Genomic DNA, 57,671 nt, shown 5'->3' on the forward strand with positions numbered 1-57,671 from the left:
TGGGTAAAGCCAAAACCGTCTAAGTATCCCAAAAACGGAAATAAAAATGCCAGTCGGCTTAACTGACTGGCATTACAACATAAGTTGGCTTTCTTTATTGAAAAAGGTGTAATTTAAAAACGACTCTAATCAGGTATTAATACAATTGGTATAACTATCTTGTTGTTGATAAATACCTATGTATTTATTCAGGGGCATCTGCTTTATTAAAGTGTGATGCTACCGCTCCCATTACTGCATCTTCACTTGCGCGTAAACGGTAATCATCTGATTGGTCTATCCACACAATTTCACCTTTTTGATCAACTAAAACTGAGGTTGGAATTGCCATGGCTTTAAAACGCATTTTCCAAGGTAATGGCATTGCGATACCAAATACGCTAACGGTATCAGCTGCAGTTGCGCCAAGGCCTTTGTGATGCTCTACACCATACTGTTTAATAATATTTAGCTCAGGATCTGAAACCAAAGTATGACTTATGTTATCACGCTCTAAGTGAAGTTTTTGCTCTTCAACTGAGTCGTTAGATACTGCAACAATTTGTACACCGTATTCATTTAATTTGGAGGTTAATTCTTCAAACATAACCAGTTCAGCTGAGCAGTATGGACACCAAGAACCACGGTAGAATTTTAATAAAGTACGTTTACCAATTAGCGAGTCTGAATCAAATCCTGCCGTTTTAAAAGCTGGCAACATATCTCCAACTTTAATTTTTATCTCACCAATTGGCGTGGCTTTAGTTGCTAAAAAATAAGCAAAGATGGCTGACGTAGATAAGGTATTAATTGTAAAAAGCAAAACTAATATTGTGTTTAGATCTAACTGATAGTGAAGCGTTGCCAAAGACCAAATTGATAGAGCCGACCCCACAAGCATTGCACTTTTTAGCAACATAGGATTTTTAGGCGTTTGGTTTTGTTTTAGCTTAGAAAAGTAATGGACTAATGCCATAACTAAAATTAAGAAGCCAATAGTTGAATAGATCATATTTGTAAACTCTTATTTTATACCGATTGGTAAGAATTGTATCGTTTGGTAAATTAAAGTCAATCTGTTTAATCTACATTATTAATATTGTGCAGGCTGGAGATAGTTATTTTGGTTTGCAACTTACTTTTAAACAATTAAAATGTGGCGCTTAAAAATGTAATGTTATATTATATCAATCCTTAAGTTTTTAGTTGGAATTATAATGCGTGACGTATTAGGTGCATGGTTGTCAGTTTTATGCATGATCCATTGTTTTTTACCTATATTATTATTGGCATTTGGCGCTAGTTTAGGATTAAGTCATTTTGCTGAAGCTATACATGAAGAGTGGATGCATGCTGCCTTGTTAACGCCTATTATTTTAATTCTAGCGTTTAGCCTACCTAAGGCATACAAAAGACACCATAATCGTAATCCAGCAATATTAGCCGTTTTAGGCATTATTACTTTAACTATTGCTATCTCAATTGGTGATACAACAGAAACGGTATTAACGATTATTGGTAGTATTTTTGTGATCAGTGCGCATTTAATTAATCGTAAAAAATTAAAATCTACGTTATAGATTTAACCTGTTTGTTATTGGCATTTATTCAGTAGGGTTTACTAAGTCAGCTGATAACCAAGTATCTGAACCGGAAAAACTTAGCGTAACTACATCATTGAGTCCTTCAATATTTACTACATTAAATTGCTCTGTCCATATATCTCTTAATGAATCATCACGGATATGTAATTGAGTTAAACCTTCAGGCTGTTTGATCTCTTGATACACCCAAAAGTAACCAGCATCATTTTGAAATCCAACTAAATCTAAATCTATGTCTTTACCGTTTTGGTCTTTTAAAGCAAAACGTTGAGTGACATAAGCGGCAAATTCTTTCTGAGTTTCTGGATTGGCAATAATATCTGCTTTTTTATCGAGTATTTCCCACACAGCTTCTTCTGCATCGTGTAGATAAAATCTGTGCATAACTTCTAGGTTATTGGTTCGTTCATTAAATAAGACAACCGTAAATGCTGTTTTTAATTTATGGGCGTTCTCTTGTTTAGTATTAGCTTGCTGGCTGAAAGTTGGGTTACTAAACGTAGCGGTTAGTATCAACAGTGAAATAAAACATAGTCGGTTAAACATAAGTATTCTCATATAAAAAATGCCCGAATTAGCTCGGGCATTTTATTTAAAATGAATAACGAAAAGAAGTGCTAATTAAGATTTGTTGATCTTATTTAGATTAATCTTCTTTCTTGTCATCTTTTTTGTCTTCGTCAGTTTTTAGCTTAGTAGTGATCTCATGCATGATGTCACGACGAGTACTATTTTTACCTGAACTACGTTTTGCTTTATACGCTTCAACACGTGAAGGGATAATACGACGAGGATAGATATTGTTTTCGTTGTCTACATCAGCAGTTTCCCACGTTGGGTCAACAACAACGCTTACAAGCTCTTTCTCTGTCACAACTAAACGCTTAACGGCTTTAGGAGTACGACGCCAGATTTCAGCTGGGATATACTGGTCTTCCACTGTTCCGTCTGCATAAGTAAGTTGCAGAAGGATAGGCATAACCAAGCCACCTTTGTTTGAGAAATCAATTACGTAGTAATTTTTGTTTTCTTCAATAGCGCGTTCAAATACACGTTTTTCCCAAGGCTTAAGACCTTTAAGGAATTTGTTGTAAGAGTTTCTGTCTTTATTAGTAACCGTGAAACGGTCGTTTTCGTCATAAAAGTCAGTTATATCTTTGTTAGATTCAACCCAAGACTTTTTACCTTCAGCTTTGTTTTGAGAAACAAAACGAGGCATAGGTTTGTCGTTTTCGATATCACGGAAACGAGGGAAGTCGATATCAGGGTTTTTAGAGTCTAGTTCCATTTTATGAACGGCATCTACAGAAATATCAACATGATCTGTTGTGTAGAACCAGCCATGCCAGAACCAATCTAAGTCAACACCAGACGCTTCTTCCATTGTACGGAAGAAATCAGATGGAGTAGGGCGTTTAAATTTCCAACGTTGCGCGTATTCTTTGAAAGCAAAGTCGAATAATTCACGACCAAGAATAACTTCACGAAGAATGTTTAATGCAGAGGCTGGTTTTGAGTAAGCATTTGGACCTAGTTTTAATACGCTGTCTGACTGAGTCATGATTGGAACTTGAACGTTACCTTTCATGTAATCAGTGATATAGCGTGGTTCAACACCCCAAGGAATAGTTTCATCCCACTCACGACAAGCAATAGCATCTAAGAAACTGTTTAAGCCTTCATCCATCCAAGTCCATTGACGCTCATCAGAGTTAACTGTCATTGGGAAATAAATGTGACCCACTTCGTGAATAACAACACCAATTAAGAATATTTTCTCTGCTTGAGTATAAGTACGAGTACCGTCATCTTGCAGTTTTGTTCTTGGGCCGTTAAAGGTGATCATTGGATATTCCATGCCGCCTACAGGTCCATTTACAGACTGTGCAGTTGGGTATGGGTAATCAAAAGAATAACGAGAGTACACTTCCATCGTGTGAACGATTGCTTCAGTTGAGTATTTTTCCCATAACTCACCACCTTCTTTAGGATAGAAAGACATAGCCATTACGAATGGTCTATCTTTTCCACCTTGCTTGTAACCTTTTGCATCCCATGCAAATTTACGAGATGAAGCCCAAGCAAAGTCACGTACGTTTTTCGCTTCAAATTTCCACGTTTTAAGTTTTGTTGTCGCTGTTTTTTCTTTTTCTAACGCTTCTTCAGGCGTTACAATAAATACAGGACGTTTAGCGCTTTCTGCTTTTTCTAAACGTTTACGTTGTGTACTTGTTAATACATCTTTAGGGTTATCTAATTCACCCGTTGCAGAAACAATGTGATCTGCTGGAACTGTAATTTCAACGTTGTAGTCACCAAATTCTAATGTGAATTCACCACGTCCAAGAAATTCTTTGTTATGCCAACCTTCATAGTCAGTATAAGCATGTAAACGAGGGAACCATTGTGCTAACAAGAAGATGTCGTTGCCACCTTTGCGTGCATCTTTAGGAAAATGCTCATAACCAGAACGAGCTGATACTGCATCTTCTTCAACAATATTAAAACCAAATTTCATGTTAAAAGTAACAGATTTACCAGGTCTTAATGGTGTATTTAAATCAATACGTAAGTTAGTGCCTACTACAGTCGTTTTTAGTGTTCTACCACTATCATCTTTTACTGTTAGTACGTCATAACCTAATTCGTTATCGTCTAGAAATTGTTGACGACGTAATTCACCTAAACTTAGTTTTGCTGGCTTGCCACCACCGCCTGCAGATGCCGCTGGACCACGACGACCAATACCACCAAAAGAATTACCCGCTTCAGCGATAGAGTCTGCATGGTATTTGTTTTGCTCTAGTTGCAACCAAAGGTATTTAAGAGTGTGAGGAGAGTTATTTTTATAATCAATTGTTTGTGATGCATCTAGTCGACGTTTCTTTTCATCAAGTTTTACTTTGATTTTGTAATCGACTTGTTGCTGCCAATAATTCTCACCTGGTTCACCAGCTGCATTTCTGTATACATTTGGTGTTGGAAGGATTTCGTCTAATTGACGGAATTTATCTTCAAAGTCACCTTTAGTTTGTTTTACTGCACTCGCACTTGCAGTCGCACTTACGGCCATTGCAAATACCAATGTAAGTAAGCGTCGAAGGTTATGGTTTTTCATAGACATGTTCCAAGCTATTTTATAATTATGGGTGTGTAAATTAATATGAATTAAAGTCCTTGTATTCATACCAATTTTAACTAAATAGACTATCAAATAAAGTGTTTAAATGGTATTTCTTTGTCGTATGTACAAAGTCATTCATCGTATTGAAACAATGACAGTATAAGTACTAAATTAGTGCGCGCACCTACTTCGAGATTGAAAATGCAACAGTTCCTGCGGGATTAATGAACAACTTGTTGTCAGTAAAGTTGCATAAATAATTGTTTTTGTTTAGTTTGTTGGTTAATTCGTTAAACGTGCATTTAATTGTTACTAAATATTGATTAGGTTTTTAAAATATGAAAAAAATATTGTATACGGTTATTGTCTTAACTGTACTCCTGTTTGCTGCGGCACCATCAATACTCGGGTTTTCCTTATTAAATATAGGTCACGCTATCAGTGTTAGTACCGCACTAAGTGCTAAGCTGGGCTGCTCAAGTTATTTTGTTTCTGGCTTTAGTAAAGAGCAAACCGTAACAGATTTAGCATCTTATTCTCCCGTGGTGAATATGGTGACTATGGAATATCAAGGTAGCTCTAAGTTGCATGGATTTAAGCAAGAAGAGCTTAAGCAGGACGAATTTAGTCAATACCAATTTAGCCAATACGAATCTAATCAAGACGAGACTCAATGGGATAGCCCAAAACGTGTTACAGCTGATCTGTTTGGAATTGCTAAAACCTCAGCTACTTACCGTGAAGGTTTAGGTTGTACTATTGATACAGATATAACGGCAGAACTAGATAGCATTTCTGTGCAAAATATTGAAAATCCAGAACTAGAAGAGTGGCCATTAGGTGATCAGGCAAGCTACGACGCTCCATTTATTCAGGAAACGTTAGACAGTATGGTTCGAGCTGACAATGAAAAAGGTTATAACACACGCGCCATGTTAGTGATCAAAGACGGGCACATATTAGCAGAGTCATATGGTCCCAATATTACTAAAAATACGCCATTATTAGGTTGGTCAATGGCCAAAAGCTTAACAGCCATTATGGTAGGGCATTTAGAGTTTATAAATGCAATTAAGCCTAATCCAACAAATTTATTCAGTCAGTGGCAAAACGATGACAGGTCAAAACTAACACTACAACAATTATTGCAAATGAGTTCAGGTTTAAAATTTGATGAAACCTATGCGCCGGGTAGTGACGCCACACGTATGTTATTTACGGCACCAAGTGCATCAGACATTGCGATAGTCAGCCCGTTAATGCACCAAGCGGGAGCCGAGTTTTCTTATTCTTCGGGTACTGCTAACTTATTGTCTCGATTTATCCATGAAAAACTGGGTAATGATAGCCAACTAAGTGTTAACTATTTATTTGAGCAGATATTTAACCCGTTAGGTATGGCTAACAGCATATTTGAAATAGACTCAACAGGGACTTTTGTTGGCAGTTCATATCTTTATTCATCTGGTCGTGATTGGGCAAGATTAGGTTTGCTTATGCTTAATCAAGGTGAAATTAATGGTCAACGTTTATTAAGTAAAGATTGGGTGAAAAGAGCGACAACACCAAACTTAAGTGACAATGACAAACGTTATGGCTATCAATTTTGGCTTAATGCTGGTGGTAACAATAGTAACAATAAATTACGCTGGCCAGAATTACCAAATGATGCTTATGCCATGATGGGCAATCGTCAACAATCAGTTATGATCATTCCATCTTCCAATTTAGTATTTGTACGTTTAGGTTGGACAGCGGGTGATTATCCTATGGCAAGTAATTACAGCGCCTTGTTAGATATTACGCATTAAATTATTCCTAATTTAAATATTAAAAGTCTAATTACAGCTCTCTTATATTTAAAGGTAGGGAATTATTCAATTTTGTATTAGTAATATTCCTTAATACGCATTAGTGTTTGTGCTAATATCTTGCCAAATTTTTGTGGCAAGAAATCTAAAAATGTTAGAAAACGTAAAAATCGTATTAGTTAATACCTCACATACTGGAAATATTGGCTCTGCAGCCAGAGCAATGAAAACTATGGGCTTGTCTAATCTTGTCCTCGTGGATCCTGTGCAGCCACCAGATAGTCATTCTTCAGCATTAGCTGCAGGTGCTACAGATATTTTAGGTAATGCTAAAATAGTGTCTACTTTGGCAGAAGCTATTGCAGACTGTGAATTATCAATTGCAGCCAGTGCGCGCTCTCGTACTTTATCTTGGCCTATGGTTGACCCAAGAGAATGTGGTGCCAAAGTTGTTAGTGAAGGTAAAAAGCATAAAGTTGCTTTAGTATTTGGTCGTGAAAATTCAGGACTGACTAATGATGAGTTACAACAATGCCAATTCCATGTACATATCCCAGCAAATCCAGACTACTCTTCATTAAATCTTGCGATGGCAGTTCAAACGTTAAGTTATGAAGTACGTATGCAGTTCTTGGAACAACAAGATAAAGAAGATGAAATCATTGAAATTGACTACCCAAATGGTGAGCAGTTGGAAGGTTTTTATACGCATTTAGAAGAGTCACTAATGCATACTGGGTTTATGATCAAACAACACCCAGGTCAAGTCATACCTAAGTTACGTCGTTTATTTAATCGTGCTCGTCCAGAAGCTCACGAGCTAAATATATTACGTGGCATATTAACCTCAATTAACAAAACTAATAAATAGAGTCAGCGCCAATGTTTGAACGTATAAAAGAAGACATAGCCAGTGTATACAGTCGTGACCCAGCAGCTCGTGGCAATATTGAGATCCTGTTAAATTATCCAGGTCTTCATGCAATTTGGTTTCAACGTCTAGCGCATAAACTTTGGCTTAAAAACTGGAAGTCGACAGCTCGTTTTATTTCAACCATCACTCGTTGGTTAACTGGTGTAGAAATACATCCTGGGGCAACGATAGGTCGGAGGTTCTTTATTGATCATGGCATGGGCGTGGTTATTGGTGAAACCGCGGAAATCGGCGATGACGTTACGCTTTATCATGGCGTTACTTTAGGTGGAACAAGTTGGAATGGCGGTAAACGTCACCCAACATTAGCTAACGGTGTTGTTGTTGGTGCCGGCGCTCAAATTCTAGGGCCTATCTTAATTGGCGCTAATTCCAGAATTGGTTCAAATTCAGTAGTGGTTAAAGAAGTGCCAGAAAACGCCACTGTTATAGGTATTCCTGGACGTGTTGTGGTTAACAAAAAAGACAAAGAAACCAGTGAGAAGCGCAGTAAAATCGCCCAAAAATATGGTTTTGATGCTTATGCTGTTTCTTACGATAATCCAGATCCTGTGGCAAACGCCATTGGCCGAATGCTTGACCATATTTCTGTAATGGATGAAAAGCTTGGCAAGGTTTGTTCTGAAATGAATAAAATGGGATCGGATATTTGTACTAAAAGTCTACCCGACATTGATATTGAAGAAAAAGAATTTGTTGAAGCTGGTGAAAAAGCAGCTCAGAAACGTGAGTCAACAATGTCTTCATTCGATCCTGAGATCTAGTATAAGAGAACACAATAAACATACCCGACTAATTTAGTCGGGTATTATTACTTGACTAATTTAGTCAGGATTGTAAAATGCCGGACATAAAGTTTATGTATCTAATTACTTCCTATTAATTCACCCATTTTACATGAGGTCTGGTAATGAAACTAACATCTAAAGGTCGATATGCAGTAACTGCAATGTTAGATGTATCTTTGCATACAGATGCAGGTCCAGTTCCATTAACTGACATTTCAGAGCGCCAAGGTATTTCACTGTCTTATTTAGAACAGTTGTTTGCAAAATTACGTAAGCACGAACTAGTTAGCAGTGTACGTGGCCCAGGTGGTGGATACTTTTTAGGTAGAGATGCAAACGATATTTCAATCCGAGCCGTTATTGCAGCGGTTGATGAAAGTGTTGACGCAACTAAGTGTCAGGGCAAAGGAAATTGTCAAAACGGTACAAGGTGCTTAACTCACCATTTATGGTCTGACTTAAGCGACCGAATTGAAAGCTTTTTAAGCGATATTAGTTTGGGCGAATTAGTTGAGCGTAATAACGTTCAAGATGTCGCAAAGCGACAAGATAAAGCAGCTTTAACTAATGAACAATTAGCCGTTAACAACATATAAATATTTAAAGAATTCGTTTCGCTTGATAAAATTCGAGCGCAATTATTACACGTGGAGAAATTAATGAAATTACCAATTTACCTAGATTACGCGGCAACAACGCCTGTTGACCCTCGTGTAGCAGAGGAAATGATGAAGTGTCTGACTATGGATGGCACGTTTGGTAATCCGGCTTCTCGTTCTCACCGTTACGGTTGGCAAGCAGAAGAGCTAATTGATATAGCTCGTAACAACATTGCCGAATTAGTTAATGCTGATCCTCGCGAAATCGTATTTACATCTGGTGCTACAGAGTCAAATAACCTAGCAATAAAAGGTGCAGCAAACTTTTATTCTAAAAAAGGTAAGCACATTATTACTGCTCAAACCGAACATAAAGCGGTTTTAGATACTTGTCGTGAATTAGAGCGTCAAGGTTTTGAAGTTACATATTTAAACGTGTTACCAAACGGTCTTGTTGACTTAAATGTATTAGAAGCAGCAATGCGTGATGACACTGTGTTAGTTAGCATTATGCATGTTAATAACGAAATTGGTGTTATTCAAGACATCGCTAAAATTGGTGAATTGTGTCGTTCACGTAAAATTGTATTCCATGTAGATGCCGCGCAAAGTGCAGGTAAAGTAGCAATTGACCTTAGCGAGTTAAAAGTAGACTTAATGTCTTTCTCTGCTCATAAAATTTATGGCCCTAAAGGTATCGGCGCATTATATGTAAGTCGTAAACCTCGTATTCGTTTAGAAGCACAAATGCACGGTGGCGGTCATGAACGTGGTTTCCGTTCTGGTACACTTCCGGTACATCAAATTGTTGGTATGGGTGAAGCATTCCGTATCGCAAAAGAAGACATGGAAAAAGATACTAAGCACATTGAAGCTTTACGTGCTCGTTTATGGGAAGGCGTAAAACACATTGAAGAAACGTATATAAATGGTGATATGGAACATCGTGTACCAGGTATCTTCAATATCAGCTTTAACTTTGTTGAAGGCGAAAGCTTGATAATGGCATTAAAAGACATGGCAGTATCGTCTGGTTCTGCATGTACATCAGCCAGCTTAGAACCATCTTATGTATTACGCGCATTAGGCTTAACTGATGAACTAGCACATAGTTCAATCCGTTTCAGTATTGGTCGTTTTACAACAGAAGAAGAAATTGATCACGTAATTGTTCAAGTAAATAATTCAATAGATAAACTTCGTGAAATGTCTCCGTTATGGGAAATGTTTAAAGACGGTGTTGACCTAAGTACGATTGAGTGGGAAGCCCACTAGTACACAATATATTAGTATGCAGCGTTACATAAGTACGCTGCAAGCCTGTACACATTATACTAACCGATAAACGGTTAAGGAGCTTCAAATGGCTTATAGTGAAAAAGTAATAGATCATTACGAAAACCCTCGTAACGTTGGTTCTTTTGATAAAAACGATCCAACAATTGCAACCGGTATGGTTGGCGCACCAGCATGTGGTGACGTTATGAAACTTCAATTAAAGATCAGTGAAAACGGCATAATTGAAGACGCTAAATTTAAAACTTACGGTTGTGGCTCTGCCATTGCTTCTTCATCGCTTGTAACTGAGTGGGTAAAAGGCAAATCAATCGAAGAAGCGCAAAAGTTAAGTAATACTTTAATCGCAGAAGAGTTAGCGTTACCACCGGTAAAAATTCATTGTTCTATTTTGGCAGAAGACGCCATTAAAGCAGCAATTGAAGATTATAAATCAAAAAAGTAATTAACTGACTAGTTTGGGTTGGGAGCAGTAATACATGGCCATCAGTTTAACTGACGCAGCAGCAAATCGCGTTAGAACGTTTATAGATAATCGTGGTAAAGGTTTAGGGCTAAGACTTGGTGTTAAAACCACAGGTTGCTCTGGCTTAGCTTATGTTCTTGAGTTCGTTGATGAACTAGAAGAAGGCGATACTGTGTTTGAACATGAAGACGTTAAAGTTATTGTTGATGCAAAAAGCCTAGTTTATTTAGATGGCACTCAACTCGACTTTGTTAAAAATGGCTTAAACGAAGGGTTTGAATTTACCAACCCAAATCAAAAAGACGAATGCGGTTGTGGTGAAAGCTTTACTGTTTAAGCGCATCGTTTTTATGACAAAGTTTTCGGACTAGGTTAAATTACTATTTTTTAAGGCCATGATCTATTCGTGGCCTTATCTGTTTCTGATAGACCAAATTCAAAGGACTATAAATGCGATTTTTTGACTTGTTTGAATTACCAGTAAGTTTTCAAATTGACTCTGACTTACTGCTTGAGCGATACCGCGAAATTCAAAAAAAAGTGCATCCAGATAATCACGCCAATGCGTCAGACAATGAAAAGTTATTGTCAGTTCAAAGAGCTTCAGAAGTTAACGACGCATACGAAACACTTAAAAAACCATTAAATCGTGCAGAGTATATGGTGTCAGAACATGGTTTTGATGTCCGTCATGAGCAACACACAATTCGTGATGGTGTGTTCTTAATGCAGCAAATGGAATTACGTGAAGAATTAGAAGAACTAGAATCGGCCTCGGATATTGAAGCTGCATTTGACCGTTTTTATGCTGACATCAAAAAATTAATGACAGAATACACAACAAAATTTGAGTCGGAATTTGAACAAGGCTCTTACGAGCTAGCGGCAGATGCCGTACGAAAATTAAGATTTATCTACAAACTAAAAGACGAAGCACAACAGATAGAAGAAAAACTTCTCGACTTTTAATTTGACTGTTCGTTATAAGAGCGGAAAATAAGAAATACAGGTGAAATTACATGGCATTATTACAAATAGCAGAGCCGGGCCAAAGTGCTAACCCTCATGAACATAAACTGGCTATCGGTATAGACTTAGGTACAACCAATTCATTAGTTGCATCGGTAAGAAGTGGTGAAGCAAAAGTATTACCAGACTCTCAAGGTCGTTTTAGCTTACCGTCTGTTGTGCACTACGGCGCAGATCGTAGCGTAACGGTTGGTTTTGACGCTAAAACAAATGCTGAACACGATCCTGAAAATACCATAGTATCGGTTAAACGCTTTTTAGGCCGTGGATTAGCTGACATTCAATCCACTTATGGCAAATTACCGTATATTTTTGTAGAAAAAGAAAACAAGTTAAGCCTACTTACTTCTCAAGGTGAAAAGAACCCAATTGAAGTTTCTGCTGAAATTTTATATGTATTGAAACAACAAGCAGAAAGTACACTTGGTGGCGATTTAGTGGGAGCGGTGATTACCGTACCAGCTCACTTTGACGACGCACAACGCCAAGGAACAAAAGACGCTGCACAATTAGCTGGCATAAACGTATTAAGACTTATCAATGAACCAACAGCAGCAGCCGTAGCTTATGGTTTAGACTCTGGTCAAGAAGGCATTGTTGCTATTTATGACTTAGGCGGTGGTACCTTTGATATCTCTATCTTACGTTTAAACAAAGGTGTGTTTGAAGTGTTATCAACCGGTGGCGATACCGCACTTGGTGGTGATGACTTTGACAGTAAAATTGTTGAGTCTATTTTAGCCAAAGCCGGAATAGACACTGAACTATCAGCCAAAAGTTTACGTAAATTAGCTGACTTAGGTTGCAAGATAAAAGAGCAATTATCTGACATTGACAGTGTGGATTATGAGATTGAAATTGAATCTGAAACTACACCGCAAAAGATTAGTGGTAGCTTTAGTAAACAAGACTTTGAAAACTCAATTGCCGACTTAGTAAAAAGTACATTACGCAGTTGTCGCCGCGCATTAAAAGATGCCGATGTAGAAAAAGACCAAGTGTTAGAAGTTGTTATGGTTGGTGGCTCTACTCGAGTTCCTTTTGTTCGTGAGCAAGTAAAAGCATTTTTTGACAAAGAACCATTAACCTCAATTGACCCAGACCAAGTTGTTGCTATTGGCGCGTCAATTCAAGCTGATTTATTAGCAGGTAACAAACCAGATTCAGACATGCTGTTACTAGATGTTACGCCATTATCGCTAGGCTTAGAAACCATGGGCGGCTTGGTTGAAAAAGTGATACCACGTAATACCACAATTCCAGTGGCGAGAGCGCAAGAGTTTACCACGTACAAAGATGGGCAAACTATGATGGCAATTCACGTGTTGCAAGGTGAACGTGAATTGGTGGACGACTGTCGTTCATTAGCTAGATTTGTATTAAAAGATATTCCACCATTAACCGCTGGGATTGCCGTTATACGAGTAACGTTTAATATTGACGCCGACGGTTTATTAAGTGTTACCGCACTTGAAAAATCAACGGGTGTAGAGTCTTCAATTCAAGTAAAACCGTCTTATGGTTTAGAGCAATTTGAAATTGCCGACATGATCAAATCATCAATGACTAACGCCAAAGAAGATATTCAAGCGCGTATGTTACGTGAACAACAAGTTGATGCTATTCGTATGATGGAAGCACTAGACGCAGCAATGACAGAATCACCAGAGTTGTTATTAGATGACGACCAACTTGCGATTGAACAAGCCATAGGTAAGCTAAAGCTAGCAACCAAAGGCACAGACGGCCAAGCGATTAAACATGCGATTAAATTTTTAGATGATACTAGTCAACCATTTGCTGCAAGACGCATGGAAAACAGTATTAAAGTTGCACTTACTGGTCATTCAGTAGATAAAGTTTAACTCTGTATTTTAACCGAATGAGTAAGCTTTAAGTGTAAACGCAGCAAAATAAGTAAAACAGATTAACGACTTATAGAGAAGTAATAACATGCCACAAATTATATTTTTACCAAACGAAGATCTTTGCCCAGACGGTGCTGTAGTTGAAGCTAAAAAAGGCGAAACTGTGTTAGATGTTGCTTTAAGAAGCGACATTGACGTTGAACACGCGTGTGAAAAAGTATGTGCTTGTACAACATGTCACATGATCATTCGTGAAGGATTTGATTCATTAGACGAAAGTGATGAATTAGAAGACGATATGTTAGACCGTGCTTGGGGCTTAGAGCCTGAGTCTCGTTTAAGCTGCCAAGTTATTATTAAAGATGAAGACTTAGTGGTAGAAATTCCAAAGTACACAGTAAATCACGCAAAAGAAAATCACTAGATTTTGTTAGCAAAGCAGTTAGCCATCAGTAATAGCAATTAGGAAATACAATGAGCAGTCAACCACTAGAACCGAGCCGCAAAACAGAAATACTGAATTTTGATGCGGAACAAAGATGTAAATACTTATTAAAACAAGTGGTTGCCAATCAAGAAATATGGATATTAACGGATCAGCATGGTTCGGTCATGGTAACAACGGACGAAGAAGATTGTATTCCAGTATGGCCAAACCAAGAGTTTGCACAAATGTGGGCCACCAACGAATGGGAAGGATTTGAAGCTAAATCTATTCCGTTAGCCGAATGGCACAAGAAGTGGACAACGGGCCTTGAAGAAGACGAATTATCCGTTGTGGTATTCCCATTACCAGATGATGAAGGCGCAGTGTTATATCCAACTGAGCTGGATGATGAAATTAAGCAAATGGCAATTAAGGTAAAATAAGTGGAAGACTCAGATGCGCCATTTGAATATAAAGAGCCAACCGCTGCTGAGCTAGAGCAAGCAGCTATTGAAAAAAAAGCACTTGAAAAAGCAGCAATTGAAAAAGAGCAGCTGGCAAAAGTGGCTTTAGAAAACAGTATGCCAAAAATCGGCATTTTTGTTGATATTCAAAACATCTACTACACCACCAAACAAGCCTTTAATCGCCAGTTTAATTACCGCCAGTTTTGGCAAGATATTAGTTATTTAGGCAATATTAACATTGCCAACGCATACGCTATTGCTAGTAATAACGACGGCCAACGTAAGTTCCAAGATGCATTAAGACATATTGGCTTTGATATCAAACTCAAACCTTTTATCCAACGCAGTGATGGCACTGCCAAAGGCGATTGGGATGTCGGTATTACAGTCGATATTATGGAAGCCGCTGAGCAATTAGATCATATAATTCTATTATCTGGCGACGGCGACTTTGATTTGTTAATGCATAAAATTAAAGAAAAATACCAAGTCAAAACCCAAGTTATCGGCGTGCAAAGATTAACAGCTCAATCACTTATCAAAAGCGTTGATCAATTTACTGCAATAGAATCTAACTTGTTGAAGTAAAAAAGAGTCGCGTCTATTGTTAATAAGCCCTGACTTTTAAATATCGACTTTTAAGGTTTAAACTCTGAGGTCTTGTATATGACAGACGTAATTCAAAACAAGCTTTCCCAATATCCAGCAAATATTTCAACTGCCTTAAACGCTTTGCGTAAACTCATTTACTCACTAGTTGATGAACTAGAGCTTGGTGATATTGAAGAAACACTAAAGTGGGGCGAGCCTAGCTTTAAAGTAAAAACAGGCAGTCCAATAAGAATAGATTGGAAAGCGGCAACGCCAGATAATTATTACTTGTTCTTTAACTGCCAAACCAAGTTAGTAGATACCTTTAGAGAGTTGTATAGCGACGTGCTGGAGTTTCAAGGTAATAGGGCAATAGTGTTAACTCTGAACCAGCCTTTAGAAGAAGCTAAGATTAAACATTGCCTCACGTTGGCGCTAACCTATCAAAAAGTAAAACACTTGCCTTTGCTTGGTGCATAAACCATGGTTTAATATTTTTACTTATAGCTAGAAGATAAAGCGCGATGATCTCCCTTAGACAGTTTCAAACCTCAGATGCTGAACTCTTAGTTTCGTACTTAAATACGCCAGAAGTGACACAATATATTACAGCGTCAATTCCCACGCCTTACACAAACACCGATGCATTATGGTGGATTGAGCATGCAAATCAGAGTGAATACATTCAAGCCATCGAGTACAAAGGTGAGTTTATTGGTTGCATTTCAGCCACAGTAGGCCAGTTTGAATACGCCAATAGTGCCGAGTTAGGTTACTGGATTGGAAAAGCGTTCTGGAATTTAGGTATAACGACAGAAGCGGTAAAGCAGTTTGTCGAGTTATTGTTTGGTACAAATAAGTTAAACAGATTGTTTGTCTCTGTGGTGGCTAAAAATATAGCCTCAATTAGAGTACTAGAGAAAAATGGATTTGTTTATGAAGGCACTTTAAAACATGCTTCACATAAAAATGGCCAATATTTTGATGAATGTTTAATGGCAAAGCTGTTGAAATAACTGATATTGGGGAGCAAATCAAAAAGCTGGCTTTAATATGGGAAAATTAGACAATAAGTAAAAATAATTTTTCATCTGCCCCCAAATATAAAATGATAATTGAGGTAAAACAAATGCTCAAAACCATTATTACCACGGTAATATTACTGACTGTCTTTATAGTATCAGGTTGTGCTAACTCTGAAGCAAGAACGCTGACATTTCAACCTGATGATGAACTTGTTGTCCTCGCCCATGGTTTAGGGCGAAGTGACTGGGCTATGTGGCGTCTTGCCGAGCAGCTGGAAGATGCAGGTTATAAAGTATGTCGTTTAGATTATGATACTTTGGGTGAGAGTGTTAGCTCTGTTTTGGCAGAAACCAGCAAGCAGATAGACGCCTGTATTGTAAATGCACCTAAAATTCATTTTGTTGGACATTCGCTTGGTGGATTGATCACTAGGGCTTATTTACAAAATAATCTCGATAAAATAGGGCAAGAAAGGCTTGGTGAAGTTGTACTTATGGGCACGCCAAATAAAGGCAGTGAATTGGCCGATCATTTTAATGATTCATGGTTAATGGATATCGCCGGAGGCATAACCCAAGCAATGATGACAGGTGATAATAGCTTAGGAAATAGTTTGGGTGAATTAGAGGTGAACTTTGGTGTTATCGCAGGTACAGAATCATCTAGCTTAACCAATGATAAGTTTACAGGGCCAAACGATGGATTAGTGTCTGTAGAGTCAACTAAATTAAAGAACATGAGTGATTTTATTACCATTAAAGTGAATCATGCGCAGATGCGTTATAACGAAGAAGTCGCTGAACAAACGATTCACTTCTTACGAAAAGGTGTGTTTAAGCATTAAGATAATAAGGAAGGTGTTTGTGGGTATTAGTGACTAAAGTCTTAGTTGTATTAACTCAGTCATAAATAGCTTCAAACATACAACCTTCTAACGGGGAGTTTTTCGCAAGAGTGTGAAACCTTATCCGTCTAGCGTTACGTTTTCCTACATGGGTATCAACTATAGCTTTCGTTATGTTAAGAGTTTGTGTTTCAAACTCATCAAACATAAGTTTAACGGTTTTATTTTTAGCGATGTATTTACCAGTGTAATCACGATGACTACCTTCTAAGTATTCGCCATTGATATAAACTTCGAGTTCTAATTTAACGTCTCCGGTTCTGAAAAATTCTAACGTCGCATCGTTAAATATTCTGTAGGCGCCTTTGAGGCTTGTAATTTTAATATCCGCATCATCAGCAATGTCGCCAGCATTAATTTTACATTTTTTACCTCCCATTACTGGAGGCATTTTTGTTTGCTCACCATTACGTAAATATAATCCAATATTAACAGAACCATAAAAATGGTTACCTTGAGCAAATTGATAAAAATGTGGAGCTGGAAAGTGTTGCTCTTTGAGTATCTGTTCAATAGTGGCTAAGTCATCAGGCTTTGCAAATACAGGGTGAGTGGCAACCGCAGTGTTAGAAAAATCTATTGGAATTTCAGCATCAACTGGCTCAACCTCATAACCTAACAGCACCAGTTGTTCAGACAATTGATTAACGGAATCTAGCGGGTAACCAGTATTAAACAAATACACTGTTTTACTGGAACAAGCATTAAGGCAAAACGCTATGATCATTACCATAGCGTTTTTAAACCTGTTATTTATTTGCATTTTTCACTGGAAATATTTTTAATATAAGATTAAAAATCCAGTCTTTCCATGTGCTTAGCCATATCTTCTGCTGATGTTGCCGGACGTACGTTACGGTCAATCATTACAATTTTACCAGATATATCAATATAAAAAGTATGACGTTTTGCGTATCCCATAAAACTTACACCATAAGCTTCAGCTACATCACCGTTTGCATCACTTAATAACGGAAAATCTGCTTTGGTTTCTTGCGCAAACTCTTTGTTTTTAGATAATTCGTCAGTACTTGCCATAAAGTATTGAGCGTTAAACTCTTTTAATAAATGCCCATTATCTGCTAATGACTTACATTCAATGGTACAACCTTTGGTAAATGCACGTGGGAACCAAGCTAATACTACGCTTTTTTTACCTTTAAAGTCAGATAGTTGATAGGTTTTACCATCACTGGCTTCTAGTTTAAAATCTGGTGCCTGATCGCCAACAGAAAGCTCTGCAGACGCTAAGTTACTTAATAACAATAATGTAATAGTAATAAATGAAGTGATTAATTTGTTCATGTGGTTATCCGTCTTGGTAAGTTTAGGAACAGCGTAATATACGTTTGCTTTATTTATTTGGTTCACAATAACTTGCTACTAAATAGCAAGTGCGCAAAAACTCTACTAACAAAGTTAACCTGAATTACCCATTTCCACAATAACTGTTGTGGTAAACACAGACAATAGGACTTTTAAACTAGAGTAATTGGAACAAACTGATTTAACGAAAAGCTTAGCGTTAATTGAAATGGCAGCTTGGATAAAAGCTTTTGTTTGTTCTGTTCAGATATCTTCCATCCAAACGGTGTCATGGTTAATAAGTTTTCGACATCCTTTGGATTAGCAAGTGTCACTTGTTGTGTTATTTGCTGAATATCTGCAAGTTCAAAACCTTCCGGCGGTGTTGCTGCGTTATGCAGTTCTGGCGTGTCGTAAATATACTGTTTTAATTCAATTAAATGTTGGGCACCCGGAGATGCCGATATTATACGTCCTTGTTGCGTTAATATGCGCTGACATTCTTTACCAATTAAAGGCGCAAATACATTCACAATCAAATCAGAGAAATCATCAGGAAAAGGGACATGTGAGTTAGTGGCTACACAGTAATGCACTTGTTTATTACGTTTGGCTGCGTACTTAACCGCTGACTTAGAAATATCGACACCGTATACATTAGTCTCAGGTGTTTGGCTCTGAATAAAGTCAGTGTAGTAACCTTCACCACAACCTAAATCGATAATATTGTTATGCGGTAATGCCAGTAGTGTTTTCATTAATGCCTGACGTAAGAAATCATAATGGCCTAATAACAAAAATTCACGACGTGCCAACACCATATTTTTATCATCACCTGGTTGCAGCGAGTTTTTTAATTGCACCGGCAATAAATTCACATAACCTTCTTTGGCATAATCAAACATGTGTTTGTTATCACAAACCAGGCTGTTGCCTGTTTTTTGTAACTTGGTAAAACAAATAGGGCAGTTAAATTCAGGCGTTTTGATCATGATATAGGTTTATTAGGCTGTATTTGTTGCCAGTATACCGCATCAAAAGTCTGTTAGTACGTGATTTTGGCTAATAAAACAGCGTTCAATACACAAAAATCAAAAATATTTAAAATTGAGCTTTACCTTGTGGCGTTGCTAAGTATAATTGGCGCAACTTCGATGCAGGGGCGTAGTTCCAATTGGTAGAACAGCGGTCTCCAAAACCGATGGTTGGGAGTTCGAGTCTCTCCGCCCCTGCCAAGTTACTTCTGATTTATCCTTCTTGTTACAAACATCACTTATTTAATAAATTCAAAGTTACAGTATTAGTCCATTAATAATTGGTAGAACAGCGGTCTCCACTCTCTATAAAAGCAGCTATGGTTGGGAGTTCGAGTCTCTCCGCCCCTGCCAATTCGAAGTTGAAATTAGCCGCGTAAAGCGGTTTTTTTGTGTCTGAAATTTGAGTTGGTAATTGGTAGAACAGCGGTCTCCACTTTCTATAAAAGCAGCGATGGTTGGGAGTTCGAGGATCGAAGCCCCTGCCAAGTTACTTCTTCTATATATCATATTTCTTAAATTTCATTTTAAAACCTAAAATCTCATAACTTCAATTTTTATATCTATTTCTCCAATTCTTTTAGCATCATAATTCTTAAATCGTATTTACACGTGCTCTAAGGTTTCGCCCCTCGGCGACCATACCTTTTTTCAACAGCCAAAAAAGGTAGGCGTCTCTTATAATGAAACAATGCGCCGCTTCCAAACAAAATCCAATACTTCATTAAATAGTTATTTTTGTTTATAAAAAAGGATTGGAAAATCGTCCCTGGTCATCTAATAAAACATCCCTGTTTTGATGACATCCCATCATCCTTGATGTGAAAAACCATCCCTTATTCGACGTCCTGTCTCATATTGTGGAAAACTTATTTTATTTCAGGAATATTTGGATAGAGACTTAAAAGCAAAAGCAAAAGCATTACAGCTTTGTATGCCTGTTTCTCCCATAGTCAGGAGAACAAACTAATCTCTCACTTTTGACCAATTACCAATTAAACGATTCATGTAAATTACTTTTTATAGTAATTAGTTAACGACTCTGGTAGAAATAGATGAATAAGAAAAGTTAACGATGACTCTGTAGAAAAACGCGCGATTAGCTCGATATAAACATGTTAGAGCTTTAGCAAAGTCATGAATTGAAATGGAGTATATCTTGACAGAAGAAGATAAAATTAAAATAAAGAAAATTTTAGCAGATTGTGTAGCTGGAGCTATTTCTAGAACGACAAAGAAAATAGCAGAACAAAAGTCACATAAACCATTTCATATGGCTTTATTAACCGAAGATATTGTTAAGGTCTCGTCATTTGAAAGATCATTTTCAACTTCATTTGGCCAAGGGCCAATTGAAAAGATTTCTGAGTTAGTAGCAAAACAAAATGGCTTTGAGGCCGCACGACAAAAAGAGACACTTCTAAACCTATATAAAGGGGCGGTTGACGAAGTTGAAAGGATATGTTCTGCACTTCGTAGTGGTAACCAAAAACCAAATTGGACAAAAGAAATTCAGACCTTAGCAGCCTTTAATAAAGGAGATACTGTTGTTCGAAGAGTTATTTCAGATTTGTGGTTAAAAAAAGGTGAAACTGAGTATTTTATCTCGATCAAAACAGTTACACCAAATTTAGATCAATCCGAAATTGCTAAAAAAGATATGTTATTACTTAAGGCTGAAAACTCCAGTTTTAATACTTTCTTTGCTCTATATTATAATCCTCACGGTTTAAAGAGAGAGGACTATAACCATTCATTTCCAATGAAGATGTATGATATGCATAAAGATGAATGTGTTTTAATCGGCAAAGATTATTGGGATTTTCTTGGTGGAGAAGGGTTTTATGAAGTCCTTCTTCAAATCTTTGCCGAAGTAGGCGAAGAAACGAAACAAACACTGTTAGGGTTTTAATTTCTAGCAGGCTTAAACAGCCTGCTTATTAATTTGTGTTGATTTTAATTTTTCTTTTCTAATTAAAAACTCTTCTTTCCATTCAGTATCTGAAGTTTTCTTATATCTAGAGTATTTAAATCCATCAATTGCTATTGAGCCAACGCCCTTAATGAGGTTCATGATTAAGTTGCCAACAGCAAAGCCTAGTCCTATGGGTACTGCATTTCCAACCTGTTTATATTGCTGAACAAGTGGTCCAGCTAGAAGCCAGTTATCAGGAAACTCTTGAATTCTTTTATATTCTTGTATAGAGATCGGTCGATCTTCTTCTGGGTGAGCAAGATCTGTTGCGGGCATTGCAGGGTGAGTTACTAACGTAGGAGCTGGTTTTTCCCATGCTAATCTACGTAAAAAACCAGTTTTACCACCACCTGAGTAGTATGATTTTCCCATTGCTTCTTTTTGCAGTTCAGTAGGTAAATTTTTCCAATTTTGCCCGTTAGTTAAAATCCTGTAGTATTTCAATCGCTTTTCTGGAAAGTTGAGATGATCATGTTTCTTAATATCCCCAATACAATCCTTTAATACATTCCATTTAGGTAAACCAAAGGCAGAATCTTCAGAATGAGTAGGCATTAAATATGGAGGTTTTTGTCCATCTCTAGAGCAAACAATTATTACACGTTCTCTGACTTGCGGTGTTCCAAAGTTAGCAGAGTTATATAAATTAAATGCGTAACCATATCCTGAATTTTCTAGGCGGTTAATGATGTAATTTAAAGCACCACCTTTCAATTCATCTTCACCAAGTTCAGGAAAACCTTCTCCACGCATTTCATGTGGACGGTGCTCCATAGGACATGATAATAACCCTCTTACATTTTCGATAACAAAATACTTAGGCTTTAACTCTAAACATAAATCTATATATTTTAAAAAAACGTTGCCCCTATCGTCATTAAATCCTTTTCTTTTTCCTGCTGTACTAAAAGCCTGGCATGGTGGGCCACCCATAATAAGATCAATATCATCTTTTTCGGTTAAGCCAGCTTCCTTTCTGATATCTTTGGCAGAGTAATTATTTATATCTGTTAATAATGCGGAGTTAGGTTTATTTATTGCAATTGTTTGCCTACAAAATTTGTCTACTTCACAAGCTAATCTTATATCAAACCCTGATTTTTCAATTCCTAAATCCAATCCCATAGCACCTGAAAAAAAACTGAGAGCAATAGGTCTTTTGTTTTCAACGTTATATGCGGGGTGATCTTCAGCAACTGTGTGAGCTGTCTTCAGACCATACTCACTTAAGCTTTTCTTATCAATTGACCAAGAAGTTCCAAATTTATGGGATTTTAACTCGTTTTGCCTACAAAGTGTTCTAACCCTTTGTTCACTAATATTTAGTTGCTTGGCTGCATCTTTAATGCTAATTTCGGTACTCATTGTGAGTTTCCTTTGCGAAACCTGTAGTGAGTACCATTATAACTGTGTGTAACCACAGGTCAAGCTTCGAAAAATCGGCTCAGATCACTTTGATTGTTAACAAACGACTCCCCAAATTAATATTCATTTAATATGGTGTGTTGGTTTAGACGTTGTTGTAAACCTAAACTATACAAACACGCTTTAATATTAATCAGATTTAAATTTTAGCTTACTGTGGTAGCATAAAGTATGACTTGGGCTTACTCTTAAGCTCATTAGTACAAAGTTAAATGAGAGTGTCTGATTATGGCTATGATAAAAAAAAGTATTACGCTTACCGACCAGCAAGAGCAGTGGATACAGGCTCAAATGGCGACGGGGAATTACGCTAGTGATAGCGAGGTTTTACGTGATCTTATACGTAAGGAGCAATTGCGTATTACACAAATAGAAAGTATTCGTAATGAGCTAATAAAAGCAGAAGGGCGCGGATTCACCGACAAAACGCCAGAAGATATTATGCAAGACGTTATTAAGCGTAAACAAGCAAATGGCGAGTTATAGACTTAGTGAATTAGCGGCTGAAGATCTGAGTCAGATATTTGAATTCGTAATCGATAACTTTGGATTGTCAGCTGCATCAAGTTACATTGACGGTATAACAAAGCGTTTCTTACAGTTGGCTGACGCTCCATTGCAGTATCAATCGGTTAATGACATAAGGGAAGGGTATAGACGCAGCGTTTATGGCCGCCATGCTATTTATTATCGAGCCAGTGAAAGTGGTATTGATATTATGCGGATATTAAAGAATCAAAATATACTTAACGCATTTAAGTAAGCCCTTAATAAATAGTTCACATTGTTTTTTATGAAAAATAACAAACACCCACTTTAATATTTAGCTACCAAATTGAATTGACTATAAAAAAACGCCATAAGGCGTTTTTTTGTTTTATAGTGTCGCTAAGCTTCATCAGAAGAAAATATTATGGGAAGTATTATGTTTAGTAAAAAATTATTAATAACCCTAACGGGATTACTGTTTAGTAACTTTGCTTATAGTAGTGACTTAACCGTTGAAGAATTACGTATTGAAAACGCGACGGTAAAAATGCCAACAGTACTTAATACGTTTACCAGTAATATTGATGCGTTTGCACAAGCATGGCAAGGCGCTGGCAGTTACCAAGATGCAAAAAACATCACAATATTGCACTCTCAAAAGTTGTGGTTAGACGCTAAAGATAAACTGCAATCTGCGTCAGTCCTTGATGATCGTCCTTTATATTGGGCTAGGCTTTTGGCGAGTAAGGTTATTCGTTCAACCAAGCCGTCATTTGCACTGTCAGAGCTACAAACACAAGCTTTGTTAAGCATGTTTGAGGAAGGTTCTAGAGGGAAGACGGATCTTGAATATACGCAACAAACCCATAAGAAAATTTTGTTAACTGGCTTTGACCCTTTTTTATTAGATAGAAATATTAATCAAAGTAATCCGTCTGGTATTGCGGCATTAAAGCTGGATGGGCAAGTTATTACTTATAATGGCATTACGGCTGAAATTAATACGGTAATGATCCCGGTTCGGTATAAAGATTTTGATGATGGAATGATTGAATCATTATTAGCGCCTTACTACGCATTAAATAATGTTGATATGGTTGTCACGGTTAGTATGGGACGTAAAGAATTTGATTTAGAACGTTTTCCAGGAAAGCGTAGAAGTGTTACCGCGCCAGATAATGTGAATGTTCTCTCAGGTGGTACTAAACAAACGCCTATTATTTCTAAACTCCACAATGCGCCATTACCGGGTGAAGAGTTTGTGCTTTTTAGTTTGCCTATCAAGCAAATGCAACTTGCTAAAGGACCTTATAAAGTGATTGATAATCACAAAGTCACTAGCATTGTTAACTCACAGGAACCAAAAGATATTGAGCCTCACACCTTGTCTCAGCTTAATGGTCATATTGCGGTGAGTGGTTCTGGCGATGGTTATTTATCTAATGAAATATCGTATCGCAGTATAAGGTTAAGAGATCAACTTAACTCAACCATTCCAACGGGTCATATACACACACCTAGAATTCAACAGTTTGAACCTGAGATTGAAGAAAAGATAGTCAAACAAATTCGCACTATGTTAGAGCTAGCGTTGGAAGCTATTTAGTTTAGGTAAATAGTATCAACAGGGGCGCAACGTTTTGTAATTTAACTCGATGCCTCTGTTAGTTTTCGTAGTTTATGAGAATCAATGGGAGCAGGGTCAGAGTCATTGATTTTATCAGTAATAAGATGATCAGTAGTTCAAAGTTTTAACACTTAAAACAAAGATGTTTAATTAATTTCTCTTTTTTTAAAAAAAAATTAATGATACTGTTTTTCTCAACTCATTAATGAAAAAAGGATTTAAAGTGGCAATAAGAAATTTATTAGTTGTGACTGCTGTAATTGCGCTTAGTGCATGTTCAACAGTAACTATGCTACCTGAAGGTAATGTAAAACTGTCATCTAAACCAACATATCAAAAATCTCATCCATTTTTTCTTTGGGGACTTGTCGGTGAATCTAGAGTTAATGTTCTAGCTGTCTGTAAAAATCAAGATCCAATCCAGTTACAAACACAAGAAACTTTTCTTGATGGTTTTCTAGGTGGTGTTACTTTAGGTATTTATACACCTCGTACTGCAAAAGTTTGGTGTCCTGAGGAGAGTAAATAATGAACGTTAAATTATTATTATCAGTATTCTTTGCGGTTGTTATTTCGGGTTGTCAGACTATGCACTTTGATAGAGGTGAAAATGTTACTTCTACAACGGCTACTTCATCATGGCATCATAATTTTGTTTTGGGCTTGTATGAAGGTTCGGCTCCTGTAATGTTAAGTAATAAATGTGCAGATGGTACTTGGACATCAGTAACGACTAAAACTAGCTTTATTAATGCTGTAGTTACCAATGTTGTTAGCAATGCTGTAGCACCTATCTGGCAGCCAGAAACGGTTGAAGTGAAGTGTAAGTAGTATTTAAATATAGGTTGTTGTGCAATACAGCAACCTATGTTGTCTATAAAACGTTAACTACTAAAAGAATAACAGAGACATCCATTTAAACAATCACCCAATAAGCTATGTCCCAATAAACTACTCCTTTTTGTGTCTATATATTTAATTATTTAGGCAGATGTTCCCTTTATTCTTTATTTCTCTCTCTCTCTTTGTTCTTCAGCCGTTATTCCCATGAAATAGCTGTCGGTTCCGTACAGAACCTAAGTTATCAACCTCCCCGTTTTATCTAAAGTAGCTGTGTAATTTCTGATCCATGCGTACTTAATCAAAGGCGAAATCTGTTGCTGTAATATCGTGTAATATTTTTTGTTGCTTAATTCCAATATGATTGAAAATAGGCCGAGTACTATGTGTTTATGCTTGTGCAAGATCATTCGTTCGTATTTTGAAGATAAAAACTCGAGAGTAAGTTATGTCCAAAAAGTATTTAGTTACTTACAAAAAAAGAAAAATGGACTTGAAAGGTGCTTTGAGTATCCTTGAATTAGATGAAATTGAATTTCAAAGAGGTGCAAATTTACTGGCTGTTGGTAGATTAGGCAAAAACACGCCTGTGCATTTAGAAAATATAGGGATCACAATTGTTCGTCTTGAAGATCGTGATGTAAAACGTTTATTGGCTAACAGTGAAATACTAGCTATTGAAGAAGATAGTGAAGTAAGAGTTCAGGGCGGTGAGCCTTATAAACCTGTAGAGGTACTTCTTAATAACAATCGTCTTAATTATATTAATCATCAAGAAGCTAATCATGTAAAAACTACGCCAGTGCCCGTTTGGAACGTACAAAAAGTAAAAGCGCCTGATACTTGGGCTTTAGGAATTGACGGAAGCGGGATCAATTTTGCTATTTTTGGTACTGGCATCGCTGCACATTCAGATTTAATTGTTGCTGGTGGAGAGTCTTTTATGACTGAATCTATAGCAGAGCCAGAAACTACTCCGGTATATAAAGATGAACATGGTCATGGAACTCAATGCGGAATTGTTGCCGCAGGAAGGCATGGATATGACGGTGTTGCTAAAAATTGTAATCTTTATGCCGTTAAGGTGTTAAATAAAGAGGGCAAAGGTCGTTGGTCTGAAGTTTTAGCCGGCATGAACTGGTGCATCCAAAACAAGATGCAAGTAGCAAGTATCGAGCTTGGGGGGGAAACGGAACCCGCTTTTGCAACAGCCACTGCAATTAAGAATTGTCAGGACTGTGGATTAACTGTGGTAATAGCAGCTGATAATAAATCGGGTAAAGCGCCATCTTGGCTTTGTTTTTCTGCAAATTCACTTATTGTGAATACTTCTAGTGCAAGTTCTTCTGATACAAAGCCGATGGAAACCGTTGGACAAGGTAACAATACGGTTGCTGAGATTTTATCTAAAACAATTAAAAATGAATCCCATCTTGCTGATCCAGTAAATGACATTACAGACTCAACTTATTTAGACAATAAATATTCAATAATGAGTGGAGATAGTATGACTACAGGACCGTCTTGCTCTCACATTGCAGGACTGGCTACTTTGGTTTATCAAAAATATTTAGATATACGAGGACAGATGGCTGAAGATAAGGATTATTACAATAAAGAACAGATGCAAAAACAACCTGTATCTTAAGTTTTTAAAATCGAGTTTAAACGCCATCTTCTAGAACGGCAGCTCCTAAAACGGCTTCTCTTAAAACGGATAATGCTCAAAAAGTTCGTTGATCATTTTCTCTAGTGGAATGTCACCATTACTGGTTTTAGCGTAAGTACGTAATCCTGTGATCTGGATTTGTAAGAACCTTGCTAGTTCAGCCGCGTCTTTATTTTTTGTAACTTCACCAAGTTCTTGTGCTTCTTTTATTAAATTAGCAAATTGCGCTTCAACCGAATTCAATGCATCTCTAGCTATATTCAATAATTCTGCTTGTTCTTCAGTTAGCTCAGCCACTGTTTTTGCCAACATACACATGCTGCTTGGACTATTTTTTTGCGTTTCTATTACCGCTTGCTTAACAAATGTTTTTAACGCGTTTAATGGTGATGAATATTCGGCTCTTACGTTTTGTAATTGCTCAATACTTATTTGAGCGTAATGCTGTAACGAGGCTTTAAATACACCATCTTTACTACCAAATTCAGCGTAAATGCTACCAGGTCTCATATCAATAGCATCTTGAAGATTGCGCATAGAGGTGGCGTGATAACCTTTTTCCCAATATAGATTGGTAGCATTTGCTATCACTTCTTCACGGTTGAATTTGCTTTTTTTACTCACGTTAAAACCCTAAAATAAAAAATAATTGAACGATTGCTCAAACATAACTTGAACGTTCGTTCAAATCCAGTTAAATTGTCTCCCGTCGAGAAGAAATAATACTCATTAATAAATTTATATTAAATTTTATAGGAAAATAAACATGACTGATTTTACACTTCACACATTAGAAACAACTCCAGCTGGCAGCAAAGCAATTCTTGAAGGTGCAGTAGCACAAATGGGCACAATCCCAAGTCTTTATGCTGTTATGGCTGAGTCTCCAGAAATCTTAACTGCGTACACGCAATTACATCAAGCATTCACTGGTACTTCTTTTGACGCTGAAGAGTTAACGGTTGTATGGCAAACAATCAACGTTGAACATGAATGTCATTTCTGCGTACCAGCTCACACAGCAATTGCTAATTCAATGAACGTTGACCCAGCTCTTACAGAAGCATTACGTAACAGCACAGCAATGCCTACAGCAAAACTACAAGCGTTACATGACTTAACACTAATCTTGGTTCGTCAACGTGGTAACGCAACTGACGAGCAATTAGAAGCATTCTATGCTGCGGGTTACACTACTAAGCAAGTACTAGAGATCATTCTTGGTATTTCACAAAAAGTGATCAGCAACTACGTAAACCACGTTGCTAAAACGCCAGTTGACGATATGTTCAAACCTTTCGCTTGGACTAAAGCATAAACGCTTAGTTTTGAGTTACCGCTTAATTAGTTATTTAAAACTAGTTTAAGTTAGTTTTAGGTGAGTGATTTTTAGAGAGTAATATGAGAACGCCAGCGCAGTAATGCATTGGCGTTTTTTTGTTTTTTATTTTAAAAGATCAAAAGCTATTCGAAGCATTTAACTAGATCACTCTGTTTTTTTTCGCCGTTTATGCGAGTATAGGTGTTTTCTAAGCCTGTGTTTAATTTAAACAAATACAATTATAAAAATCTGGAGTAAAAATGAATAATAAACTTATCAGTATCGTACTTATCGTTGGCGGTGTTGCTTTAGCTGTGTGGGGCTACAATATTTATGATGCAGCTGGCTCTCAAGTTACCAGAGCGTTAAGTGGTGATACACCAATTGAAGCTTGGGCTGGAATGGTTGGTGGAGTTGTTGCTGTTTTAGTTGGTTTAAAAAAACTAAAATAACTTAACAACCCACTATATTGTCTGAATTTTATAGCCTATTAGTTAGTTCTAATAGGCTTTTTGTTTTCTCCTCTAATCTTAATCCCGCAAGCGCACAACTGGACAGACCGCAAAACCTTTTTGTTTGCACAATTGGTGCATATTCCTAAATTAAAGTAAGTCTATCTAATTTAGGAGTGATATTAATGTCTGGAAAATTACGAACATATATAAACGTTGTAAAAAACTATGCATTTATAGTTCTAGTTATTGTGCTGGCGGGGTGTGCAGATGATGACTCCACGGATGCTGATACAACAGATGATATTGGTGTTGGTACGACAGAGAGTACGGATGGTGTGTTATGTAATTACTTTTATAGTGAATACAATGACTCCGATTCTGTGCAATTAACCAGTAGCTCTGACTGGAGTTGTACTGGTACTAGTCGTGACTTAGTGGCTAATGGCGTTCCAGACCATGAAGTCGGTACATTTCCTAATCCAAATAATCCAAATACTATTGAAGAAAAAAGCATATCTCAAAGTTATACACTTACTCCCGTTGAATCTGATGATGCAACAGAGCTAGGTGGCCCAAGGGGGACGTTAGGATTTGTGTTAAATGGAGTGAAAATTGACGCGGGTACTGGCGGAAGTTGTGATGACTCTGGCGATGACTGTTCTTTAGGTGATAATAGCGGAAGTTGGAATATTGAAGCTCTAGGTCAAGACTCTTTTGATTTTGGTACAGACGATAATAACGCCCATGTTCAACCAGATGGTACTTATCATTATCATGGTATGCCAGAAGGGTTTGTCACTTTACAAGGTGGTAACAGCTCTACCATGACATTAATTGGCTGGGCTGCAGATGGCTTTCCAATTTATGCGCGTTACGGTTATACCGATGCGGAAGATGCAAGCTCTGAACTTAAGTCGATGGAAGGCAGTTATCAAACCGTTACAACAGTAAGTAGTAGCCGCCCATCTACCGATATATACCCTTTAGGGACCTTTGCTCAGGATTGGGACTATGTTGAAGGCTCTGGGGATTTGGATGAATGTAATGGTCGTTTTGGTGTGACACCTGAATTTCCTGACGGTATTTATCATTATTATGCAACCGACACTTATCCGTACTTTCAACGTTGTGTTAAAGGTGAGCTTTAGTTTAAAAGCTAACGCAATAATTACAGGTTTATGATCATGAAGAAGTTTTTAATAAATAGTGCATTAAGTACATTATTATTAGGAGTATTGTGTTTATCGGTTTCTTTGCATGCACATATGATGGTAGAGCAGCACGGCACGTTAAACATAGTTGATGACAAAGTCTATATGGTGCTTTCTATTCCAATGAGTGCATTTTATAGTGTAGATAGTAATAACGACGGTATTGTTAGCATGCTTGAATTTACCAATAATCGTAAAAAAATAGCTACAAAAATAAAAGACAAAGTGGTTTTATCTAATGAGAAATCTACTTTTACTATAAACGGTTTATTGCTTTCGCCAGAAGCGTCACACACTAAAAAGAAGAGTATAGAGTACGTGACTATTACAGGACGCTATACAATTAACGGCCCGTTAAATGATATTAAGTTAAACATGGATTTATTTGGCATATCAAAAAAACACAGAATTATTGAGATAACCACAATTAATAAAATGCAAAAAAATAAGCATACTTTTACTTTAACACCGCAGAATAATAGTGCTGTTATCGCTGAATAAATGCGAGTAAATCGCTGCTAGAAACTGAGCCGAATCAACTTTTTTTGATGAAGAGTAGGTGGGTAATATTGTTTTTAACGGTTGATTTTAAATAACTTAACTATTGCATAATGCAAGAAGCGTATAAATGACAGAAGCGGTCACTTTAACTTTTAGTTTTCAAACTAAATGAATACTCAAACATCCGCAAAAAACAGAAAAACAACCAACTAAATCCAAACTAATAAAAAATAACGTCAGCACTGTGAAATTATTATCCATAAACCACGGTTTACTTAGATAGTTAATTAACAGGGGTAACTTATGACTAAATTTTTAACACGTACACTATTACTTATTTCTACATTATTTACTTTTTCAGCTTTTGCTGAAGATGATGCGATTAGTACAGGCTTGTTTAATAGCGTTGCTATTGATGGCTATGACACTGTGTCTTATTTCACTGAAGGTAAGCCAGTGGAAGGTAATGATAAGTTTCAAACGATGTGGCGCGATGCGACTTGGAAATTCTCTAGCCAAGAGAATTTAGACTTATTTAAACAAGAACCTACCAAATATGCAGCTCAATATGGCGGTTATTGTGCTTGGGCTATGTCAGAAGGTAAGACGGCTGGGATAGATCCGGAAATGTGGCATATTGAAGATGGAAAGTTATATTTGAACTACAATCAAAGTGTACAAGATAAGTGGTTGAAAGATATGACTAATGACATTATTTCTGCTGATAAATTTTATCCAGAAATTACGAATGTTAAAAAATACAAAAACTAATGAGCTATTTCTTCAATTGAAGAAATAGAACGACTCTGGAGAAGTAAGGCTATTTAAAAACAGTTTGTTTTTAGCTGTGCGCTTTTAGCCTTTCTTCTTCAACTTCTTTACCGTCTCAACATTCCACTTATTATTTGAATTCAAGAATTAAAACAAATCTAAAACATAAGTCTCTACGTATATACTTATCTGACGTTTAATCAATAAAAGATAATTAATATGTTTTCAGCTTTTGTTAAAAATAAGTTTAAAAAAGACCCAACCAAAAAACTAGTTAAGTTATACGACCGTAAACTTGAAGAAGCTATGCTTGCACAGCGTAATGGTAATATACGTGGTTATGCGATGCTCACCGCTGAAGCTGAAACGATAAAACAGCAAATACTAGAGCTAGACCCGTCGGCTAAAATATAAAATAAAGGGCTATTAATTGGCCGCGGACTTACTTTTAAATTAGAGTTTTCAATTCCATTAAATGTTTAATTCCATTACTATCTTTCTTTATTGGTTATATGTTCATTTTTGATTTGAGAGCGTTATTTTGTATTCGTCATTACAACAGCAATGTTTAGTTGAGTTAGGTATCACGCCTTTTGATCTTAACGATAAATACAAAACGCCAGCGGAGCCAATCGCAACGACTGAACAAGTTAGTATTGGATTAGGGCAGCTTAAGCCTGAACCTAATTTAGAAAGCTCTGGAACGCAAACTAGACTCCTAAGACCTAAGCCTGTTAAAGCACATTCAGAACCCAATGCAACGGCAATACCAGCAGTTGAGGTTGCTCGTCCAACAGCAATAGTTGCTGAATCTACAAGATTAACTCAGCCTGCTCCTTTGCCTAAAACCACAGCTGCCGCCAAAGCACCTATGGAGAATCATTGGTTAAATTGTTCAGACAAATTCATTGCCGATATTAAAGTGGTATTTCCTCAAATAGCTTTATCGGTTTTGGCCTTTGACGCTATGGTTGCTTTGCTCCAAGAACAAGGCGATAAAAAAGTATATTGGAAAATTGCATCTAAGTTTGTCACGCAATACGTCCAATTGGAAAGTATTGGGCAAGACACAGTTATCACGTCGCCTTTACCTAATGAACTTAGTCCGGCACAGAAAAAAGAGTTATGGTTATTGTTACAACCTTATGCGCCTCAGCCAGCTCAAACAAATCAAGCAACTCAAACAATCCGAGAAAACTAATCCCGTGGCTAAAATTCAAATACTGGAATTAAATCAGGCGCATATTCCTTTGTTGGTAGAAATAGATCAACGCAGCCATTTGTCACCTTGGTCACAAAAAATATTTGAGTCTAGTTTTAATGCCCGCAGCCATAATTTTTATATGCAAAAAGATTGTGAAATTCTGGGATATTATTTTGCTGAGTTTGTGGTTGGCGATATGACGTTAGAAAATATCTGTATTGCACCAGAGCATCAAGGCAAAGGCTTAGCCAAAAAACTAATGGATCACCTTATTGAGCATGCAAAGTCGCTAAATACAGAGAATATGTTTTTAGAAGTAAGAGAATCAAATACAAAAGCAATTAAACTTTATGAGTCTTACGAGTTTGAAGTAACGGGAAAAAGGAAAGAGTATTATTCTGTTCCTAATTCCACCGCCAGAGAAACAGCATTGTTAATGAAAAGGTCTTTTGTTTAGCTTGCGCTCACCAAAACCTTTTTAAGTATTAACAATGTTGGGGCAGTGGAATATTATTTTTACCGCCGACTTTATTCCAGATTTTCTCGTGAAAATAATAAGCAACGGTATTCACCGCTGGTTCCACTATTGCGATTAGTCCACCCATTACAATGTCACCAGTTAATGCGTAAGTAACGCCAAATGCCACTGAAAAGTGAGTAATTGCAAAGGTTGTTGTTTTGGCCATTGTCCTTCTCCAGTTATTTGTTTGTTACAGTGCTTTCAACAAAAGAGCACAGTTGATCACCGTAATAATTATCTTGGTAATTACACACTTGCACTTGTTGGTTTACGTTAGTATTTAAAACGTACTTATTTAAATACTCATCAATAATGTCTATTAAAAAAATCATGTTTTATTCCTTCTCTTGGTTGATGGAATAAGTATGTATGGATTTTATCTATCTGTATATTTTGTAATATTTATATTCATGTTCGTTTTTTTAGAACATACTTCTCGTAATTCGCCACTTAACCACAATGATGTTCTAACTGCTGGGTAAAGATTTGTTTTAATATTTCAATGTCTTTAGTTTTGACGTAGTTAGGTCGTACCACAAAAGCCAAACGTCGGTGTGGTCCAGGTTCATTTAAATGCACAGCACTAAGTTCAGATTCATTGTGAATTAATTGATCAAGTGCCATCTGTGGTACTAAGGTTGTTCCCAGTTTTCCTGCCACCATTTGCACTAAGGTATGTAAGCTGGTGGAATTAAAACTGGCGTTGCCTTTGTTGCTTTTATTAGTGCTACTACTATTTACTGGCAAACTACAAGCTGCTAATGCATGATCTTTTAGACAATGACCATCTTTTAATAACATGAGTTTCTCAAGCTCTAATTCGTCACTCGTGATCTCTTGTATCTGAGAAGGGCATTCATCTTTATGCGTAACCCAGTAAAAATCTTCCTGCCAGAATTCAAAAGCCATTAAGCCGTCTATAGGAAAAGGCAAGGCTAAAACGGCGACGTCAATGTCACCATTTCTTACCATGTCGATTAAGTTATGAGATTGTTCTTCCACGATAGACAGTTTAAATAATGGATATTGCTGTCGAACTTCTGGCAATACTTTTGGTAATAAATAAGGGCCAATGGTTGGAATTAAGCCCATGGTCATTGGTGAGGTGAGTGCAGATTTATTCATTTGTGATAATTGATATAACTCATCCACTTCAATTTTTATCTGTTTTGCTTTGTTTAATACCAATAAGCCCTCGGCGGTGATGATGACTTTTTTGTTATTGCGTTCAAATATTTGTAAGTCTAATTGTTTTTCTAACTCGGTGATTGCCGTGCTTAATGCTGACTGCGATACATTACAAAGCTCAGAGGCTTTTTTAAAATGCAAAGTCTGCTCAACGGCGAGAGCGTACGTGAGTTGTTTTAACGAGATCATGAATTCTATTCTTTTGTAGATGAACCTATCCTCATACTTTATGTTCAAAAATACTGAACATCAACTTCTATTTTATTAAATTTTATAAACAATGGTTTCCCCTTAATATCACTCCATCGAAAGCAAACGTGCTTTGATTTAACAACATTAATTAAATTACATTTCAATAAAGAGGAAATACACATGGCTCAAATAGGCAAAACTATCCCAGATTTCACAGCTCAAGCATTTCAAAATGGTGAGTTTAAAGAAGTAACTTCTGACAGCGTTAAAACTGGCTGGTCAATATTTTTATTCTATCCTGCGGACTTCACATTTGTATGTCCTACAGAATTAGAAGATATGGCAAATCAATACGAAGAGTTACAAGGTTTAGGCGTAGAAGTTTACTCAGTATCAACTGACACTCACTTCTCACATAAAGCATGGCATGACTCGTCAGACGCGATTGGTAAAATTAAATTCCCAATGATTGGCGACCAAACAGGCCACATTACTCGCGGTTTTGACGTAATGATTGAAGAAGATCACATGGCGCACCGTGGCACATTCTTGGTAGACCCAGACGGTGTTATCCAAGTAGCTGAAATTCATGCAGGCGGTATTGGTCGTAGCGCTAAAGACATGGTTCGTAAAGTGAAAGCAGCACAATATGTGCGTGAAAACGACGGTGAAGTTTGTCCAGCAGCATGGGAACAAGGTGAGGCGACATTAACACCAAGCCTTGATCTAGTTGGCAAAATCTAACGCTAGCTAAGCATTTATTTTTATACAGCTGCGGGTTTACAAATTGTAATTTGGGGAGTGTTTACTCCCACCGCTTTTTCCAGTTTTAAGCAGCCTTTTCATGAATTGGTATCAATTAGGTAAAGGGATAGCAAAGGTATAACAATGTTAAATAATGAATTAATCAACGCACTAAAAACTTACACCGCTAATATGCAACATGCTGTCACCTTAGTCTTAAATACTGGTGAGCATGCAAAACGCGATGAATTAAAACAATTCTTAACTCAAGTCGTGTCAGTATCTGACAATTTAAACTTAGTTGAGAAGTCATCTCCAGAGCTTCGCAGCTCAATTAGTTTTGGCTTGGAAGTGGATGGAAAATTTAACGGCATCTTTTTCTCAGGTATTCCAGGCGGTCATGAATTCAGCTCGCTAGTGTTAGCTATTTTACACTCTTCAGGTACTTCACTGAAGTTAGATGAGTCTATCCAATCGTTAATTAAAGGTGTAAGCAAAAAGCTGAAATTTGAAGTGTTTGTCAGCTTAAGCTGCCATAACTGTCCAGACGTTGTTCAGTCATTAAATCAGTTTGCGTTATTAAACCCAAACATTACAACTGAAATGATAGACGGTGGTTTATACCCAGAATTAATCGCTGAACGAAATATTCAAGGTGTGCCTAGCGTTTACTTAAATGGTGAAATATTCGCAAACGGGCAAATAGACACAGGTAAATTGGTTGATAAGTTATTAATCGTAGACCCAGAAATATTGAACAATATCAAACAAGAAGCCTTGCCACAGCAAGATGTTACTGTAATTGGTGGTGGCCCAGCGGGCGTTGCAGCTGCTATTTATAGCGCCAGAAAAGGCTTAAAAGTAACTATGATAGCCGACCGAATTGGTGGTCAAGTGAAAGACACGGTTGGTATTGAAAACCTGATCTCTGTTCCAAAAACCACAGGACCAGAATTAACAGGCAATATGCAAAGTCATTTAGATGATTACGACATTACAATTAAAGAACATTTGCGTGTAGACAGAATTGAAAAAAGCAGTTCTGATAAAGCATCCGTTAAAAAGCTGCACCTATCAACAGGCGAAGTAATTGATAGTAAGACCATTATTTTAGCTACAGGGGCAAAATGGCGTGAGCTTGGTGTCCCTGGAGAAAAAGAAAATATCGGCAACGGTGTAGCTTACTGCCCACATTGTGATGGTCCGTTCTTTAAAGGAAAAGAAGTTGCTGTTGTTGGTGGTGGTAACTCGGGAATAGAAGCTGCGTTAGATTTAGCCGGAATGGTTAATCACGTGACGGTATTTGAATTTATGCCAGATCTAAAAGCTGACCAAGTGTTAATAGATAAAGCGGAGAGTAATCCAAAGATCACTATTCTTAGGAATGTAGCAACCAAAGAAGTGATTGCAGAAAATGGCAAAGTAACCGCACTTGATTACACAGATAGAGTGACTGGCGAAACTCATAGAGAAGCCTTAGCAGGAATATTTGTGCAAATAGGCTTAGTGCCAAATAGCGGTTTTGTTGATGGCGTAGTAGAGCTAACTCAGCACGGTGAAATTATTATTGATGCAAAGAGTCAAACGTCTGAGCCTGGTATTTTTGCTTGTGGTGATGTCACTACGGTGCCTTACAAACAAATAGTTATCGCCATGGGCGAGGGCGCTAAAGCTTCACTTTCTGCCTTTGATTATATTATTAGAGAAAGTTAATTACTGTTATTCATCCTTTGTTACAAATTGACTAACTGAATAAGTTGATTTGAAAGCAGAGTTGAAAGATATTTAATGCCGCTTAGTTATTTACTAAGCGGCATTTTTTGTATGTGTGGTATTACATTCTATGGTTAAGATTAAGGCTAAGTGCAATTTGGCCGATAGTTAAAAAGAGTCACCATTTTTTCAAGTTAAATAAAACTAACTAAAAATAAATAAAAAAAGCTAGGTGCTCTGTAAGGTTAATGCTTGAGGGGAGGAGATATATTGATAGATAAAGTGAAATTGAAACCTGCTGCCATTCATTATGTTTATGAACAAAGTTTGGTTTGGCGCATAGCTATTTGCCGTATTGCAGTGTGTTTAGCTTTGATGTTTAGTTTCTCTGCTACGTCTTGTGAATTGCTGATCAAAGTAGCGAGTAGTTATCAATGGCCTCCTTATATTTATAAATCTAATGGTAAATTGGTTGGTTTAGAAGTAGAAATCTTAGATTCAATATTAAGTAAAACGCCATTTTGCCGAGAGTTTGTTGAAATGCCCTCATCAAGTCGAGGGTTTGAAGAATTAAAAAATAAACGTGTAGATATGCTTATCGGCGCGAGTTTTCATCCAGACAGAGAACTGTTTTCACAATTCAGCACCTCTTACCGAGATGAAAAGATGGTGATTTTTGCTCAGAAAAAAACTTCACTGTATCCCAGTATTATCGATAACCAAGAATATTTACAGCAAGTAAACGTTAAAAATAACATCATAGCAATTAACCAAGGTAGTGTTTATGGTGATGATTTTAATAATTTTTTAGGACGTTACAAAGGCAGTATTATTAACACAACATTAGCCAAACAACGTTTTGATTTACTAAAAAAAGATCGTATTGATTACGCAATAGAAGATGAGTTAACCGGAATTTATCTGTTAACCGATGAAAATTATTCCAATGATATTATCAATACAAAAATGGTGGTTAATTTTGACTCTATTTATTATATGTTAAGGCTTGGTCTTATGTCTGATACTCAATTGGATGTATTTAATAAAGCCATTAAAGACAGTGAACCTATTATCAAAAAAATAGTAAAAAAGTACTCATCTAGTTATTAAAGTCAGTTGCCCTCAGTTAAAAAAGCATATCAAGTTAACCTTATTCTAAATCTCATAAGTTATTGCGTAATAAATTACATTTGCTGTGATGCATTACTACTCAATCCACCAACTCTTATGTATAATCGCGCCATTAAAATTTTTCCAACTAACGACAGTTAAAAGCACACTAAGCACGATATTTATTAGAGCGATTTTTAGTGTCGGTTTTAGTGTTCCCGTTAGCACCCCGATAAAAGAAAATATAAATGACAGATGTTCAGTTAAACAAAGAAATAGAGTGCCGACGCACGTTTGCGATTATCTCGCATCCAGATGCCGGTAAAACCACCATTACAGAAAAAGTATTATTGTACGGAAACCACTTACAAAAAGCCGGTACGGTAAAAGGTCGTGGGTCAAACCAACACGCTAAATCTGACTGGATGGAAATGGAAAAAGACCGTGGTATTTCTATTACAACCTCTGTTATGCAATTTCCTTACAAAGGCAGCTTAGTTAACTTATTGGATACTCCAGGACACGAAGACTTCTCGGAAGATACTTATCGTACGCTTACAGCAGTAGATTCATGTTTAATGGTTATCGACGCGGCAAAAGGTGTAGAAGACCGTACTCGTAAATTAATGGAAGTAACCCGTTTACGTGATACGCCAATTATTACCTTTATGAACAAAGTCGACCGTGATATTCGTGATCCAATGGAAGTATTGGACGAAGTTGAAGACGAATTGAAAATCGCTTGTGCGCCAATTACTTGGCCAATCGGTTGCGGTAAATTATTTAAAGGTGTTTATCATATTCACCGTGATGAAGTCATTTTATACCAAACAGGCCAAGGTCATACGGTTCAAGAAGTTAACATCATTAAAGGGTTAAATAACCCAGATATTGATGAAGCCATTGGTGAAGATTTAGCCTTACAAATGCGTGAAGAGCTAGAGCTGGTTATTGGTGCATCTCATGAATTTGACCGTGAATTATTTTTAGCCGGTGAACTAACGCCAGTATTTTTTGGTACTGCACTTGGTAACTTTGGTGTTGATCACATGTTAGATGGATTAACCGAGTGGGCTCCAACGCCAATGCCACGTAAAACATCGGAACGTGACGTTGTGGCTAATGAAGATAGCTTTTCTGGTTTTATATTTAAAATCCAAGCTAACATGGATCCAAAGCATCGTGACCGAGTTGCATTTATGCGAATTGTGTCAGGAAAATACGAAAAGGGCATGAAGATGAAACATGTTCGTATCAGTAAAGATGTTCGTATTTCAGACGCATTAACCTTTGTAGCCGGTGACCGTTCAGCGGTTGAAGAAGCATATCCCGGCGATATTATTGGTTTACATAACCACGGCACAATACAAATTGGCGATACTTTCACTCAAGGTGAAAACTTTAAGTTCTCAGGTATTCCAAACTTTGCACCAGAGTTATTCCGTCGTATTCGTTTAAAAGATCCATTAAAACAAAAACAATTGTTAAAAGGTCTTATCCAGTTATCGGAAGAAGGTGCTGTACAGTTATTTAGACCTCTTGATAACAACGACTTAATCGTAGGCGCCGTGGGTATTCTTCAGTTTGACGTAGTAGTCCAACGCTTAAAGTCTGAATACAACGTTGAAGCAATTTACGAAGCCATCAATGTAGCAACAGCACGTTGGGTAAGTTGCGAAGACGATAAAAAATTCGATGAATTTAGACGTAAGTGTTCAACAAATTTAGCGCTAGATGGCGGTGATAACTTAACGTATATCGCGCCAACAAGAGTGAATTTGAATTTGTCCAAAGAGCGATATCCTGAGGTAGTGTTTACAGAAACACGTGAACACTAAAAACTGATTTGATTATTGCTCTGTTGTACGATCTCGTTGTCCAAAGTGCTCGTGTATTGGCATACACTGTGCGCTTTGTCCTAGACCTCGAACAACATAGCTTCAATCAAAAAGCAGTTTATTTGAACTGATATTTGCTGAATCGTCCGATCTTATCGTTCGAAGTGCTCATGTATTGGCATACATTGCGCGCTTCTTACTCAACCTCGAACGATTCACCTGCAATTAGAATCAAAAGATAAACTGATTTGATTATTGTTATTTTCTAAGTCTTTGTCCTAGACCTCGAACAACATAGCTTCAATCAAAAAACAGTTTATTTGAACTAATATTTGCTGAATTGTCCGGTTTTATTATTGGAACGATTCATCTGCAATTAGAATCAAAAGATAAACTGATTTGATTATTGTTATTTTCTAAGTCTTTATCCTAGACCTCGAACAAAGTAGCTTCAATCAAAAAACAGTTTTGCGTGAAGTAGTATTTAAGTTACGCTTTTACAGCTTACAGCTTACAGCTTACAGCTTACAGCTTACAGCTTACAGCTTGTATTTTTAATTTATACAGTTAGACCGAGTAAAAAATAAGACTCAGCAAGGTAAAAAAGAATGAATGTTTTTCAGCTAGTACAAGACAGATTTAAACAAGCGTTAGCCAAAATTGAAGGAGCTGAAAATGCGCCTGCGCCTTTAGCACGTAGTAATCGCCCTGAGTTTGGTGAGTATCAATTTAATGGTGCGATGGCACTAGCTAAAATGCTTAAACAAAACCCTCGTCAAATTGCACAACAAATATTAGATGTTGTTGAATTGGATGATGTAGCTGAAAGCTTAGAAATTGCAGGGCCTGGGTTTATTAACGTTAAGTTAAAACCACAGTGGTTAGCAAAGCAAGTAGAAACCGCGCTGTCTGACGCACGTTTATCTGTTGCAAAAGAACCAGCTCAAACGGTTGTTGTTGATTTGTCAGCACCAAACCTAGCTAAAGAAATGCATGTTGGTCATTTACGCTCAACCATTATTGGTGATGCGGTTGCTAACGTGATTGATTTTCTTGGTCATAAAGTTATTCGTCAAAATCACATGGGTGATTGGGGCACGCAATTTGGTATGTTGATTGCGCATTTACAAGACAAGTTACAAGCGTCAGAAGTAGCAACAACGGCATTGTCAGATTTAGAAGATTTTTACCGTCAGGCTAAAATTCGTTTTGACGAAGAAGAAGGCTTTGCTGACAGAGCAAGAGCTTACGTAGTTAAATTACAGGGCGGTGACGCTGAATGTAAAAAGCTTTGGCAGCAGTTTATCGACGTGTCTATTTTACACAGTGAACAAGTTTACAAAAAACTAAACGTAAACTTAAAACACGAAGACATTATGGGCGAAAGTGCTTACAACCCAATGTTAGCGGACGTAGTTGCTGATCTTAAACAACAAGGTATTGTGGTTGAATCGCAAGGTGCTCAAGCTGTATTTTTACAAGAGTTAGCCAATAAAGACGGTGAGCCTTCAGTGTTTATTGTTGAAAAATCAGGCGGTGGTTTTTTATATTCCACAACGGATTTAGCCGCAATGAAGTATCGTTCTTTTGAACTAGGTGCTGACCGCATTATTATCTTCACGGATGCTCGTCAAGCGTATCACTTTAAACAAGCAGAATTGGTTGGTCGTAAAGGCGGATTAATTAAAGAGTCGACGACTTACGAACATGGCCCGTTTGGCATGATGTTAGGTAAAGACGGCAAGCCATTTAAAACTCGTACTGGCGGTACCGTTAAGCTTGTTGAATTATTAGATGAAGCGGTCGAACGTGCTGAAAAATTATTAGCAGAACGTGAATCTGGTTTAACGGCAGAAGAGCAAAAAGAAATTGCTCGTAAAGTAGGTATTGGCGCAATCAAGTACGCGGATTTAAGTAAAAACCGTACTACCGATTACATTTTTAACTGGGACACTATGCTCAGCTTTGAAGGTGATACTGCACCATATTTACAATACGCTTATACACGTATTAAAAGTATTTTCCGTAAAGCTGGGTTGGACGCGCAAACATTTACTGCGCCTGTGATCATTGAAGCGGAACAAGAAAAAGCATTAGCGGTTAAGTTATTACAGTTTGTGGAAGCCATTAATGGCGTAAGCGCAAACTTAACCCCACATTTGTTATGTTCATACTTGTACGAACTTTCAAGCCTGTTTATGACCTTCTACGAAGCATGCCCAATGTTAAAAGACGGCATTGAAGAAGAAACCAAAAACAGCCGCTTAGCGTTAAGTTTGTTAGTGGCGAATACCTTACAAAAAGGTCTGGATTTGTTAGGTATAGAAACAATGGAGAAAATGTAATTTTCTTTAGTATTTAAAGATACTGTTTATATTGAAACATCTTTTACGTCATAGAAACGAAGCCAAATGGCTTCGTTTTTTTGTTTTTAAAAGGAAATTAAGTATTAACAATGGAGTTAAGTAAACCGATTGGTAAGTTTAATTGAATCAGGTTAATATCAGTTGCGTATTAATCAACCAGATATAACAAGCCAAGGGAGCTTATATGTTAAAGCACGTAGTTTCACTGTTAGTACTATTTGTACTGAGCAGTTGTAGTGCCGATGACTCAAATGATGAGTCTGACACGATTGCTAATATCGCCAGTAGTGTTACATCGGGAGATATTACTTTTAATTTTGCTGAGAATTATGAAACAGGCCAGTTTTTAGATGGTCAATGGTGGGTTCATAATAATGGCGGAAACGTAGAAATAACTTCTATTACGCCAGACTCATTTGATGATAATGGTCGGGTACGTAATGGCGCTGAAATAAACCCTCTTAATGAAAGTACCCAAGGATTTGACGGTCTTAGAGACTTGGACGTCATTAATACGGATATGGCGTATGACCCAAGTAAAAATGTCGACCCAGGTAATACGGGAGGCTCATTAATAGTGTCGCCTGGAGATTCAGTGATTAAAGCGATTTCTAAACAAGAGAATACGCAACGTCCATTTATTACTCAAGCGGCAATATTAACTGTACTGAGCGAAACTCCTCCAACTAATTCATTCCGTCCAGCTTATGTGGGAACTGACAAAACGATTACGGCCACATTAGATGACTTGAATTTTGATGTGTTAGGTAAGTATGCTCGCTTAGAAACCACTCCTGACATCAGTGAATATGTTCCATATATTGAAGGGGTTTGGTTAGATCACAATACTGAATGGACACAACGTGAAATTCATCCAGAATCATCAATGCCTCTTTATGGCCGTGAACTTGGCAAGTTAACTGGTATTATTGGTTTGCAATTACAACTTGATTATACCGATGCTGAAAAGCAAGATGCCTTAGTTGCTATGGTTCAATACGGCATTGATATTTATGGTGTATTAGGGAATGGGCCAATAGACGGTAAAGAAGGTTATTATTGGTATAACAGTGGCGGACACAATCAAGGGCGTAAATTACCTTTGTTAATCGCTGGCTTAGTTCTTAATCATTCAGGTATGTTAGCCGCAGCAGATGCTGATAATGGTAATAATTTGTTGTTTTCAGAAGATCAGCAAACTTTTTATGTCAGTCAAACTGAGATAGACAGAAGCGTTGCAGATGATGACGAAGACCAAATAGATTACACAAGTGAGGATTTAGGTTTACCTGAGTGGGGAATTCGTTATTGGGACGGAACTGCCAATTTTTTAAATGCAGATTGGGGCTCAAGATATCGTACCGTTACAGGTAATGTTTATGTTGTTACCACGTTAGCGGTAAGAATGATGGGGGCAACAGAACACTGGGGCTGGCCAGCCATGTTTGATTACACAGACCGTTACTTTTCAATTCAAGGGGATGGTGTTTCTGATAGTTTATTTGGTAATAACATCGATACATCAGCAGCTGAATTGTGGAATGCATATGCAGAGCAATTAGATTCAAATGCTAATTAAATTTAAAGTGAACGGAGGAGCTTATATGAAACACTGTATTCTTATATTGTTAACGTTGTTTACCCTAAGTGGGTGTGGTTCAGATGATTCAGATAACTCTGAGGATATGATCGCCGAGGTTACCGAAATTATAGAAAATTCCGATACAACAGATGATTCAGATACAACTGATGACTCCGAAGTAATAGGGGTTAATAGTGTAAAATCAGGGGATATTACTTTTAATTTTTCGCAGGAATATGAATCCGGTCAGTTTTTAGATGGTCAATGGTGGGTTCATAATAATGGCGGAAACGTAGAAATTACTTCTATTACACCAGACTCATTTGATGATAATGGCCGGGTACGTAATGGCGCTGAAATAAACCCTCTTAATGAAAGTAGCCAAGGATTTGATGGACTTAAAGATATTGGTGAAACCGCTGATATGTCTTATGAGCCAACTAAAAATGTAGATCCTGGTATTACAGGTGAGTCACTGATTGTATCTGTTGGCGATTCAGTGATTAAGGCAATTTCCCGAGAAGGAAATGATAACCGTCCATTTATTTCGCAAGCTGCGATCTTAACTGTATTAAATGAAGCACCTCCAGCTAATTCATTCCGTCCCGCTTATGTTGACACTAGTAACACTATTATTGCTACATTAGATGATTTGAATTTTGATGTGTTAGGTAAGTATGCGCCTTTGGAAACAACACCAGATATTAGTGAATATTTACCTTATGTTGAAGGGGTTTGGTTAGATCACAATACAGAATGGACACAACGTGAGATACATCCAGAATCCTCAATGCCTGCTTATGGCCGAGAATTAGCCAAGTTAACCAGTATTGTAGGTTTACAATTACAGCTTGATTATACCGATGCTGAAAAACAAGATGTGTTAGTTGCTATGGTGCAATATGCAATTGATCTTTATGGTGTTTTAGGAAATGGCACTATTGATGATAAAGAAAATTATTACTGGTATAACAATGGCGGGCATAATCAAGGTCGTAAGTTACCTTTGTTAATTGGTGGTTTGGTACTTGATCATGCAGGCATGTTAGCCGCGGTAAATGCTGAAGGTGGTGATAATTTGTTGTTTCAAGAAGATCATCAAACCTTCTATGTAAGCCAAACGGAAATTGATGCCACCGTTAATAACGATGATGAAGACTTGGAAGATTACACAAGCGCAGATATTGGTTTACCTGAGTGGGGGATCCGCGCCTGGGATCAAGCAAATTCATTGGATGCTGATTGGGGATCTAGATATCGTACAGTAACAGGCAATACTTATGTTGTTACCTCGTTAGCTGTAAGAATGATGGATGCAACGGAACAATGGAATTGGCCTGCATTTTTTGATTATTCAGATCGTTATTTCTCCATTGAAAGTGAAGGCGTATCTGACAGCCTAGAAGGTAATAGTATTATGACTTCAAGTGCTGAATTGTGGAACGTTTATCGAGCAGAACTTGGTGACAACGATTATGACTAGTTTATTGAATAAAACAGCTCGATAGCTGAAATAAAAAAAACAGCTCATTTGAGCTGTTTTTTTATGTGCGCTGTTTACTTAACGTATTTGCTACAAGAGCATTTTAACTAATCGCTAAAAATGTCTCTATTTGTTGCTGTAATCCTTTGGCGTCTAGCATCAGCTCTTGGTAAATCTCTTCTTGAGTACCGTGTTTAATAAACTGATCTGGTAAACCAATATTTAATACTGAATTATTAAAACGTTTGGCGTTTAGGTATTCATTAACACCAGAACCAGCGCCGCCTGCAATAGCGTTGTCTTCAATGGTCACAATCGTTTTGTACTCAGCTGCAACCTTATCTAATAAAGCTAAGTCCATTGGTTTCACAAAGCGCATATCAACGACAGAGGCATTTAATGCTTTTGCCGCAATTTCAGCTTCGGCTAAAAAAGTACCAAAGTTTAAAATAACTAAATCGTCTTGTTTGGTTTCTGTTATCACTTTAGCTTTGCCAATCTCTAGCTCAATCATTTCTTGTTGTGCTTCAACACCGCGGCCAACACCACGCGGATAACGTACCGCAGATGGTTTGTTTAATTTATGGCCTGTGTACAACATTTGACGACATTCATTTTCATCACTTGGTGTCATTATCACCAGATTTGGCACGCAACGTAAAAAGCTTAAGTCAAACGTACCTTGATGAGTAGGGCCGTCGGCTCCAACTATACCAGCACGGTCAATAGCAAATAACACAGGCAAATTCATAATGGCAACATCGTGAATTAATTGGTCGTATGCTCGTTGTAAAAAGCTTGAGTAGATAGCGACTATTGGATGAAAACCTTCACAAGCAAGTCCGGCGGCAAAAGTAACTGCATGTTGCTCAGCAATTGCAGTATCAAAGTATTGTTCTGGAAATTGCTTAGAAAACTCAACCATGCCTGAACCTTCACGCATGGCAGGAGTAACCGCCATTAGTTTAGGATCTTGGCTTGCCATATCGCATAACCATTGGCCGAATATTTTAGAATAAGTCGGTTGGCTATTTTTTGATGCTGGTAATGATGTTGATGCGGGATCAAATTTTGGTACGGCATGATATTTTATTGGATCTTGCTCGGCAGGCTCATAGCCTTTACCTTTTTTGGTAATGATATGTAAAAATTGAGGGCCTGATAAATTACGCATATTACGTAAGGTATTTACTAAGCCGTCTATATCATGTCCGTCAATTGGTCCAATATAATTAAAACCAAGCTCTTCAAAAATAGTACTTGGAACAACCATACCTTTTAAGTGTTCTTCTGCACGGCCTGCTAATTCTTTGATTGGTGGAATACCGCTTAATAATTTTTTACTGCCTTCTCTAAACGTAGTGTAAAGACTGCCTGATAACAACTTAGCCATATGGCTATTTAGCGCACCTACGTTTTCAGAAATAGACATGTCGTTATCATTAAGTACAACTAACATGTCTGGTTTTATATCGCCTGCGTGGTTCATGGCTTCAAATGCCATACCTGCGGTCATAGCACCATCACCAATAACGGCACACACTTTTCTACTATCTTGGCTTGGGTCGGCTTTATGCTCAGCTTGTGCGCCAACGGCCATACCAAGTGCAGCACTAATTGAGGTAGATGAATGACCCACACTTAATGTATCGTATTCACTTTCTTCTCGCCAAGGGAAGGGGTGTAAACCGTCTTTTTGACGAATGCTGTGAATTTTATCTGCACGGCCGGTAATGATTTTATGCGGATATGCTTGATGACCAACATCCCAAATGACACGGTCGTAAGGTGTGTTATACACATAATGTAACGCAACAGTTAATTCTACTGTGCCTAAACCTGAGGCAAAGTGGCCCGAGCTTTTACTGACAGAACTTAATAAATATTGGCGTAACTCTTTACACACAAATCCTAATTGCTCTTGTGGGATCTGGCGTAACTGTGGAGGTGTTAACGCTTTTTGTAAATTTGGGTATTTTGAAATATCTACTGTCATAAGTGAACTTAATGGTCTCGTTCAATGATGTAATAAGCAAGCTGCTCTAATTGTCGCGTATTGTACGGTAATTGTTGCAAAGCGTGTACTGCTTGAGTAATTAAATTTTCAGCTTTTTGTTTTGCGCCTTCAAGACCCAAAATTGCAGGGTAGGTTGTTTTATTTGCTGCAAGGTCTGAACCTTGCGGTTTCCCTAAGGTTGCAGTGTCGGAAATAATGTCTAATACATCATCCCACACTTGAAATGCTAGGCCAATTGCATCTGCATACTGACTTAAAATAGCGATTTCTGGCTCTGAGGCTGAGCCACAAATTGCCCCCATTAATACAGACGCTTTAATTAATGCGCCAGTTTTTAAGCTGTGCATTTTTTCTAAATTAGCTAATAACGCATCGTTGCTGAGTGTTGAGTCTTGAGATGAATTATTTTTCTGTAGAGTATTCGTTTGTTGAAGATCTATACTTTGTCCAGCGCACATGTCAGTAGCAGCTTGGGTTAATACCGTCAGCATTTGTACAATTTGCGTAGCCGATAAGTTCTGATACTCATGCTTTGCTAATAAGTTAAAGGCAAAAGACTGTAATGTGTCGCCGGCTAAAATCGCGGTGGCTTCATCAAATTTAATATGACAAGTTGGACTGCCGCGTCTTAATTCATCATCGTCCATTGCTGGTAAGTCATCATGAATTAAGCTGTAAGTGTGAATGGCCTCTAAAGCCGCAGCTGGTGCATCTAAATCTTGCTGGTTTACATTAAATAGCGCACCTGTTGCATATACTAAAAATGGACGTAAACGTTTTCCGCCAAGCAACAATGAATATTCCATTGCATTTTTTAAGATGCTTTCATCAATACGGCTATTTTTGATCTGCTGAGTTAATACATTTTCTATACGTGTCTTATTTTGGTTAATAATACTCGACAGTGATAGCTCAGAGGAGGCTTGCTTGCTGGATGTCATTATTAACTTTCACCAAGGGCTTGATCATTACTTGCAAATGGTTGCAGTTCTAAGTGATCTTGTTTTGCCATTAATATTTGTACTTTTTGCTCAGCTTCTTGTAATTTTGACTGACTAAGGCGAGTTAATTCGATGCCACGTTCAAATAATGTAAGAGATTGTTCTAATTCAAGATCGCCAGATTCTAATTGTGAGACTATGCTTTCTAGTTCACTAATTGCAGTTTCAAAAGAAACGGATTTTGTGGTCGTCATATTAACCTTAATTCAATTATCGGCTGTAGAAAATTAGCATTGTAAATTACAGCACAAGGGGTGTTTATTCAATCAGAATCCATTAATATTGGTATGAATGGTATAAACTTTAACCAGTTAGTAAGATAAGCGTTTGAATATATTTAAGTTGCCGGAAATACTGTCGATAATTAAGTGTTATAGTATTTTTTGGTTATACGTATTTTTTTTATTGTAGGCTTGAGCCTGATCGGTATTACAACAACCGACAACTAGGAGTGTAAAGTGGATATAGCAACGATTGTTGGAATAATCGGCGCCACAGGTTTCATCGTTATGGCAATGGTCATGGGTGGTGGTTTAGGAATGTTTATTGACGTTCCTTCTGTTGCGATTGTTTTTGGTGGCTCAACCTTTGTATTGTTAGCTAACTACACTCTTCCTCAATTTATCAGTGCTGGTAAAATAGCGGGCAAAGCATTTTCTTTTAAAATTGAAGCGCCTGATGAATTAATTGAAAAAATAGTCGAACTTGCAGATGCTGCCAGAAAAGGAGGCTTTTTAGCATTAGAAGAAGCTGAAATAAGCAATGAGTTCTTACAAAAGGGCGTTGACTTATTAGTTGATGGCCACGACGGAGACGTTGTTCGCGCTACCTTATCCAAAGATATTTCCCTTACCACAGAGCGTCATGATTTAGGCGCTGGCATATTTAAAACCTTAGGTGATATAGGCCCAGCAATGGGGATGATTGGTACTTTGGTTGGTTTGGTTGCCATGTTGTCAAACATGGATGATCCTAAATCAATTGGACCTGCAATGGCGGTGGCCTTGTTAACAACATTATATGGTGCATTTTTAGCAAACGTAATTGCCTTACCTATGGCGAATAAATTGGCATTACGTAAAGAAGAAGAAAGATTAAACCAAAGTTTAATAATGGATGGTGTTTTAGGTATTCAGGACGGTCAAAACCCTAAAGTAATTGAAGGTGTTTTACGTAATTACCTACCTGCATCAAAACGTGAAATAAATACAGAAGAGTAGTGTTTTTATAAGCTACTTATATTACGTTAATTACGCGACCCTGATAAAACGGTACTGAGAATTAAATGAACGAAGAACCAGAAGACTGTCCAAAATGTCCTCCCGAAGGACTACCTGCGTGGATGGGAACATTTGCTGACTTGATGTCACTTCTTATGTGTTTCTTTGTATTGTTATTGTCATTCGCAGAAATGGACGTGCTTAAATTTAAGCAAATAGCAGGGTCAATGAAGTTTGCTTTTGGTGTGCAAAACAAACTTGAAGTTAAAGATATTCCAAAAGGTACCTCGGTGATTGCCCAAGAGTTTCGTCCGGGACGACCTGATCCAACACCTATCCCTATTTTGCAGCAACAGACCATAGAAATTACTCAACAAGTTTTAGAATTTGAAGAGGGCGAAGATGAATCTGCCGGTGGACGCCAAGAAGAAACGGCTGAATTACGTGGTGGAATGAGTTCTGCGACCGCAGATGCTGAGTCCGAGTCTTCTTCTGAATCTGCGGCTGAACAAGAACAAGTTAATGAGCTAATGAAAAAAGTAGCTCAACAGATGGAAAATGAAATTGCCGATGGTGCTATTGAATTAGAGTCGCTGGGTCAACAAATTATTATTCGCATCCGTGAAAACGGGGCTTTTCCATCGGGTTCTGCTTATTTACAAAACCAATTTAAACCTATTGTTAGAAAAATAGCCTTATTATTAAATGACGTCCCTGGTGAAATTACGGTATCAGGACACTCTGATGATATTGATGTAACCAACGAATTATTCTCTAGCAATTGGGAACTATCCTCAAAACGTGCCGTCGCGGTAGCGGTTGAAATGCTTACAGCCCCTAACTTTGATGAAGCTCGACTTATCATCACAGGGCATGCAGATACGCGTCCATTAGTGCCAAACGACTCAGAAGAGAACCGTAAGCGTAACCGCCGTGTTGAAATCTCAATCATGCAAGGTAAGGCTAAAGAATCTAAACCAATTAACGTGAGTGGTATGGAAGAGCAGTAATTGACTCAACTCAATTACTGTTTAGTTGTATTCGCTTTATTGGCTGGTTATTTATCTGTTTTGAGATCCAAATACCTAAACTTGAATTCAAATAATAAGCACGCAAAATAAAAGATAAATAGCTGCAAGTTTCAATGGCTCTTTTACGCACACTCAATCAAGGGTATAATCTCGCCCAATTTTTAGGCTAAGCCGCTTTATATCAACTTAATATAGTTATATTTAATATTTTAGTGATACAACCCCAATGAGAAGTTATGAGATTAATCGTCAAATACCACCCAGAAATAAATATCAAAAGTCGCTCAGTTCGTCGACGTTTCAGTAAATTATTAGAATCTAATACCCGTTCAATAATAAAACGTATTTTTGAATCAGCTCATGTTATCTCTCGTTGGAGTGACTTGTTAATTGAAACAACGGAACTGCCTCGTGAAACTGAGTTAGAAATTATTGATGCCCTTTCACGTATTCCTGGTGTTGATCAATTTAACGAAGTTATCGAATACCCATTTGTCGACTTTGATACTGCATTCAAAGATGTAGCTCGTCATTGGCAAGATGAACTGGAAGGTAAAACGTTTTGTGTTCGTGTTAAACGTTCAGGCAAACATGATTTTACCTCGTCAGAATTAGAACGTTATATTGGTGGCGGATTAAACCAAGCCGTTGAGTCAGCCAAAGTATCTTTAAGAAAACCCGATATTACTGTTAAAGCTGAATTACGTGGAGATCGTTTCCAGGTTGTTAAAACACATCATAGAGGATTAGGCGGAATGCCAATCCCGTCGCAAGAAGATGTGTTGTCGTTAATATCTGGTGGTTTTGATTCAGGTGTTGCGACTTATCATTTGATGCGCCGTGGTGCTCGTACTCATTTTTGCTTCTTTAACTTAGGTGGTAAAGAACATGAGATTGGCGTTAAACAGGTATCTTATGAAATTTGGAAACGTTACAGCAGCTCACATAAAACTAAGTTTATATCAGTAGATTTTGACCCTGTTGTGGCTGAGATTTTAACCAAAATTGATAATGGGTTAATGGGCGTTGTCCTTAAACGTATGATGATGCGTGCCGCATCACAAGTTGCTGACCGCTTAAACATTAAAGCATTGGTAACCGGTGAAAGTTTGGGTCAGGTTTCTAGTCAAACCTTAACTAACTTAAATGTAATTGACCGTGTTACTGAAACTCTTATTTTACGTCCGCTTATTCATTTGGATAAAGCTGAGATCATTGATACATCACGTAAAATTGGTACACACGACTTTGCCGCTGCTATGCCTGAGTATTGTGGTGTTATTTCTAAAAAACCAACTACTCGTGCTGTGTTATCGCAAATCATTGAAGCCGAATCACATTTTGATATGAGTATTTTGGACGATGCCGTTAACAACGCTGATGTTATGGATATTCGTGATATCGCCAAACAAGCGGCTGAGGAAGTTCAAGAATTAGAGCAAGTGACTGAATTACCTGCTGATGCTGTTGTTATCGACGTGCGTAGCCCAGACGAAACGGATGATTCACCATTAGTTTTAGATGGTGTTGAAGTGATTGAAATTCCATTCTTCAGAATCGCAACTCAGTTTGGCGACTTGGACCAAACTAAACCTTATTTCTTATATTGTGATCGTGGCGTAATGAGCCGTTTACAAGCTTTGTTGTTACACGAACATGGTTACAAAGACGTGAAGGTTTACCGTAAATAAACGAATAAAGTTTATTTTATTAATTAAAGCGGCGTAAAGCCGCTTTTTTAATGTCTAAAATTTAATATTAAAACTAGACAGAAAATAGATTAAAACGAAATGAATACTGTAGTTAGATGTGTACATTTGTTGGCAATGTGGATTTGAGCACAACAAATAGAAAGTGTTAATTATGCCGAACAATTGGCATGATAGATAAACAACAGATAAGCATTGGATGGGTATTATGGCGGCAACAAAATTAACAGAGCAGCAAATTATAGATCAACTGTCTGAAGTGAATGATACATTAGCTCAAGGTAAACAGTGGGCAATTATTGACGGAAAATTAAAGAAGCAGTTTGTGTTTAAAAACTTTATTCATGCATTTGGTTGGATGACTCAAGTTGCTATGCATGCAGAAAAGTTAATACATCACCCTGAATGGTTTAATGTTTGGAATAAGGTTGATGTGACATTAATTACCCATGATGTTGGTGGTTTATCTGACCTCGACTTTAAATTGATCAAGCGCATGGAAAAGCTGTTAGAAAAATAACTAACCCTCTACTTGGGCCTGAGTTTTAATCTACCTTTTAATTTGAGGATAACTATGAATTACCTTGCCCACTTACATTTAGCAGCTATGACGGACACTTCCCCAACTGGAAATTTGTTAGGGGATTTTGTAAAAGGGCAGGTGAGCGGATTAAATTATGACGACAAGATAAAACAAGGGATTCAGTTACATCGTTCAATTGATACCTTTACTGACTCACACTCATATACTAAGTCACTAACTCGGGAGTTAGGTAGTTTACGCCGTTATGGTGGCATTATTATTGATGTATTGTATGACCATCAATTGGCAATAAACTTCGCTAAATTTCACCACAATTCTTTGCCTGTCTTTGCTCAAGATTGTTACATTCAGCTCGATACTAATATTAAACATTTACCCGACAAATATATAACTACCGTTAGTGCGATGAAACAAATGGATTGGTTATCAGGTTATGGTGATATGAATAATATAGAACGCGCTCTAACGGGAATAAGCCGGCGTTTAAAAAAGCCAGTAGAGTTAACTGAGAGTCTTGATTGGTACCTAGAAAATCAAGCTGCAATTGAGCAAGACTTTCCAGAGTTTTATAACGACTTGATTGATTACGCAGTTAAAACTGCAGCATCTAATCGTTAAATTATGATTTAGGCGAATTGTTAGGGTTTATAAACCTATATTTATTAACAAGTCACCTAAGTAGCCAAAACAGTTAAAAGTTTAACACGTGGGCCAACAGCCCGATTAAACCACCAAATACACCACCCCACACGACTAACCAACCTAAATGACTTTTGATCATCTGTTGAATAATGTCTTTCACCATAGCGGGAGTTAGTTCTTCTAAACGTTGCTCAACTAACAATTCGACTTTATTCATCATGTCTGTGATGTTTTGCTCTGAACTCACACTGGCTTTGAGTTTTTCGGCAAATTGTTCAGACTCTGTGATTTCAATTACTGAGCTTTTTAGTTTTTCGATAAACGGTTCTTTTAGTGGAACCAATGCTGCATCACCGCCAAACATTTCTAACATGCTGCCAAAGGAGCTTTGCTTAATAGTGGCAACTAAAGAATCAAACGCGGGAGTCATATCGGTATCGGAGATAATTGGTTTTAAATTGAAGTGATGAGCTTGGCCGCTTTTCTCGGATAAAAACTTGTTAAAGTTCTCAACAGTAAAAAACTGCTCCATGATCAGGGTCTTAATACCCGCTTTAAATTGTTCGAATTTAATTTGAATGATCCCAGAACCGTACAGTCCTGGGACTTTCTCAAATAACATGTGGATTGCTATCCAGTTGGTAAGTGCACCAGATAAAGCAAACAATGCCATTGCTAATAACCAGTCTATTTGTAAAAACCAGCCTAGAGCACAGGCTATTACAGCAATAAGGTTAGTGATAAAACTCTTGTTAAACATAAAATTCCTAATTAGGTCGCATTCAATACAATTACATTACTATATTCATTGCGACCTTTATAAGGGATTATTTCAGGAGTTCAAGCGGCATCGTCCTTTTCTATAACAAAATCGACTAATTTACTGTCTTCTTTTGTTTCTGCTTTGGCGTTTACATCTTCTAACAATGTTGCAGATAACGATTTTTCTGAAATTTCAGGGCTATCCTCAAAACTATTGTCAGTGTTATCTAATAAATCTGTTTGTTTGTCATTTTTGTTTTTTGATGTTTTTTTAATCGACGGACTTACTTTTTTTTTCGCTTGCAAAGCAATTAATACGTCTTCACGTTGTTTTGCTAAAAATATACTTAACTCTTCACATTGCTGCTCTGGTAAATCTATTTCGGAATTATGAAGAACTTCAAACATAGCATCAGCCATGTCTAACATTTTGTCATAGTCGTCAGCCGAGCGCTTATCAGTGAACGTCATAACTTCTTGCTCCTCATTATTTCTATTTGAACGTATAACTACATATCTGGTTTCAACAGCCATAATTAACTCCTAATTTCTAACTTGGTCAAAAACAAAAGACTGTTTAAATATACAGTAAAAATGTCAGGTGTAAAGTTTTATATTTAACCAATCTATTAGTTTGAAATTAAAGGGTTTTATTTTTAATTGGACATAAAAAAAGGAAACTTTCGTTTCCTTTTTTCAGTGATAAATTAAAAAACTACTGTTTTTTAATGCAGTAACCTAGCTTTTATCGTTCCAGGTATTAATTTTAATTCTTTTAATGCTAATTTTGAGTCATCAGTTTCAACATCAATAACTACATAACCTAATTTATCATTTGTTTGTAAGTATTGAGCAGCAATGTTTATATTGTTTTTAGCAAATGCTTCGTTGATTTTTGTCAGCACACCAGGTTGATTGGCATGAATATGTAATAAACGACTACGGCCACCAAACTCAGGTAACGAAGCTTCAGGGAAGTTCACTGCACTTAACGTAGAACCATTGTCTGAGTATTTAGCTAGTTTACCAGCTACTTCAATACCTATGTTCTTTTGAGCCTCTTGAGTAGAGCCACCAACATGAGGCGTTAAGATTACGTTATCAAAACCACGTAATGGAGATACAAACTCTTCATTATTTGATTTTGGCTCTACAGGAAATACGTCAATGGCGGCACCAGATAATTTTTTGCTTTCGAGTGCTTTGGCTAATTGGTCAATATCGACAACCGTACCACGAGATGCATTTATAAAAATGGCACCTTGTTTCATTTGTGCAAACTCAGCTTTACCTATCATTTCTTGCGTACTGTCGGTCTCTGGAACATGCAAAGTGACAACATCACTTATAGCTAATAATTCTTCCATATCAGCAACTTGTGAAGCATTACCTAATGGCAACTTAGTTTCAATATCAAAAAACTTAACCGTCATACCCATGTTTTCAGCCATAATACCAAGCTGAGTTCCAATGTGACCGTAACCAATAATACCTAGCGTTTTACCACGAGCTTCAAAAGAACCAGTCGCAGACTTGTTCCAAATACCTTTATGCGCTTTTGCACTCTTTTCTGGCACACCACGAATGAGTAATAATATTTCACCAAGAACTAATTCGGCAACCGAACGAGTATTTGAGTAAGGGGCATTAAATACCACAATACCTTTTTCTTTAGCGGCATCCAGGTCAACCTGGTTTGTACCTATACAAAAACAACCTACAGCAATAAGTTTATTGGCGTTAGCAAATACTTTTTCAGTCAATTGTGAGCGTGAGCGAATACCAATGAAATGCACACCTTTAATCTTCTCAATTAACTCTTCTTCAGGTAACGATGTCGTTAAAAACTCAATGTTGGTATAGCCTTGTGCGACTAGAGTATCAACCGAACTTTGATGAAGACCTTCAAGAAATAGAATTTTAATTTTATCTTTTGCTAATGACACCTTACTCATTGTTGTGTTTGCCTTTCTTTAATTACTTTCATTATTAATGGAACGTTAGGTTCCATCTAGGTTTGAGTTAGAATTAATACTCTATTTTGACCAAATAATAAAGGTAATTATTGTATCGAATTAATATATCTAATCCATTATTTAACAATATATTAAGCGGGGGAATACTTTGTAGCTAAGCTAATACGCACTAATAGGGTGCAAAGGTAAGTATAACAAGACTTACAGCCAAAATAAGATAAATAACTTTGACTGTAAGTTGGATAACTTTATTTTAGAACGCTAATTCCGTCATTAGAGCCAACAATTACCACATCTGCAGTTCTGTGAGCAAATAAACCATTGGTTACTACACCAACAATGGAGTTAAGTTGATCTTCTAGCTTTCTCGGTTGCGAGATTTGCATACCATATATATCTAAAATCACATTACCATTGTCGGTTACTACACCCTCACGATAAACGGGATCTCCGCCTAATTTTACAATTTCGCGGGCAACGTAACTTCTGGCCATTGGAATAACTTCAACCGGCAACGGAAACTCACCTAAAAATCTAACTTGTTTTGAAGTATCAACAATACAAACAAATTGCTTGGCTACTGCAGCGATAACTTTTTCTTTAGTTAATGCTGCACCACCGCCTTTTATCATGGCTTTGTCAGAGTTGATTTCATCCGCGCCATCAACATAAACATCTAAATATGGGACACTGTTTAAATCAAGAACTTCAATACCAAGCGCTTGTAGTTTTTTAGTTGAGTCATCTGAACTAGAAACGGCACCTTGAATTGTATGTTTAATAGTTCCAAGAGCTTCAATAAAATAAGCGACGGTTGAGCCTGTACCAACACCAACGATACTGTCAGGTTTAACAAATTCTAATGCTGCGTAACCTACGGCTTTTTTCATTTCATCTTGAGTCATAATGTTTCCATTGAAGTTAATTGGTTAGCTTAGTTTTAAGTTTATACCCTTAGTTGAGCTATATGCTAATTGTTTCGCTGATCTATTTAAGCTAATTATTTAGAGCTGATCATTTTCGATGGCGTGATGATAAAATCTAATGGGATATCCCAAGGCTGATTAGGTAATTCATCAACTTGCTGACAGTCGTGTGCTAAACCAATTAGTTTAGGTTTAGTCTCTAGTGTATCTATTTTTGATAAGGTTCTGTCATAAAAGCCGCCACCCATTCCAAGGCGATTGCCGCTAATATCAAATGCAACAAGAGGCATAAATATATAATTAATTTTTGATAAATTATACGTTTGCTGAGCATTTAACTGAGGCTCTAAAATAGCAAAACTATTTT

63 protein-coding genes and 1 tRNA gene (1 of these 64 running past the window's edge) are annotated in these 57,671 nt (G+C 37.3%); 45 read left to right on the forward strand and 19 right to left on the reverse strand.

Translation table 11 applies throughout. From position 1 onward, the window contains the following. Window positions 1-184 precede the first annotated feature (184 nt). Complete coding sequence (locus tag Q0940_RS14455) at window positions 185-991, reverse strand: peroxiredoxin family protein (protein ID WP_299269997.1); 807 nt, start codon at window positions 989-991, stop codon at window positions 185-187. A gap of 205 nt (window positions 992-1,196) precedes the next feature. Between Q0940_RS14455 and Q0940_RS14460 the strand changes: the two genes are divergently transcribed. Further along, on the forward strand, window positions 1,197-1,559 hold the full coding sequence (locus tag Q0940_RS14460; protein ID WP_299269999.1) for a MerC domain-containing protein: 363 nt from the start codon (window positions 1,197-1,199) through the stop codon (window positions 1,557-1,559). Between the two features lie 24 nt (window positions 1,560-1,583). On the opposite strand, the gene Q0940_RS14465 is transcribed toward Q0940_RS14460, so the two are convergent. After that, window positions 1,584-2,129 (reverse strand): DUF6702 family protein, encoded by a 546-nt coding sequence (locus tag Q0940_RS14465; protein WP_299270004.1) that lies wholly within the window; start codon window positions 2,127-2,129, stop codon window positions 1,584-1,586. Between the two features lie 100 nt (window positions 2,130-2,229). Next, entirely contained in the window at window positions 2,230-4,707 is a 2,478-nt protein-coding gene (locus Q0940_RS14470; RefSeq protein WP_299270007.1) for a M1 family metallopeptidase, read from the reverse strand. A 588-nt stretch (window positions 4,708-5,295) separates the two neighbouring features. Between Q0940_RS14470 and Q0940_RS17110 the strand changes: the two genes are divergently transcribed. From Q0940_RS17110 to Q0940_RS14545, 16 genes are all read left to right on the forward strand, one after another. Beyond that, complete coding sequence (locus tag Q0940_RS17110) at window positions 5,296-5,457, forward strand: pentapeptide repeat-containing protein (protein ID WP_363323585.1); 162 nt, start codon at window positions 5,296-5,298, stop codon at window positions 5,455-5,457. A 140-nt stretch (window positions 5,458-5,597) separates the two neighbouring features. Beyond that, window positions 5,598-6,518, forward strand: a complete 921-nt coding sequence (locus Q0940_RS17115) for a serine hydrolase (protein ID WP_363323588.1) — start codon at window positions 5,598-5,600, stop codon at window positions 6,516-6,518. 151 nt (window positions 6,519-6,669) lie between these two features. After that, window positions 6,670-7,389: a tRNA (cytosine(32)/uridine(32)-2'-O)-methyltransferase TrmJ gene (gene trmJ, locus Q0940_RS14480; protein ID WP_299270013.1), complete on the forward strand. Its 720-nt coding sequence runs from the start codon at window positions 6,670-6,672 to the stop codon at window positions 7,387-7,389. 11 nt (window positions 7,390-7,400) lie between these two features. After that, window positions 7,401-8,216, forward strand: coding sequence for a serine O-acetyltransferase (gene cysE / locus Q0940_RS14485; RefSeq protein ID WP_299270016.1), 816 nt, complete (start codon window positions 7,401-7,403; stop codon window positions 8,214-8,216). Window positions 8,217-8,362: 146 nt separating this feature from the next. Then, a complete protein-coding gene (gene iscR, locus Q0940_RS14490) occupies window positions 8,363-8,836 on the forward strand; it encodes a Fe-S cluster assembly transcriptional regulator IscR (RefSeq protein ID WP_299270019.1) in 474 nt (157 codons plus the stop codon). 63 nt (window positions 8,837-8,899) lie between these two features. Further along, window positions 8,900-10,114, forward strand: coding sequence for an IscS subfamily cysteine desulfurase (locus Q0940_RS14495; protein ID WP_299270022.1), 1,215 nt, complete (start codon window positions 8,900-8,902; stop codon window positions 10,112-10,114). 88 nt (window positions 10,115-10,202) lie between these two features. Further along, entirely contained in the window at window positions 10,203-10,580 is a 378-nt protein-coding gene (iscU, locus tag Q0940_RS14500) for a Fe-S cluster assembly scaffold IscU (RefSeq protein WP_299270025.1), read from the forward strand. A 34-nt stretch (window positions 10,581-10,614) separates the two neighbouring features. After that, window positions 10,615-10,938 (forward strand): iron-sulfur cluster assembly protein IscA, encoded by a 324-nt coding sequence (gene iscA, locus Q0940_RS14505; protein ID WP_299270029.1) that lies wholly within the window; start codon window positions 10,615-10,617, stop codon window positions 10,936-10,938. A 113-nt stretch (window positions 10,939-11,051) separates the two neighbouring features. Continuing rightward, the gene (hscB, locus tag Q0940_RS14510; RefSeq protein ID WP_299270031.1) at window positions 11,052-11,570 is read left to right on the forward strand and encodes a co-chaperone HscB; all 519 of its coding nucleotides are present in this window, start codon (window positions 11,052-11,054) and stop codon (window positions 11,568-11,570) included. A 50-nt stretch (window positions 11,571-11,620) separates the two neighbouring features. Next, window positions 11,621-13,495: a Fe-S protein assembly chaperone HscA gene (gene hscA, locus Q0940_RS14515; RefSeq protein WP_299270034.1), complete on the forward strand. Its 1,875-nt coding sequence runs from the start codon at window positions 11,621-11,623 to the stop codon at window positions 13,493-13,495. Window positions 13,496-13,583: 88 nt separating this feature from the next. Continuing rightward, on the forward strand, window positions 13,584-13,922 hold the full coding sequence (gene fdx / locus Q0940_RS14520; RefSeq protein WP_105053455.1) for an ISC system 2Fe-2S type ferredoxin: 339 nt from the start codon (window positions 13,584-13,586) through the stop codon (window positions 13,920-13,922). 50 nt (window positions 13,923-13,972) lie between these two features. Next, on the forward strand, window positions 13,973-14,368 hold the full coding sequence (locus Q0940_RS14525; RefSeq protein ID WP_299270038.1) for a DUF2750 domain-containing protein: 396 nt from the start codon (window positions 13,973-13,975) through the stop codon (window positions 14,366-14,368). 138 nt (window positions 14,369-14,506) lie between these two features. Beyond that, complete coding sequence (locus tag Q0940_RS14530) at window positions 14,507-14,980, forward strand: NYN domain-containing protein (protein WP_299270191.1); 474 nt, start codon at window positions 14,507-14,509, stop codon at window positions 14,978-14,980. Window positions 14,981-15,058: 78 nt separating this feature from the next. Next, window positions 15,059-15,463, forward strand: a complete 405-nt coding sequence (locus Q0940_RS14535) for a DUF1801 domain-containing protein (RefSeq protein ID WP_299270041.1) — start codon at window positions 15,059-15,061, stop codon at window positions 15,461-15,463. Window positions 15,464-15,507: 44 nt separating this feature from the next. Continuing rightward, window positions 15,508-15,999 (forward strand): GNAT family protein, encoded by a 492-nt coding sequence (locus tag Q0940_RS14540; RefSeq protein ID WP_299270043.1) that lies wholly within the window; start codon window positions 15,508-15,510, stop codon window positions 15,997-15,999. A 113-nt stretch (window positions 16,000-16,112) separates the two neighbouring features. Next, complete coding sequence (locus Q0940_RS14545; protein ID WP_299270045.1) at window positions 16,113-16,853, forward strand: alpha/beta fold hydrolase; 741 nt, start codon at window positions 16,113-16,115, stop codon at window positions 16,851-16,853. A 55-nt stretch (window positions 16,854-16,908) separates the two neighbouring features. On the opposite strand, the gene Q0940_RS14550 is transcribed toward Q0940_RS14545, so the two are convergent. The 3 genes from Q0940_RS14550 to Q0940_RS14560 all read right to left on the reverse strand — a co-directional run bounded on the left by Q0940_RS14550 (window position 16,909) and on the right by Q0940_RS14560 (window position 19,210). Then, complete coding sequence (locus Q0940_RS14550; RefSeq protein ID WP_299270048.1) at window positions 16,909-17,676, reverse strand: hypothetical protein; 768 nt, start codon at window positions 17,674-17,676, stop codon at window positions 16,909-16,911. Between the two features lie 29 nt (window positions 17,677-17,705). Then, complete coding sequence (locus Q0940_RS14555; RefSeq protein WP_299270051.1) at window positions 17,706-18,218, reverse strand: peroxiredoxin; 513 nt, start codon at window positions 18,216-18,218, stop codon at window positions 17,706-17,708. Between the two features lie 173 nt (window positions 18,219-18,391). Continuing rightward, the gene (locus tag Q0940_RS14560; protein ID WP_299270053.1) at window positions 18,392-19,210 is read right to left on the reverse strand and encodes a putative RNA methyltransferase; all 819 of its coding nucleotides are present in this window, start codon (window positions 19,208-19,210) and stop codon (window positions 18,392-18,394) included. 166 nt (window positions 19,211-19,376) lie between these two features. On the opposite strand from Q0940_RS14560, the gene Q0940_RS14565 reads away from it, so the two are divergent. Next, window positions 19,377-19,453: transfer RNA gene (locus Q0940_RS14565), tRNA-Trp, on the forward strand. A gap of 958 nt (window positions 19,454-20,411) precedes the next feature. Then, window positions 20,412-21,164 carry a TdeIII family type II restriction endonuclease gene (locus Q0940_RS14570; protein ID WP_299270056.1) on the forward strand — a complete coding sequence of 251 codons (753 nt, stop codon included), beginning with the start codon at window positions 20,412-20,414 and terminating at the stop codon, window positions 21,162-21,164. Window positions 21,165-21,176: 12 nt separating this feature from the next. Here the strand turns inward: Q0940_RS14570 and Q0940_RS14575 are convergent, their stop codons facing one another. Continuing rightward, complete coding sequence (locus tag Q0940_RS14575; RefSeq protein ID WP_299270059.1) at window positions 21,177-22,592, reverse strand: DNA cytosine methyltransferase; 1,416 nt, start codon at window positions 22,590-22,592, stop codon at window positions 21,177-21,179. 288 nt (window positions 22,593-22,880) lie between these two features. Between Q0940_RS14575 and Q0940_RS14580 the strand changes: the two genes are divergently transcribed. The 6 genes from Q0940_RS14580 (at window position 22,881) to Q0940_RS14605 (ending at window position 27,256) form a co-directional block, all read left to right on the forward strand. Next, a complete protein-coding gene (locus Q0940_RS14580) occupies window positions 22,881-23,138 on the forward strand; it encodes a type II toxin-antitoxin system ParD family antitoxin (protein WP_299270062.1) in 258 nt (85 codons plus the stop codon). Next, window positions 23,125-23,415 (forward strand): type II toxin-antitoxin system RelE/ParE family toxin, encoded by a 291-nt coding sequence (locus Q0940_RS14585; RefSeq protein WP_299270065.1) that lies wholly within the window; start codon window positions 23,125-23,127, stop codon window positions 23,413-23,415. Before Q0940_RS14580 ends, Q0940_RS14585 begins: the two co-directional genes overlap by 14 nt. 162 nt (window positions 23,416-23,577) lie before the next feature. Further along, window positions 23,578-24,747 (forward strand): hypothetical protein, encoded by a 1,170-nt coding sequence (locus tag Q0940_RS14590; RefSeq protein ID WP_299270068.1) that lies wholly within the window; start codon window positions 23,578-23,580, stop codon window positions 24,745-24,747. A gap of 244 nt (window positions 24,748-24,991) precedes the next feature. Then, the gene (locus Q0940_RS14595; protein WP_363323586.1) at window positions 24,992-25,297 is read left to right on the forward strand and encodes a Bor family protein; all 306 of its coding nucleotides are present in this window, start codon (window positions 24,992-24,994) and stop codon (window positions 25,295-25,297) included. Beyond that, on the forward strand, window positions 25,297-25,599 hold the full coding sequence (locus tag Q0940_RS14600) for a hypothetical protein (RefSeq protein WP_299270071.1): 303 nt from the start codon (window positions 25,297-25,299) through the stop codon (window positions 25,597-25,599). Before Q0940_RS14595 ends, Q0940_RS14600 begins: the two co-directional genes overlap by 1 nt. 457 nt (window positions 25,600-26,056) lie before the next feature. Further along, a complete protein-coding gene (locus tag Q0940_RS14605) occupies window positions 26,057-27,256 on the forward strand; it encodes a hypothetical protein (RefSeq protein ID WP_299270074.1) in 1,200 nt (399 codons plus the stop codon). A 60-nt stretch (window positions 27,257-27,316) separates the two neighbouring features. On the opposite strand, the gene Q0940_RS14610 is transcribed toward Q0940_RS14605, so the two are convergent. Beyond that, the gene (locus Q0940_RS14610; protein ID WP_299270077.1) at window positions 27,317-27,901 is read right to left on the reverse strand and encodes a TetR/AcrR family transcriptional regulator; all 585 of its coding nucleotides are present in this window, start codon (window positions 27,899-27,901) and stop codon (window positions 27,317-27,319) included. 142 nt (window positions 27,902-28,043) lie between these two features. Between Q0940_RS14610 and Q0940_RS14615 the strand changes: the two genes are divergently transcribed. The 8 genes from Q0940_RS14615 (at window position 28,044) to rimI (ending at window position 33,197) form a co-directional block, all read left to right on the forward strand. Continuing rightward, a complete protein-coding gene (locus Q0940_RS14615; RefSeq protein ID WP_299270078.1) occupies window positions 28,044-28,595 on the forward strand; it encodes a carboxymuconolactone decarboxylase family protein in 552 nt (183 codons plus the stop codon). A gap of 263 nt (window positions 28,596-28,858) precedes the next feature. After that, on the forward strand, window positions 28,859-29,050 hold the full coding sequence (locus Q0940_RS14620; protein WP_299270079.1) for a DUF3185 family protein: 192 nt from the start codon (window positions 28,859-28,861) through the stop codon (window positions 29,048-29,050). A gap of 185 nt (window positions 29,051-29,235) precedes the next feature. Continuing rightward, the gene (locus Q0940_RS14625; protein WP_299270080.1) at window positions 29,236-30,201 is read left to right on the forward strand and encodes a YHYH protein; all 966 of its coding nucleotides are present in this window, start codon (window positions 29,236-29,238) and stop codon (window positions 30,199-30,201) included. Window positions 30,202-30,237: 36 nt separating this feature from the next. Continuing rightward, a complete protein-coding gene (locus Q0940_RS14630; RefSeq protein ID WP_299270081.1) occupies window positions 30,238-30,765 on the forward strand; it encodes a hypothetical protein in 528 nt (175 codons plus the stop codon). A 303-nt stretch (window positions 30,766-31,068) separates the two neighbouring features. Then, on the forward strand, window positions 31,069-31,536 hold the full coding sequence (locus Q0940_RS14635) for a YHS domain-containing (seleno)protein (RefSeq protein WP_299270082.1): 468 nt from the start codon (window positions 31,069-31,071) through the stop codon (window positions 31,534-31,536). 219 nt (window positions 31,537-31,755) lie between these two features. Continuing rightward, window positions 31,756-31,950 carry a DUF6435 family protein gene (locus Q0940_RS14640; RefSeq protein ID WP_299270083.1) on the forward strand — a complete coding sequence of 65 codons (195 nt, stop codon included), beginning with the start codon at window positions 31,756-31,758 and terminating at the stop codon, window positions 31,948-31,950. 127 nt (window positions 31,951-32,077) lie between these two features. Further along, window positions 32,078-32,737 carry a hypothetical protein gene (locus Q0940_RS14645; RefSeq protein WP_299270084.1) on the forward strand — a complete coding sequence of 220 codons (660 nt, stop codon included), beginning with the start codon at window positions 32,078-32,080 and terminating at the stop codon, window positions 32,735-32,737. A 4-nt stretch (window positions 32,738-32,741) separates the two neighbouring features. Then, window positions 32,742-33,197, forward strand: coding sequence for a ribosomal protein S18-alanine N-acetyltransferase (rimI, locus tag Q0940_RS14650; protein WP_299270085.1), 456 nt, complete (start codon window positions 32,742-32,744; stop codon window positions 33,195-33,197). A gap of 28 nt (window positions 33,198-33,225) precedes the next feature. On the opposite strand, the gene Q0940_RS14655 is transcribed toward rimI, so the two are convergent. The 3 genes from Q0940_RS14655 to Q0940_RS14665 form a co-directional block, all read right to left on the reverse strand. Next, a complete protein-coding gene (locus Q0940_RS14655) occupies window positions 33,226-33,426 on the reverse strand; it encodes a DUF2061 domain-containing protein (RefSeq protein WP_299270086.1) in 201 nt (66 codons plus the stop codon). A 13-nt stretch (window positions 33,427-33,439) separates the two neighbouring features. Then, the gene (locus Q0940_RS14660; protein ID WP_299270087.1) at window positions 33,440-33,592 is read right to left on the reverse strand and encodes a hypothetical protein; all 153 of its coding nucleotides are present in this window, start codon (window positions 33,590-33,592) and stop codon (window positions 33,440-33,442) included. A 118-nt stretch (window positions 33,593-33,710) separates the two neighbouring features. Further along, window positions 33,711-34,637 (reverse strand): hydrogen peroxide-inducible genes activator, encoded by a 927-nt coding sequence (locus tag Q0940_RS14665; protein WP_299270088.1) that lies wholly within the window; start codon window positions 34,635-34,637, stop codon window positions 33,711-33,713. Between the two features lie 183 nt (window positions 34,638-34,820). Between Q0940_RS14665 and ahpC the strand changes: the two genes are divergently transcribed. From ahpC to Q0940_RS14700, 7 genes are all read left to right on the forward strand, one after another. After that, window positions 34,821-35,384 carry an alkyl hydroperoxide reductase subunit C gene (ahpC, locus tag Q0940_RS14670; protein WP_299270090.1) on the forward strand — a complete coding sequence of 188 codons (564 nt, stop codon included), beginning with the start codon at window positions 34,821-34,823 and terminating at the stop codon, window positions 35,382-35,384. 144 nt (window positions 35,385-35,528) lie between these two features. Further along, window positions 35,529-37,097, forward strand: a complete 1,569-nt coding sequence (gene ahpF, locus Q0940_RS14675; protein WP_299270092.1) for an alkyl hydroperoxide reductase subunit F — start codon at window positions 35,529-35,531, stop codon at window positions 37,095-37,097. Window positions 37,098-37,367: 270 nt separating this feature from the next. Further along, window positions 37,368-38,207, forward strand: coding sequence for a transporter substrate-binding domain-containing protein (locus tag Q0940_RS14680; protein ID WP_299270094.1), 840 nt, complete (start codon window positions 37,368-37,370; stop codon window positions 38,205-38,207). A 248-nt stretch (window positions 38,208-38,455) separates the two neighbouring features. Then, complete coding sequence (prfC, locus tag Q0940_RS14685; protein WP_299270095.1) at window positions 38,456-40,045, forward strand: peptide chain release factor 3; 1,590 nt, start codon at window positions 38,456-38,458, stop codon at window positions 40,043-40,045. 608 nt (window positions 40,046-40,653) lie between these two features. Continuing rightward, complete coding sequence (gene argS / locus Q0940_RS14690; RefSeq protein ID WP_299270097.1) at window positions 40,654-42,390, forward strand: arginine--tRNA ligase; 1,737 nt, start codon at window positions 40,654-40,656, stop codon at window positions 42,388-42,390. Window positions 42,391-42,595: 205 nt separating this feature from the next. Next, window positions 42,596-43,990, forward strand: a complete 1,395-nt coding sequence (locus Q0940_RS14695) for a hypothetical protein (RefSeq protein ID WP_299270099.1) — start codon at window positions 42,596-42,598, stop codon at window positions 43,988-43,990. 25 nt (window positions 43,991-44,015) lie between these two features. Beyond that, complete coding sequence (locus Q0940_RS14700) at window positions 44,016-45,476, forward strand: hypothetical protein (RefSeq protein WP_299270101.1); 1,461 nt, start codon at window positions 44,016-44,018, stop codon at window positions 45,474-45,476. Between the two features lie 103 nt (window positions 45,477-45,579). Here Q0940_RS14700 and dxs read toward each other — a convergent pair whose 3' ends face one another. Genes dxs through xseB form a run of 3 tightly spaced genes read right to left on the reverse strand, consistent with a single transcriptional unit; the run spans window position 45,580 to window position 48,688 of the window. After that, complete coding sequence (dxs, locus tag Q0940_RS14705; RefSeq protein ID WP_299270103.1) at window positions 45,580-47,472, reverse strand: 1-deoxy-D-xylulose-5-phosphate synthase; 1,893 nt, start codon at window positions 47,470-47,472, stop codon at window positions 45,580-45,582. 8 nt (window positions 47,473-47,480) lie between these two features. Further along, a complete protein-coding gene (ispA, locus tag Q0940_RS14710; protein ID WP_299270105.1) occupies window positions 47,481-48,434 on the reverse strand; it encodes a (2E,6E)-farnesyl diphosphate synthase in 954 nt (317 codons plus the stop codon). 2 nt (window positions 48,435-48,436) lie between these two features. Next, window positions 48,437-48,688, reverse strand: coding sequence for an exodeoxyribonuclease VII small subunit (xseB, locus tag Q0940_RS14715; protein WP_299270107.1), 252 nt, complete (start codon window positions 48,686-48,688; stop codon window positions 48,437-48,439). A 264-nt stretch (window positions 48,689-48,952) separates the two neighbouring features. Between xseB and pomA the strand changes: the two genes are divergently transcribed. From pomA to Q0940_RS14740, 5 genes are all read left to right on the forward strand, one after another. Continuing rightward, complete coding sequence (gene pomA, locus Q0940_RS14720) at window positions 48,953-49,714, forward strand: flagellar motor protein PomA (protein ID WP_299270109.1); 762 nt, start codon at window positions 48,953-48,955, stop codon at window positions 49,712-49,714. 65 nt (window positions 49,715-49,779) lie between these two features. Continuing rightward, window positions 49,780-50,724, forward strand: a complete 945-nt coding sequence (locus Q0940_RS14725) for a flagellar motor protein MotB (RefSeq protein ID WP_299270111.1) — start codon at window positions 49,780-49,782, stop codon at window positions 50,722-50,724. Between the two features lie 257 nt (window positions 50,725-50,981). Beyond that, the gene (gene thiI / locus Q0940_RS14730) at window positions 50,982-52,436 is read left to right on the forward strand and encodes a tRNA uracil 4-sulfurtransferase ThiI (protein ID WP_299270113.1); all 1,455 of its coding nucleotides are present in this window, start codon (window positions 50,982-50,984) and stop codon (window positions 52,434-52,436) included. Between the two features lie 226 nt (window positions 52,437-52,662). Then, window positions 52,663-52,974: a 4a-hydroxytetrahydrobiopterin dehydratase gene (locus Q0940_RS14735; RefSeq protein WP_299270115.1), complete on the forward strand. Its 312-nt coding sequence runs from the start codon at window positions 52,663-52,665 to the stop codon at window positions 52,972-52,974. 54 nt (window positions 52,975-53,028) lie between these two features. Next, window positions 53,029-53,616 (forward strand): ACP phosphodiesterase, encoded by a 588-nt coding sequence (locus Q0940_RS14740; RefSeq protein WP_299270117.1) that lies wholly within the window; start codon window positions 53,029-53,031, stop codon window positions 53,614-53,616. A gap of 73 nt (window positions 53,617-53,689) precedes the next feature. Here the strand turns inward: Q0940_RS14740 and Q0940_RS14745 are convergent, their stop codons facing one another. From Q0940_RS14745 to Q0940_RS14765, 5 genes are all read right to left on the reverse strand, one after another. Beyond that, window positions 53,690-54,400, reverse strand: a complete 711-nt coding sequence (locus Q0940_RS14745) for a DUF445 domain-containing protein (RefSeq protein WP_299270120.1) — start codon at window positions 54,398-54,400, stop codon at window positions 53,690-53,692. An 80-nt stretch (window positions 54,401-54,480) separates the two neighbouring features. Further along, the gene (locus tag Q0940_RS14750) at window positions 54,481-54,936 is read right to left on the reverse strand and encodes a YebG family protein (protein ID WP_299270123.1); all 456 of its coding nucleotides are present in this window, start codon (window positions 54,934-54,936) and stop codon (window positions 54,481-54,483) included. 191 nt (window positions 54,937-55,127) lie between these two features. Beyond that, a complete protein-coding gene (serA, locus tag Q0940_RS14755) occupies window positions 55,128-56,357 on the reverse strand; it encodes a phosphoglycerate dehydrogenase (RefSeq protein ID WP_299270127.1) in 1,230 nt (409 codons plus the stop codon). A 269-nt stretch (window positions 56,358-56,626) separates the two neighbouring features. Beyond that, window positions 56,627-57,283, reverse strand: coding sequence for a ribose-5-phosphate isomerase RpiA (gene rpiA / locus Q0940_RS14760; protein ID WP_299270131.1), 657 nt, complete (start codon window positions 57,281-57,283; stop codon window positions 56,627-56,629). A 95-nt stretch (window positions 57,284-57,378) separates the two neighbouring features. Beyond that, a protein-coding gene (locus Q0940_RS14765; protein ID WP_299270133.1) for a 5-formyltetrahydrofolate cyclo-ligase crosses the window boundary here: on the reverse strand, window positions 57,379-57,671 show its 3' end. The gene runs 304 nt beyond the window's last position; only the last 293 of its 597 coding nucleotides appear in the window; its start codon lies beyond the right edge, outside the window; the stop codon is at window positions 57,379-57,381.

This window comes from uncultured Psychrosphaera sp., from assembly GCF_947500655.1.
Lineage (GTDB): Bacteria > Pseudomonadota > Gammaproteobacteria > Enterobacterales > Alteromonadaceae > Psychrosphaera.

Bases quoted from the DNA above. Each gene is read 5' to 3' on its own strand.
- Q0940_RS14455 (WP_299269997.1), bottom strand. From the start codon at position 991: ATGATCTATTCAACTATTGGCTTCTTAATTTTAGTTATGGCATTAGTC.
- Q0940_RS14460 (WP_299269999.1), top strand. From the start codon at position 1,197: ATGCGTGACGTATTAGGTGCATGGTTGTCAGTTTTATGCATGATCCAT.
- Q0940_RS14465 (WP_299270004.1), bottom strand. From the start codon at position 2,129: ATGTTTAACCGACTATGTTTTATTTCACTGTTGATACTAACCGCTACG.
- Q0940_RS14470 (WP_299270007.1), bottom strand. From the start codon at position 4,707: ATGTCTATGAAAAACCATAACCTTCGACGCTTACTTACATTGGTATTT.
- Q0940_RS17110 (WP_363323585.1), top strand. From the start codon at position 5,296: ATGGATTTAAGCAAGAAGAGCTTAAGCAGGACGAATTTAGTCAATACC.
- Q0940_RS17115 (WP_363323588.1), top strand. From the start codon at position 5,598: ATGGTTCGAGCTGACAATGAAAAAGGTTATAACACACGCGCCATGTTA.
- trmJ (WP_299270013.1), top strand. From the start codon at position 6,670: ATGTTAGAAAACGTAAAAATCGTATTAGTTAATACCTCACATACTGGA.
- cysE (WP_299270016.1), top strand. From the start codon at position 7,401: ATGTTTGAACGTATAAAAGAAGACATAGCCAGTGTATACAGTCGTGAC.
- iscR (WP_299270019.1), top strand. From the start codon at position 8,363: ATGAAACTAACATCTAAAGGTCGATATGCAGTAACTGCAATGTTAGAT.
- Q0940_RS14495 (WP_299270022.1), top strand. From the start codon at position 8,900: ATGAAATTACCAATTTACCTAGATTACGCGGCAACAACGCCTGTTGAC.
- iscU (WP_299270025.1), top strand. From the start codon at position 10,203: ATGGCTTATAGTGAAAAAGTAATAGATCATTACGAAAACCCTCGTAAC.
- iscA (WP_299270029.1), top strand. From the start codon at position 10,615: ATGGCCATCAGTTTAACTGACGCAGCAGCAAATCGCGTTAGAACGTTT.
- hscB (WP_299270031.1), top strand. From the start codon at position 11,052: ATGCGATTTTTTGACTTGTTTGAATTACCAGTAAGTTTTCAAATTGAC.
- hscA (WP_299270034.1), top strand. From the start codon at position 11,621: ATGGCATTATTACAAATAGCAGAGCCGGGCCAAAGTGCTAACCCTCAT.
- fdx (WP_105053455.1), top strand. From the start codon at position 13,584: ATGCCACAAATTATATTTTTACCAAACGAAGATCTTTGCCCAGACGGT.
- Q0940_RS14525 (WP_299270038.1), top strand. From the start codon at position 13,973: ATGAGCAGTCAACCACTAGAACCGAGCCGCAAAACAGAAATACTGAAT.
- Q0940_RS14530 (WP_299270191.1), top strand. From the start codon at position 14,507: ATGCCAAAAATCGGCATTTTTGTTGATATTCAAAACATCTACTACACC.
- Q0940_RS14535 (WP_299270041.1), top strand. From the start codon at position 15,059: ATGACAGACGTAATTCAAAACAAGCTTTCCCAATATCCAGCAAATATT.
- Q0940_RS14540 (WP_299270043.1), top strand. From the start codon at position 15,508: ATGATCTCCCTTAGACAGTTTCAAACCTCAGATGCTGAACTCTTAGTT.
- Q0940_RS14545 (WP_299270045.1), top strand. From the start codon at position 16,113: ATGCTCAAAACCATTATTACCACGGTAATATTACTGACTGTCTTTATA.
- Q0940_RS14550 (WP_299270048.1), bottom strand. From the start codon at position 17,676: ATGCAAATAAATAACAGGTTTAAAAACGCTATGGTAATGATCATAGCG.
- Q0940_RS14555 (WP_299270051.1), bottom strand. From the start codon at position 18,218: ATGAACAAATTAATCACTTCATTTATTACTATTACATTATTGTTATTA.
- Q0940_RS14560 (WP_299270053.1), bottom strand. From the start codon at position 19,210: ATGATCAAAACGCCTGAATTTAACTGCCCTATTTGTTTTACCAAGTTA.
- Q0940_RS14575 (WP_299270059.1), bottom strand. From the start codon at position 22,592: ATGAGTACCGAAATTAGCATTAAAGATGCAGCCAAGCAACTAAATATT.
- Q0940_RS14580 (WP_299270062.1), top strand. From the start codon at position 22,881: ATGGCTATGATAAAAAAAAGTATTACGCTTACCGACCAGCAAGAGCAG.
- Q0940_RS14585 (WP_299270065.1), top strand. From the start codon at position 23,125: ATGGCGAGTTATAGACTTAGTGAATTAGCGGCTGAAGATCTGAGTCAG.
- Q0940_RS14590 (WP_299270068.1), top strand. From the start codon at position 23,578: ATGTTTAGTAAAAAATTATTAATAACCCTAACGGGATTACTGTTTAGT.
- Q0940_RS14600 (WP_299270071.1), top strand. From the start codon at position 25,297: ATGAACGTTAAATTATTATTATCAGTATTCTTTGCGGTTGTTATTTCG.
- Q0940_RS14605 (WP_299270074.1), top strand. From the start codon at position 26,057: ATGTCCAAAAAGTATTTAGTTACTTACAAAAAAAGAAAAATGGACTTG.
- Q0940_RS14615 (WP_299270078.1), top strand. From the start codon at position 28,044: ATGACTGATTTTACACTTCACACATTAGAAACAACTCCAGCTGGCAGC.
- Q0940_RS14620 (WP_299270079.1), top strand. From the start codon at position 28,859: ATGAATAATAAACTTATCAGTATCGTACTTATCGTTGGCGGTGTTGCT.
- Q0940_RS14625 (WP_299270080.1), top strand. From the start codon at position 29,236: ATGTCTGGAAAATTACGAACATATATAAACGTTGTAAAAAACTATGCA.
- Q0940_RS14630 (WP_299270081.1), top strand. From the start codon at position 30,238: ATGAAGAAGTTTTTAATAAATAGTGCATTAAGTACATTATTATTAGGA.
- Q0940_RS14635 (WP_299270082.1), top strand. From the start codon at position 31,069: ATGACTAAATTTTTAACACGTACACTATTACTTATTTCTACATTATTT.
- Q0940_RS14640 (WP_299270083.1), top strand. From the start codon at position 31,756: ATGTTTTCAGCTTTTGTTAAAAATAAGTTTAAAAAAGACCCAACCAAA.
- Q0940_RS14655 (WP_299270086.1), bottom strand. From the start codon at position 33,426: ATGGCCAAAACAACAACCTTTGCAATTACTCACTTTTCAGTGGCATTT.
- Q0940_RS14660 (WP_299270087.1), bottom strand. From the start codon at position 33,592: ATGATTTTTTTAATAGACATTATTGATGAGTATTTAAATAAGTACGTT.
- Q0940_RS14665 (WP_299270088.1), bottom strand. From the start codon at position 34,637: ATGATCTCGTTAAAACAACTCACGTACGCTCTCGCCGTTGAGCAGACT.
- ahpC (WP_299270090.1), top strand. From the start codon at position 34,821: ATGGCTCAAATAGGCAAAACTATCCCAGATTTCACAGCTCAAGCATTT.
- ahpF (WP_299270092.1), top strand. From the start codon at position 35,529: ATGTTAAATAATGAATTAATCAACGCACTAAAAACTTACACCGCTAAT.
- prfC (WP_299270095.1), top strand. From the start codon at position 38,456: ATGACAGATGTTCAGTTAAACAAAGAAATAGAGTGCCGACGCACGTTT.
- argS (WP_299270097.1), top strand. From the start codon at position 40,654: ATGAATGTTTTTCAGCTAGTACAAGACAGATTTAAACAAGCGTTAGCC.
- Q0940_RS14695 (WP_299270099.1), top strand. From the start codon at position 42,596: ATGTTAAAGCACGTAGTTTCACTGTTAGTACTATTTGTACTGAGCAGT.
- Q0940_RS14700 (WP_299270101.1), top strand. From the start codon at position 44,016: ATGAAACACTGTATTCTTATATTGTTAACGTTGTTTACCCTAAGTGGG.
- dxs (WP_299270103.1), bottom strand. From the start codon at position 47,472: ATGACAGTAGATATTTCAAAATACCCAAATTTACAAAAAGCGTTAACA.
- ispA (WP_299270105.1), bottom strand. From the start codon at position 48,434: ATGACATCCAGCAAGCAAGCCTCCTCTGAGCTATCACTGTCGAGTATT.
- xseB (WP_299270107.1), bottom strand. From the start codon at position 48,688: ATGACGACCACAAAATCCGTTTCTTTTGAAACTGCAATTAGTGAACTA.
- Q0940_RS14725 (WP_299270111.1), top strand. From the start codon at position 49,780: ATGAACGAAGAACCAGAAGACTGTCCAAAATGTCCTCCCGAAGGACTA.
- thiI (WP_299270113.1), top strand. From the start codon at position 50,982: ATGAGATTAATCGTCAAATACCACCCAGAAATAAATATCAAAAGTCGC.
- Q0940_RS14735 (WP_299270115.1), top strand. From the start codon at position 52,663: ATGGCGGCAACAAAATTAACAGAGCAGCAAATTATAGATCAACTGTCT.
- Q0940_RS14740 (WP_299270117.1), top strand. From the start codon at position 53,029: ATGAATTACCTTGCCCACTTACATTTAGCAGCTATGACGGACACTTCC.
- Q0940_RS14745 (WP_299270120.1), bottom strand. From the start codon at position 54,400: ATGTTTAACAAGAGTTTTATCACTAACCTTATTGCTGTAATAGCCTGT.
- Q0940_RS14750 (WP_299270123.1), bottom strand. From the start codon at position 54,936: ATGGCTGTTGAAACCAGATATGTAGTTATACGTTCAAATAGAAATAAT.
- serA (WP_299270127.1), bottom strand. From the start codon at position 56,357: ATGAGTAAGGTGTCATTAGCAAAAGATAAAATTAAAATTCTATTTCTT.
- rpiA (WP_299270131.1), bottom strand. From the start codon at position 57,283: ATGACTCAAGATGAAATGAAAAAAGCCGTAGGTTACGCAGCATTAGAA.